40 protein-coding genes and 1 other annotated feature (1 of these 41 running past the window's edge) are annotated in these 57,671 nt (G+C 39.4%); of the genes, 1 reads left to right on the top strand and 39 read right to left on the bottom strand.

The annotated features are described in order from the left end of the window. From EFT72_RS16710 to EFT72_RS16590, 26 genes are all read right to left on the bottom strand, one after another. A protein-coding gene (locus tag EFT72_RS16710) for a hypothetical protein (RefSeq protein WP_124068057.1) crosses the window boundary here: on the bottom strand, positions 1-254 show its 5' portion. 346 nt of this gene lie to the left of the window's left edge; the window shows 254 of its 600 coding nt (coding positions 1-254); the start codon lies at positions 252-254; its stop codon lies beyond the left edge, outside the window. Between the two features lie 6 nt (positions 255-260). Continuing rightward, positions 261-2,735, bottom strand: a complete 2,475-nt coding sequence (locus tag EFT72_RS16705; protein ID WP_124068056.1) for a hypothetical protein — start codon at positions 2,733-2,735, stop codon at positions 261-263. Positions 2,736-2,753: 18 nt separating this feature from the next. After that, positions 2,754-4,493, bottom strand: coding sequence for a hypothetical protein (locus EFT72_RS16700; protein ID WP_124068055.1), 1,740 nt, complete (start codon positions 4,491-4,493; stop codon positions 2,754-2,756). Then, entirely contained in the window at positions 4,480-5,340 is an 861-nt protein-coding gene (locus EFT72_RS16695) for a protein phosphatase 2C domain-containing protein (protein WP_124068054.1), read from the bottom strand. The genes EFT72_RS16700 and EFT72_RS16695 overlap by 14 nt, the downstream gene beginning before the upstream one ends. Beyond that, positions 5,337-5,834 carry an FHA domain-containing protein gene (locus tag EFT72_RS16690; protein WP_124068053.1) on the bottom strand — a complete coding sequence of 166 codons (498 nt, stop codon included), beginning with the start codon at positions 5,832-5,834 and terminating at the stop codon, positions 5,337-5,339. The genes EFT72_RS16695 and EFT72_RS16690 overlap by 4 nt, the downstream gene beginning before the upstream one ends. Positions 5,835-5,858: 24 nt before the next feature. Then, complete coding sequence (locus EFT72_RS16685; RefSeq protein ID WP_124068052.1) at positions 5,859-6,413, bottom strand: FHA domain-containing protein; 555 nt, start codon at positions 6,411-6,413, stop codon at positions 5,859-5,861. Between the two features lie 19 nt (positions 6,414-6,432). Further along, complete coding sequence (locus EFT72_RS19830) at positions 6,433-6,858, bottom strand: DnaJ domain-containing protein (protein ID WP_124068051.1); 426 nt, start codon at positions 6,856-6,858, stop codon at positions 6,433-6,435. 85 nt (positions 6,859-6,943) lie between these two features. Then, entirely contained in the window at positions 6,944-7,369 is a 426-nt protein-coding gene (locus EFT72_RS16675) for a membrane-associated protease 1 (protein WP_124068050.1), read from the bottom strand. Positions 7,370-7,403: 34 nt separating this feature from the next. Further along, positions 7,404-7,832, bottom strand: coding sequence for a membrane-associated protease 1 (locus EFT72_RS16670; RefSeq protein ID WP_124068049.1), 429 nt, complete (start codon positions 7,830-7,832; stop codon positions 7,404-7,406). Positions 7,833-7,916: 84 nt separating this feature from the next. Beyond that, positions 7,917-10,085, bottom strand: coding sequence for a transcriptional regulator (locus EFT72_RS16665; RefSeq protein WP_124068048.1), 2,169 nt, complete (start codon positions 10,083-10,085; stop codon positions 7,917-7,919). 83 nt (positions 10,086-10,168) lie between these two features. After that, positions 10,169-12,190: a vWA domain-containing protein gene (locus EFT72_RS16660; RefSeq protein WP_124068047.1), complete on the bottom strand. Its 2,022-nt coding sequence runs from the start codon at positions 12,188-12,190 to the stop codon at positions 10,169-10,171. Between the two features lie 296 nt (positions 12,191-12,486). Continuing rightward, complete coding sequence (locus EFT72_RS16655; RefSeq protein ID WP_124068046.1) at positions 12,487-13,551, bottom strand: hypothetical protein; 1,065 nt, start codon at positions 13,549-13,551, stop codon at positions 12,487-12,489. Then, positions 13,541-28,150, bottom strand: a complete 14,610-nt coding sequence (locus tag EFT72_RS16650; RefSeq protein WP_124068045.1) for a SpaA isopeptide-forming pilin-related protein — start codon at positions 28,148-28,150, stop codon at positions 13,541-13,543. The genes EFT72_RS16655 and EFT72_RS16650 overlap by 11 nt, the downstream gene beginning before the upstream one ends. A 95-nt stretch (positions 28,151-28,245) precedes the next feature. Then, complete coding sequence (locus tag EFT72_RS16645) at positions 28,246-28,959, bottom strand: hypothetical protein (protein WP_124068044.1); 714 nt, start codon at positions 28,957-28,959, stop codon at positions 28,246-28,248. A gap of 362 nt (positions 28,960-29,321) precedes the next feature. Beyond that, positions 29,322-30,164 (bottom strand): Fic family protein, encoded by an 843-nt coding sequence (locus tag EFT72_RS16640; protein WP_164473200.1) that lies wholly within the window; start codon positions 30,162-30,164, stop codon positions 29,322-29,324. A 35-nt stretch (positions 30,165-30,199) separates the two neighbouring features. Next, the gene (gene tnpA, locus EFT72_RS16635) at positions 30,200-30,601 is read right to left on the bottom strand and encodes an IS200/IS605 family transposase (protein ID WP_124068042.1); all 402 of its coding nucleotides are present in this window, start codon (positions 30,599-30,601) and stop codon (positions 30,200-30,202) included. Between the two features lie 52 nt (positions 30,602-30,653). Further along, positions 30,654-30,881, bottom strand: a complete 228-nt coding sequence (locus EFT72_RS16630; RefSeq protein WP_124068041.1) for a hypothetical protein — start codon at positions 30,879-30,881, stop codon at positions 30,654-30,656. A 92-nt stretch (positions 30,882-30,973) separates the two neighbouring features. Continuing rightward, the gene (locus EFT72_RS16625; protein WP_124068040.1) at positions 30,974-31,417 is read right to left on the bottom strand and encodes a single-stranded DNA-binding protein; all 444 of its coding nucleotides are present in this window, start codon (positions 31,415-31,417) and stop codon (positions 30,974-30,976) included. 60 nt (positions 31,418-31,477) lie between these two features. Beyond that, the gene (locus EFT72_RS16620) at positions 31,478-35,644 is read right to left on the bottom strand and encodes a hypothetical protein (protein WP_124068039.1); all 4,167 of its coding nucleotides are present in this window, start codon (positions 35,642-35,644) and stop codon (positions 31,478-31,480) included. Between the two features lie 9 nt (positions 35,645-35,653). Further along, positions 35,654-40,981 carry an InlB B-repeat-containing protein gene (locus EFT72_RS16615; protein ID WP_164473199.1) on the bottom strand — a complete coding sequence of 1,776 codons (5,328 nt, stop codon included), beginning with the start codon at positions 40,979-40,981 and terminating at the stop codon, positions 35,654-35,656. Positions 40,982-41,012: 31 nt separating this feature from the next. Further along, positions 41,013-41,180 carry a hypothetical protein gene (locus EFT72_RS19360; RefSeq protein WP_164473198.1) on the bottom strand — a complete coding sequence of 56 codons (168 nt, stop codon included), beginning with the start codon at positions 41,178-41,180 and terminating at the stop codon, positions 41,013-41,015. Continuing rightward, complete coding sequence (locus tag EFT72_RS16610; RefSeq protein ID WP_124068037.1) at positions 41,177-41,632, bottom strand: hypothetical protein; 456 nt, start codon at positions 41,630-41,632, stop codon at positions 41,177-41,179. The genes EFT72_RS19360 and EFT72_RS16610 overlap by 4 nt, the downstream gene beginning before the upstream one ends. A 9-nt stretch (positions 41,633-41,641) precedes the next feature. Beyond that, positions 41,642-43,876 (bottom strand): DUF6273 domain-containing protein, encoded by a 2,235-nt coding sequence (locus EFT72_RS16605; RefSeq protein ID WP_124068036.1) that lies wholly within the window; start codon positions 43,874-43,876, stop codon positions 41,642-41,644. A gap of 501 nt (positions 43,877-44,377) precedes the next feature. Then, complete coding sequence (locus tag EFT72_RS16600) at positions 44,378-45,427, bottom strand: DUF5808 domain-containing protein (protein ID WP_124068035.1); 1,050 nt, start codon at positions 45,425-45,427, stop codon at positions 44,378-44,380. A 328-nt stretch (positions 45,428-45,755) separates the two neighbouring features. Next, positions 45,756-46,154, bottom strand: coding sequence for a GntR family transcriptional regulator (locus EFT72_RS16595; protein ID WP_124068034.1), 399 nt, complete (start codon positions 46,152-46,154; stop codon positions 45,756-45,758). 100 nt (positions 46,155-46,254) lie between these two features. After that, a complete protein-coding gene (locus EFT72_RS16590) occupies positions 46,255-46,974 on the bottom strand; it encodes a polysaccharide deacetylase family protein (protein WP_124068033.1) in 720 nt (239 codons plus the stop codon). Positions 46,975-47,153: 179 nt separating this feature from the next. Here EFT72_RS16590 and EFT72_RS16585 point away from each other — a divergent pair, with 179 nt between their 5' ends. Continuing rightward, positions 47,154-47,774 (top strand): cytidylate kinase-like family protein, encoded by a 621-nt coding sequence (locus EFT72_RS16585; protein WP_124068032.1) that lies wholly within the window; start codon positions 47,154-47,156, stop codon positions 47,772-47,774. A 110-nt stretch (positions 47,775-47,884) separates the two neighbouring features. Here EFT72_RS16585 and EFT72_RS16580 read toward each other — a convergent pair whose 3' ends face one another. The 13 genes from EFT72_RS16580 to wecB all read right to left on the bottom strand — a co-directional run bounded on the left by EFT72_RS16580 (position 47,885) and on the right by wecB (position 57,538). Next, on the bottom strand, positions 47,885-48,088 hold the full coding sequence (locus EFT72_RS16580; RefSeq protein ID WP_024838270.1) for a cold shock domain-containing protein: 204 nt from the start codon (positions 48,086-48,088) through the stop codon (positions 47,885-47,887). 318 nt (positions 48,089-48,406) lie between these two features. Continuing rightward, positions 48,407-48,778 carry a 50S ribosomal protein L7/L12 gene (rplL, locus tag EFT72_RS16575; RefSeq protein ID WP_124068031.1) on the bottom strand — a complete coding sequence of 124 codons (372 nt, stop codon included), beginning with the start codon at positions 48,776-48,778 and terminating at the stop codon, positions 48,407-48,409. Positions 48,779-48,899: 121 nt separating this feature from the next. Further along, a complete protein-coding gene (rplJ, locus tag EFT72_RS16570) occupies positions 48,900-49,403 on the bottom strand; it encodes a 50S ribosomal protein L10 (RefSeq protein WP_124068030.1) in 504 nt (167 codons plus the stop codon). A 58-nt stretch (positions 49,404-49,461) separates the two neighbouring features. Continuing rightward, positions 49,462-49,607, bottom strand: a sequence feature (ribosomal protein L10 leader region). A 40-nt stretch (positions 49,608-49,647) separates the two neighbouring features. Then, a complete protein-coding gene (gene rplA, locus EFT72_RS16565; RefSeq protein ID WP_124068029.1) occupies positions 49,648-50,343 on the bottom strand; it encodes a 50S ribosomal protein L1 in 696 nt (231 codons plus the stop codon). Between the two features lie 153 nt (positions 50,344-50,496). Then, positions 50,497-50,922 carry a 50S ribosomal protein L11 gene (gene rplK, locus EFT72_RS16560; protein WP_124068028.1) on the bottom strand — a complete coding sequence of 142 codons (426 nt, stop codon included), beginning with the start codon at positions 50,920-50,922 and terminating at the stop codon, positions 50,497-50,499. An 85-nt stretch (positions 50,923-51,007) separates the two neighbouring features. Then, positions 51,008-51,523: a transcription termination/antitermination protein NusG gene (gene nusG / locus EFT72_RS16555; RefSeq protein WP_124068027.1), complete on the bottom strand. Its 516-nt coding sequence runs from the start codon at positions 51,521-51,523 to the stop codon at positions 51,008-51,010. Positions 51,524-51,546: 23 nt separating this feature from the next. Then, entirely contained in the window at positions 51,547-51,750 is a 204-nt protein-coding gene (gene secE, locus EFT72_RS16550) for a preprotein translocase subunit SecE (RefSeq protein WP_124068026.1), read from the bottom strand. A gap of 24 nt (positions 51,751-51,774) precedes the next feature. After that, positions 51,775-51,924 carry a 50S ribosomal protein L33 gene (gene rpmG, locus EFT72_RS16545; protein ID WP_013271142.1) on the bottom strand — a complete coding sequence of 50 codons (150 nt, stop codon included), beginning with the start codon at positions 51,922-51,924 and terminating at the stop codon, positions 51,775-51,777. 292 nt (positions 51,925-52,216) lie between these two features. Further along, a complete protein-coding gene (rfbD, locus tag EFT72_RS16540) occupies positions 52,217-53,062 on the bottom strand; it encodes a dTDP-4-dehydrorhamnose reductase (protein WP_124068025.1) in 846 nt (281 codons plus the stop codon). A 25-nt stretch (positions 53,063-53,087) separates the two neighbouring features. Continuing rightward, on the bottom strand, positions 53,088-54,110 hold the full coding sequence (gene rfbB / locus EFT72_RS16535; protein WP_124068024.1) for a dTDP-glucose 4,6-dehydratase: 1,023 nt from the start codon (positions 54,108-54,110) through the stop codon (positions 53,088-53,090). Between the two features lie 30 nt (positions 54,111-54,140). Then, complete coding sequence (rfbA, locus tag EFT72_RS16530) at positions 54,141-55,022, bottom strand: glucose-1-phosphate thymidylyltransferase RfbA (RefSeq protein ID WP_124068023.1); 882 nt, start codon at positions 55,020-55,022, stop codon at positions 54,141-54,143. A gap of 82 nt (positions 55,023-55,104) precedes the next feature. Beyond that, entirely contained in the window at positions 55,105-56,286 is a 1,182-nt protein-coding gene (locus EFT72_RS16525; RefSeq protein ID WP_124068022.1) for a methyltransferase domain-containing protein, read from the bottom strand. A gap of 145 nt (positions 56,287-56,431) precedes the next feature. Next, positions 56,432-57,538, bottom strand: coding sequence for a UDP-N-acetylglucosamine 2-epimerase (non-hydrolyzing) (gene wecB, locus EFT72_RS16520; protein WP_124068021.1), 1,107 nt, complete (start codon positions 57,536-57,538; stop codon positions 56,432-56,434). Positions 57,539-57,671 lie beyond the last annotated feature (133 nt).

Here is a 57,671-nt window from a genome sequence, read left to right as displayed (position 1 = left end):
AAGCGGAAAACAATGAACTGTTCTTCTTTAATTTCATATTGAAGCAGGCTTGAGGGAAGACAGATAGAAAATAGCTCAAAGAATACTCTGCGCTCCAATTTTAAATTTTCAACATCACTGATTTCTCTCCGTATTTTTTTCAGTTTCTCTAGTGCATTCTTTTTTATATCCTCCGTACATCCCAACCCCGTATCCTTTTCGTCTTTTGCCCTTACCATACGGGCTAAAAATAAATCTATATCACTTCTTACCATGGAATTCTACTTCCTCCCATTAAAAAAGTTCTCTTCCCAAGTATCATCTTCAAAATCAAAGAAAGTCTCATTTCCCTTGTAGAGCACTTCATTCTCTCTTAGCACAGGAAGCACCAGAAAGCCCCATTGTTTTCTAGACACCCATACAAAGAACTTCATTTCACCTTCAAGTATAGTATCTGTTTCCTCCTGAATGACGCTTCCCGCGTACTGATCGTCAATCTCCCCTTGCGTTGTTCGTTCAAATTTGGATGTGTCATATTCATAATAATAGGTTTTCAGACGCTTGCCTTTCTCGTCGTTTAAATAAAGATCCAGCTGTTTCCCGATCATGAAACGGGAGATATATCCGATATGCTCTTCTGGGTCCAGACTTCTTATTAGTACTTTTTCCTGATTTTCATGGGTGTAGGTCATAATCTCATAAGGCAAAGTCCTAACTTGGTAATTCTGATTGAACTTCATATAGCCTCGTTTACAATTCAAAAAATAAGCCAATGCCCCCTCTAGGCAGCACATTTTTAGTTCCGTTTCTTCTGCTTCCCTTTTTGCACTCTGAATCAGCTTACCAGGAACGTACTGTTTTAATGCTTCCGTAAACAGGTTTGATTTGCAAGATTGTCCAGTGAGCTTGATCATTTCATACTCCTGCAGTTCTCCCTGTTCGAACTTCTGGTCCAAAAAGCGCTCCATTAGATTGTAAATATCAGGTCTTAATACCAACTCTATTTCATTTAAATACAGTGGGAACTGAATTTCTTGGTCAATATGAGTAAACTCCCCCTCATGAAGTACTGATAACTTCCATCTATCCAAAAATATTCTATGATCCTCCGGTTCCTTCCCAGTGCTGATCCAGACTTCATATTGGAACTTGGTCTGGAAAAATGACTTTTTTACCTCTTCAGCAAGTAAGAAAAGATAATAATAGTTATTCTTCACATGAAAATACTGTTCCCTGCTTCGCTCTTCATAATCCTTAAACCGAGTTGGAAGGAAGTCCTCCATTGCCTGATATTGATTGTCTAACAATTGACAGGAGTTTCCTTCTGAAAGGCTGTCCATGTTATGTTTTCCCAGATACCCAAGTGCATTTCCTATTTTAATCTTTAACATCTGTAAAATTCGATAGGTTAAGTTATTTCCACCAAAATTTGTATCTCCATTCTCATATCGAGTCTCTAAATCAATCGTGTAGGAAACTCGACTATTTTCAATACAAAATCTCCCAGAGGTAAGATCTGTGGTTCCGCCTCCACAATCTATGATCAATGCGTGGTAAGAACGTCCTTTTTCATACTGGTTCTTCGTTATCATTTGATTCATACTGTTAAAAAGGACTGCCATGCCTTCATCCAATTCACAATTTACGTTATAGTCTGGAAGGAGTTCTTTAAATAACTCCTGAAACTTCTCCTTCTGACGGATAGGAGCCAAAAACTGTATGTTTTTAAATTGGCATTTAAATTGCTGTTTTGCCAGGTCGATCAAATACTCTAAAAAGGCTCTTAGCATGTCTCTTCTCGAAATTTGATACTTAAAACCATTTTTTAAAATGACCCCTTCCATTCGTTCTGGATCACTAATCCAGCGTTTGATGTCAAAAAATACTGGAATATCTTCATCTAGGTAGTTCTGGCCTCCTAATGCTAACGCTTCATACCCAAACACAAAATCATGCGTTCCAGCTCCGCTTTCCTCCACTCCGATTACACTCGGAATGATGTAACCATTACCTGCTTTGGCTATTCTTGAAGTTCCATCGGGCAGACAGATCCCCATCGTTGTATTAGAACTACCAAAATCTATAACAAGAGGAAGATCGGTATCCATTACTTCACGAACCTCTATATCAAGAAGCGGAATCCGAATTCCCTCCATATATCCGGGGATTGTCGTATGATTCCCCTGGTAGCAGTCATAAAGGAATTCTGAATTCCGTTCATTTGGAAAATACAGAATAAAATATTGATGCTTTCCAAGGGGTAGAACAGGGATATCTTTTCCTTTAAATAAAAAGCATGTATGATTCATTTCTTTTATGTAAAAACAGGTGTATACCTGAAAATTTTCATCTATGAGCAATAAATTCCCCTCATATAGCAAGACGTCGGACTCTACTTTATAATGATCCAATTCACTCAGACCGGCTTCCCGGTAAATGACAATCGTGCCTGGAATCCTTACATTTTGACTCGAGCTGATGTCGATCCGATTCCGGTCGAAAAATTCCTGAAGACGATTCAAACCGCCTTCACACGCCGTATTGATATGCCGATAATCCTTTTGACCGCGAAAACGCATTATTAGTCGTAGGAGTGCTTCCCGATCCATATGACTTTTAGAAGGCATAACCAGCTTTTCCCTCCGACATATTTCACTTAACTGGAAGGTTGTCATCTTTTCAAGGTTAATTCTTTTATAAGTTTTTTTTTCTGATTCCGTTTTTCCGGGATGCAAGGTATAGGTGTATCGGCTCATTTATTATTCCTCACTTTACTATTTGTCTGTACTGCTAGAATTTATCCCCGGACCTTTGTCTGGGATGTCGCTTTCATTTGGTTTTGCTTGATTTTTTAATTTATCAATATCCGCTTCTTTTGCTTTTATTCCTGCCCGAGCTGCCGCAATTTTATCGTTTATTTTATCGGCCAAACTCAAAAGTTCTAATCTAACATAAATTGCCTGTGCTGTTTGATAATAAGTAATTGCACTCTCAAACTTCTCTTCTGATAACAGCTTATTTGCTTGAACTTCAAGGTCCATCGCATTTTGTTGATCATTTAATTTTTGTTGATTCTCTAATTCTCTTTTTTCTTCTTCTTCTTTTTTTGACTTCTCTTCCTCTTCCTGACTCTCTTTTTTTGCAGCGTCTGCTACCGCCTCTGTCTTCTGATTGTTTTTTTCAACCTTTTCTTCAATTGCTGTAAGCTTTGCCATTGCTTCTTTTTTTCCATCATCAAAATATAGGGAGGCCGCTAATTCTCTCGCCTGTTGATACGCTTTTATTGCTCCCTCTATATCCCCATACTCCTCTTTTTGCTGCCCCATTTCCATTAAGTCAAAGACATCTATATAATTTTTTGTCTGCTTTAGTTGATTTTCAATATACTGCTTTCCCACATTCCCTGTTTGCATGGACAGATTTCTGGCTTTTATATATAAGTTTTGCGCTTTTTTATATTCTTTCGCAAATATGGCTTCATCCGATAATATAATCTGATCCGCCAATTTTTGATAATCATCTGCATCTATGTATATCTCTTTTTTCTTTAAAGACTCTGCTATTTTTTTCGCTTTTGCGTATTCTTCCGAAGCTTTTTGATAATTGTCATACTTTAAATACTCTTTTCCACTTTGTAGATAACTAGTCAAACTTTCTTCTTTCTTTTTAATGCTTCTACTTCGCAAGAAAAGAGCTAGGGACAATCCTGCTACTATTAATAGGACAGGCAATGCTATCAATAATATTTTTTTTACACTAAATTTCTTTTTTGGAGGGAGATAAACTTTATCAACAAAAGTGACTGCAACGCTGTAATTATCAATTTCGCCTGCAGTCTGCTTTCCCAATATGATATCTTCTGCTTTCTCCAATATTTCACTTGGTTCTTTTGCCTCATTGGATATTTCTAAAAATTCGTTCTCTCCCAAGTTTTCCCAGGCGCCTCTGGTTAATATTGCAAAGCTATCCCCATTTTCAAGTTTTATTTTTTTTGAAACTACAATTTCTGGCTCCCCACGTTCTCCCAGAAAAGAATACAAGTTATTTCTTTCTTCATGCGCGGCTGCCTGATCCAATGTAATTTTCTCTTCTTTTAACAGCGTCTCTGTCAAAGACTGATCTTTCGTCTGAAACAAGATTCTGGAATTTCGAATAAAATAAAATCGACTATTACCAACATAACAATATTTGATTTTTTTATAATCAGAGACAACAATGGTAACAGAAGCCTTTAAATGCATTCCCCCACGCTGTTTTAACAATTCCCGATGCGCAAGATGCATATAATGTTTTAATTTTCCTGTCCGCATGGTGGGATTTTCAACAAAACTTCGAATTAGACTATCAACCACAAATTTTGCGCTGTTGCTCTCAACATCTCCGTCAAGACTGTCAGCTAGTACATAACAGGCAAAATCATCCATTTCTACATAACCAAAATAATCCCTGTTTGCAAGCTTTTGTCCTTCCTCCGACATATATTGAGTTCGAAAATCCGAATTAATTCTTCTCATATTGCACCTCCGGCATCAAAAGTACTACACTTCCGTTCTCTTTTTCCATGCCACTTTTTCTTTCTGCTTCCATGATAATATTGTCTGCTTTTTCTTTTACAGTGAGTTCTTTTAACAATATATCTTCAATATCTGCCCAGGATAAACTCTCATATACTCCTTTTGTGAGAAGCAGGACAACATCGCCAGGTTTTAAAGCAACCGGTTTTTCTGCTATTTCAATTTCATGAAATCCATCCTTCCCCACAAAATTCCATACCTTCTTTTCTTCCATGGTCCAAAGTGTTTGATTTTTCGATAAAACACCATTTTCGTATGCATTAAGAGCTAGGACATCAATTGTATGTCCTTTGCTAATTGGTATTAATTCTTCATTTCTCAAAATAGCAATTCTAATATCTCCCGCAAGACCATAATGTAACATCCCATCTTTCACAAAAGCTGCTGCCAGGCATGCTCCACCTCTTCTGTTCTCAAGTGTTCTTTGGATTCTTTTATGAGCCTCATGAAACGATATCTTAAAGAAATACTCTGGATTATGTAATACTTTATATGGTTGGAAAGAATCTAATATTGTATCAGTCGCAATTTGTGAACAGATTTTACCCGTATTGGCTTTTCCAATTCCATCTGAAAGTACAGCCAGAATTCCTGCTGTACTTACTTCAATGCCTGCAACATCTGCTTGAAATTCTTGATTCCCTGTGGTCTGACTGACCACCCCTATATTACTTAATCCTTCGCTGTTTCCTTTTTGCTGACTGCTCTCATTAATAAAAATCATCGCCCTTATCATAACTGAAAGTATTATAATCACTTCCAGACTTATCAAAATTATCATTGTCATTTCTGATCATTCCATTCAAAATTCTCTCCACAGAGTGGTATAAATAAAAATCTGCTTTTTCCTAATTCAATAACATCATACGGTTTTAATTCTGTAGGCACATAAATTGCCTCTTCATTCAAATAAGCGAGTCCAGCAGCGTCTCCTGGTAAAATAACCATATTTCTCTTTTTTTGATCATATACAATTATGGTGTGATTTTTTCGATTGATATCATTATCTCCTAATATCTGTATATCCATTTCATCTCCACGCCCTACAAAATTCTTACCACTATGTATTTTATAATCCATGCCTACTCTAGCTCCAGATATACATACAATCCACCCGCAAACAGGATTGATCTCTTCTTGTAATAACTCCATGGCAGGCTCGAATCCAAGCGGTTTGTTTTCCCCTGCTTCTTCTTTTAATTTCATCTGACAGTAAGGACATGTGTTGCCATAACGTCTTGCATTATAGACATGTCCATTGGGACATCTTACTAGGCTCATGTTTTAAATCTCCAATCTTTCTATTTAAGTAAATAAAAGGTGGGTATTTGCAATGTATATAATATCACCCACGGATAGTCTGCAAGGGCGGTTTGATACAATGTAACACGCACCATCTTCTACTTTTTTAATCTTAACACCATTTTGAGACCCCAAATCTTCTAAGTACCATACATCCAGACAAAAATTTAGAGCCGCGTGTTGGGGATCAATAAAAGTACTATATTCACACTCATCTAAATCTACATCAATTACTTCTTCTTCCGAATTTTTTCCTATAATGAGTGCAGTTTTTCCAGCTAAATCCCAGGACTTTATTGGTTTTTCCTGTTCATTTAATAAAATCAATTGACTCGGCTTGCCTGAATTTATATAATTATTTGCCTCTTTTATGCTGTTGTTTTCAGAATGGATTAATTGATAAAACAAATCCAAAACTGCAAAAAATCCAACGACTCCACTCAAAATCCATAGCCATTTTATATTGTATTTCATGTAGTTTAATCCCACACATAAACTTATTGTGGCAATTATAACGACTAGATCAAGTACTATTTTAATTTTTTTATTCGAATTCATATGTATTTTGGCTCCTTTGTTATTTTTTCATGCCAAAAAAGGAGGCGAAAAGATCATCATAGTTGATAGGCCCTTCATTCTTAGGTCTTTTTCCCTGGTACGTGTCCATCCCTTTCCCCGGTTGAAATCCAAAAAATTGTTCGAATTGGCTCATATCTACTGTTTTATTGCCAGAGTTAACTTTTCCAGAATTTGTAGATTCTCTTTTGTTTCTACCATCTTTGCTTTCCCATTCTGCATTTATGACAGAATCGTACTTTTTTCTTTTTATCTCGTCTCCAAGAACCCCATAAGCTTCTTGTATTTCGTACATTCTTTTATTTTTTTCCAAATCATTTTTCACTACATCCGGATGATACTTTTTGGCCAGCGTTCGATAAGCTGCCTTAATTTCTTTCTCCGATGCTTCATGGGTTAATCCAAGGATCTTATAGTAATCTACCATTATTCTATCCTTTGCAATAAGTTTATGGTTCTATCTATCATTTTGTTATCAAATAAGGGCTGCCGTTATGGCAGCCCCTACATGTTTATACGCTGTATCCGCCTTCCACAGCGATCTGCGACATTTTGTCTTTTTTCTGTTTGATGATCAGCCGAAACGTACCGACACCTTCTAAATCTCCATAATTTTCTTTGTAGTCTACTACGAATGCATTTGGATATGTATATTTACGTATCACTTGAGACGCAGCAATAACTTCTATTGTAACTTTTCTATAACAATCTGCTTTTTCTGCTGGTACCAGTGACCAAAGTCCCAACTGCCTTGTCGCGTCAAAAGGATCCCCATCCACTGCTGTTAGGATCTTACCTGAAATTTCTACTGTGCTTCCCATATCAGTCGAACGCGCATTGGAATCATGAGGAATATCTGTTCTGAATTTAACTCCTGTTACACTGATTGTTCCTAAATCTATGGTAGATGGTCCTTCTACTTTTATTATAAATCCCATAATTTATTCCATCCTTTCTACATAATTGATTTCATTATTCTCCGCTGAATCCACCTTCAAATTTCAAATTAATCATTTTATCTTTTTTCTGTTTAACAAGAAGCTTAAATATTCCTGTACCGGTATCATCTGTGAAATCTTCACTATAATCCACTACAAAAGCATTGGGAATATTAATTTGTCTTACCACCTGTGAAGCATTGATTACATCAATCTCTACTTTACGATAGCAGTCTGAATTCTCTGCTGGTACCAGAGACCATCTTGCTAATTTACTGGTGTCATCTGCAGTTTCACCACCTACTGCTGCTAAAATTTTGCCTTCAATCAAAACCGTTGACCCAAGATCGGTTGATCTTGCATTGGAATCATGTGGTATATCTGTTCCAAACACTACTTTGACAATACTGGTTTCACGAAGTTCCACAGATTCACTTCCTGTGATTTTCATTCTTAGTCCCATATTTCTTCCTCCATTCTTAATGAATAATTTTGTAATTTATAAGCCTTTTAATATAGACTTTTCGTTACCATGTTTAAAAAAACTTTACGCTGTCTGCCCTTTTCTCGTTAGCTCAACTTTGAGATTTCTAGTCGTGTTACTAAAAGTAAGCTGAACGTTACATATCCCATTCTTTTCATCAATACTAAAATCCAACTCATCTCCGTCTTGAAGAAGAGAATTCACATACTGACGATTGGCATCCCATTTGCTCTTTTGACTATTGGGATTATTGCTGAAAAAGTTAAGGATTTTATCTTGTTTAAAGTCGCCGCTATAGAAACGCAGCATTCTTTCGATATAAGTAACTACAAGCGTTTTATAAATGGGTTCAAATTCCATTCCATTGCTAAGCAAGTTTCTTGCCTTGTATACCATTATATTTTTTATTTCAAGCCCTTTATGCTGTGCATTATCGGACGTGAATACAAAACCAAAACCTGTATTATTGATTGAATTTTTAATTGTATTCGTAAAACCGGAAATTTCTTTTGTCATACTTGTGGTAACCAGCAAAGCATTATCCCCTGCTTCTATATCATAGCGGACACCTGGGTACTCCATTGTTGTATTTTTAAATCTCTGTTTTAGATATTCTGGACATTGCCATGCAGATGAAATACCAGCGGCTCCATAAGCAGCCCCAATATAAACTCCCTCGATCCACATCTTCATGGTATCTTCTTTTTCTTCGGAAAGAGCAACTGCTCCTTCCTCATTAATTACCATTCGTTTGTCTAGAATCAATCCTGATTTATCTTTTGGTATAATCGTAACGTTAGGAATACAAGGTACAACAAATTCGCTATACTCCTTTTTCATCAGCGGAGAACATTTATCCTTGAAAATTCCAATTCCCTCGGTAGCAACATAACTAAAGGTGCTCTCTTCTCCAGTTGAGAAGCTAAAGAATGTGGTGATTTTATAAGGATTAATTGCATTCATTAAGGTAGCAAGACTTTCCATGGAGTTTGTCCCAGGTTTTTTCACCTTTTGATTCCCCGCAAACCGCATTCTTTGAAGCTTACCACCACCGGTCTGATTCAGTTCCACATCTGGTACAATCCCGAACCAAATCGTATTTTCAAATTCATTCTTGTCGTTTGTTGTATTTAAATAGGTCAATAATCTGGGAAGATTACTAGATTTCACCATTAATTCAAGGGGTGTATTTGTAATAAGGAGTTTTGGCTGCATGCCTTTTTCCTTTACCTGATATTGATCAAAGTAGGATTTTACACCTAAAATTTTCTCAATTAATGGTTTAACCGCTTTCACAAAATCATCTTTGCTTTTTTTATAAAATTCTAGGTATGTGTTATAATTTCGCACTTCTACTTCACGGTCTACGCTGCTTTCCACCGTTGATGTAAGTGGACAGAACGTTCTTACGACAAGTTCTCTTACATAATCAGAAGGGTCACCATTTAAGGCATCATAATCATCTCGGAATGTCTGAATTAAGCTGGTGTTAATATGATCATCTACAACCGCAAGCTGTGTTCCTTCTTCTTGCTTCATCTCCAAAATTTTTAATTCCCCATCATCGCCCATACTCAAAAGGCCAGCCTTAAATTCCTGACTTCCTTGTGTTTTCTCGCCGCTTCCCAATAAAAGTCTTGTTTTGATATCTTCAATTGCAAGTGGCAGCATTGCTAAAACATTATTGTAATTAAGGCTAGCTTGTTCAAATTGATAATTTAATTTATCTCCCGTATCCAGACGCTTTGGATCTTCATCATCAAGTTCCATATATTTTCCATATGTATATTGAATTTCTCTTCTCACTTGACGAATATCTTCCATAATTTTCTTAGGTGATATCATATCCAACACATTACTAAACTTAAAATCTACATTCGCTACGCCTAATGCCCCTTTAGCGCCCTGTAAAGTAATGAGCATGTTAAGCAAATCATTCATTTCATTTAAGGGTATTTTCGTAATACATTGGTCAGGAATATTTTCCGGATTAACCAGACTGTACTCTATACTTCCTGTTTTTGCATCACACCACGAATATACAACAGGTGCAAATTTCTCTAAAAAATCTTCAAAGCTTTCTACCAGAAGCAATTCATTAATTTCTTTAATCTTATCATCATCTAAGCTTGTCTTACCTCTAACATCCCCTATTAGGGTAAGTAGATTTAGCTTTTCAGGGTTGATCTCCGAAAATAGAATCGTTCGGTTTGTTTGTGTGATCGTTTCCATAGACACCATACCTCTTTCTTACTTTTATTCATTTGTTTTTCCAAAAGTGAAAAAACATAAATGCACATGGTTAAATTTAACTTTTATTGAATCATTGATATGTAATGAACTTCCACATCATACGATTTATCCGGTGATGTAATGGATATTATGTCACCGAAACTTACGCTATACTGAATCTTTTTACAAACAATTGAATTCCCAATCATAATTAACGAATTAGACGAATGGTATAGAATCATTTTCCTATCTTCGTCTGCAATCAGAAAAATATTATCCAATCCTAATGTAGCCGATGCATCTGGATATTCCTTCATCAAATCTCCCACACTTACTCTGTTATCTTTTATTTTATACATAGGAAAGGTAAGTGGCGGTATCTCTTCTGTCTCATCTGGAACCCCTATAAAATAAGCATCCATTTTTCCCTGAAATCGGTTCTGGGCTTTTTTCTCGGTAAGTACTTCTAATTCTGGTTTGGCTTTATGAAAAACTTTCCACAAAATCGCACAAACAGTTAATAATATCAAGCAAAATACCCACCAATAAGCAATCCATATAGGTACTACTTTTATTGAATAAGTATAAGATATTGCACTTTCTCCATCCGAGATTTTCAACACCAGGTTTTGCACCCCCGACTTTATTGGCTTAATTTTAAGTACACCCTGGTCTAAATTTACTTTAGCAATGTCTTCCGATCCACCTTCGATTGAAAACGATAAATGATCCCCGTCAGCGTCCGCAAAATAGTTGTTTAAAACAAACTCTTTCTCTTTACTAAAAGAATTAAACTTTATATCATCTGGCAGGGCTCCTGCCGGTGGTGTATTGACGACTTGTATGCGAATACTATCAAAAATACAGGACTCCATTACATCATCTAATCGACTGTCTAAATAATAAATTCCTGACTGTTTTAATATTAATTCTCCAGTAATAATGCCATTATTCACAGAGGTCTCAAGTTCCGTTCTCTTTTTATCTGATTGACCATCCGAATATAATTCCAATTTGGGAGTAAACTTTTGATAGAAAGAATCATCAGCAATCATCACCCCATTTTTATCTTTAAAATAAATCCTAAAAGGCAATGGTTTATTTCTTCCCACCTGGGAATCAATTTCCATAACCGGAATTAAATCTCGATAACTAATCAAATAAACTTTTAATTCCTGATTTTTGACGGTACCTGTTTGGACTGTCAATTCTTTTATATTTTTATTCACTTCAGAAATCTTAGCTACTGAGTAATGCACTAGATTCGTGGGTTTTATCTGCTGATCCCCGTAATGAACTGTCGTTTCTCCTATTTGCTGTGGAGATATCATTAAAACATCCATTTCATCTAGATAGGAATCGTCTAATTTCATGCGAATACTTTGGTTCCCCTGTGCATAAATACTGTTCGTAATTTCTTGAATGCGATAAGCCATATTGGAATTAAAAATTCCATAGAGTACTTCAATTAATGCTTCTGGTTTTGTAACCGTATAACTTTGAGCATTTGTTTTACTAGCAATATCTTCTAAAACCCTCTTATTTCCATCATATTTTCCAAAAGCCACTGTATAAATCGGTATTCCTTGAGAGGTACAAGCATCTACGGTATTATTTAAATCCATATTTGAGTTTTCAATTGTTCTTCCTGTCTTTGATCCTTTTAAATCAGATTCCCCATCAGAGATTAATACGACCATTCGCTTTCGATTGGAATCTTGATTTGACAAACCAAAGGCATACTCTAAACCAAGACCAATGTCTGTATTACCAGAATATTGCGCTGAGTCCATTTGAGTTTTAAGAAACTCTCTTTCCTCCTGGCTGTTAATTGAGAGCGGCGCTGCTGAAGTTACAATCTTATCATTATATGCAACAAAACCAATGCGAATATCCGCACTGTGGACGGTATCAATAAAAGCTTTTACCATCCCAGTTGCCGTATGAGTGGGATCATTGGATACCATTGATCCGCTGTAATCCATAACGAATATCACATCCAAACCATTTTTTTCACTGGCTATTTCTTCTGCATGTGCTGGCAATGTATTCGTGGTAAATATAAAACACAAAATAATTAATAGGACTTTATTTAACCTTCTCATAGACTCTCCTACACCTCTACTTTTTCTGATCTACAGTATACCGCAAAATTTGACAAAAATATCGTTCATGTAATAAATAACACTTTGCACGTAACTTTTGGTAACTATTTTGATTTTAATGAATAATTTAACCATTATTTATAATCTAGTAGGAAATCTCGTTTTTGTATGGTTACATTTTTTTATTTTTACATCTTAATTTCATATTTTAAGTATCTTTTTTGAGCGTATCGCATAAATAGACATTTTACAACCCATGCGCCAATATTATACTCGTTAGGTGCCAAATTTTGCATTCATGTCATATCTAATTTATTTTTCCTCCTTTTTGCGGCTTTTGACAATGTTATTATTAGAGAAAGGAGAAGGAGAAGTGCCATAAGGGCTATGGTTCTTGTTTGCAGCCATTTTAATATTTCCCAAAATCGATTCGGTCTCACTTGTTCATAGATTGCGGTCGCTTTTTTCTTATATTTGTAGTGCCCCGTTGGACTAATGGAATTTTTCTCCTCATAAATCCCATGATACACTTGGGCTTTTACAGGTGGGTATTTTACTTCCCCCCCATAGACAGCTCTTATGTCTTTTACCAATTTCCTTCCATAAGCAGTTGCTTTTCTTTTTATATCTCCATCCCTTTTTTCTGGTTCTCCATTCCATTCCACTCTTGTAATTTCGTAATACCTTGATGGTAACTGCAAATAGTCTAAAAATTGATCTGCATGGTCAATCAAAGAATCACTTCCTGATATTTGATTTTTTCCCAACCAGTAGGTGGATGCACGGTAGCCAGTCACCGTAATCGGAAATGAAAACTGGTAATCCCAATAGGTTCCCTCTTCCTTATAGTCTACGATAGGAAGTTTTACCTTTAATGTCTGCTCCAAATCTTTGTTTGTGACCTGGACTTCTGCCACCTCCGGAATCCAATCAATGGCTTCCACCCCCCGATATAATATACTAGTCTCTGAATATTTTGTGGTTTCTTCTGTCGTAACTTGTATTATTTCACTTGATTGTAAGGTATATTTTTTTCCTTCTTTTTCTAATTCTTTGTTTGGTCCATAACCTTTCATACCCCCTACAAATGGGGGTGAGTCATAGGTTATCACATCACCAGAAAACACCTTTTTTACATCTTCAATCTGCACTGACTCCAAACGGTATTTCTTTCCATCCTTTTTATAAATTTCTTCAAACTGATTTTTTCCGTCGTTTTGATCCGTCTTAGACCAATATTCCTTTCTGATTTCCATCTTATATTCTCTTCCAAACGCCACATTAGCCCCCCCGAAAATAAGGGGGAGGGCCAGAATAACAATAACTACTTTTTGTATACAATTATCGTATTTATTTTTCATTTCTTCTCCTGTGAAAAGTCTTAGATAAAAGAACGGTCAAAAAAAATGCAAAGGCAATTATTAAATAAAAGCCAGCTCCCTTGCTTTTCTCTCCTGTTTTAGGGATTTTGGAAAGGAAGCTCCAAAAGCCAGTTCCCTTGTTCTTAATCATGCCAACCGCTTGTAGATGTGAATGGTACTTTGCTGTAATGACCCCTATTTGTGGACTGCCCTCTTTGCGGTTATAAATCACCAAATTTCCGGTAACAGAACCGCTCTCGGATACGTGAAATGTTATGTAATTATTATTTCTTATATACCCGTCCGGTGCCCTCCTCTCTTCCACCGTATAAGTGCCCGAATCGTCGGGATAAAATGAAAGCAAACCATTCTTATCTGTTATACCGGAATATACAATTGAATTGTTTTTATTTCTGATTTCCAACTTTGCACCAGCTAAACCGATCATCTGGTCTGCATCTAGTTTTAGTATGTCCACTCTAGGGGAATGATAATTTACTACGATTGCCTGACTCTTATCTGTAACCATTTGGTTAACAATAAAGAAAGAGCAGACCTGGTTCGTTGCCAAATATCCAGAAGCCGTCTTCGTCTCTTGATAGGTATAGGTTCCATCTGGTGGTAATGGAAAAACAGATTGTCCATCTTCTCTTGTTGAAACCACTTTGTAGAGTTCCCCTCTTTCATTAAAAATAGTAAATTCCACTCCTTTTATCCCATTTCCTGTCTGCGCATCTACTTTAAATAGACGCATAGTTGGGTGTTTTGGGTCTGGATCTCTCTTTTTGGGATCCTGCATTACTACTTCAAGCTGCATTGTGTTTTTGGGTACTGTAAACGGCACATCTGCGGAAAGAAGATAACCGGAAGGAGCCGATGTCTCGTGAAGATAATAAGTTTCTCCTGCTGCCAGACTTCCTATAATATGAAATCCTTCTTTGCTGCTTTGAAATTCAGGTATTACAACATTTTTTTGTTGGTCTAATACCTGTAGTATTGCACCTTCTAACTTATGTCCATAAGTATCTGTCTTATATATTTTTACTTTGGTTGGTTCGTTAAACATTTCAACCACATCGATAGCTCCATTCAGGCTTACCGTAAATTCAACTTTTTCAGCCAATCCATACCCATGCACAGGTTTGTCTTCGCATAAAAGATAAGTTTTTCCCGCAATTAATTTACCAATAATGGCATGAGGTTGTTCTCCGGAAATCCATTCTTCAACAACATTCCCCTCCCTGTCTGTTACACTTAAATGATTTCCTGGAAGTTCCTCATTACCGGTTATGGTCTTCTTAGAGAGAATCACATGGGTGGTATCGTCGATCATAACCACTATATTCCTTTGCCCATTTAAACTAACGGTAAAGGAAATATCTTCGGCATACGCATACCCATCTTGCGGTTTCACCTCATGGAGCCAGTAAGTTTTTCCGGCTTTTAGCTGTCCCATAAATTCTTCAAATTGAGATCTGGTGGTGAAAATAAGGAAATCCCCTTTCTTTAACCCTTTGTCATCTCGAAGTGCCTTTGCTGGAGTTTTGTCTTCATTTAAAATCTGTAAAATGCACCCTTCTAATTGCCCTTCCTTGGTGGCTTCATTTGGAGTTGCAATGATTCGCCTGTGATCTAGTTTCCGAATCTCTACCCATGTTTTTTGATCTTTCATGGTAACGGTGATTGGTTTTGGTTTTAACGGAACCGTAAATTCCACATTCGGACGAAACGCATACCCGGCTGGCGGTTCCTTCTCGATTAGCTCATAGGTCTTTCCTGCAATCAAAATCCCTTTTAAAACCAATGGATTTCCTTCTGGGGTAAATTCCTTTATTACGGTTTTTGTCTCTTTCTCCCGGATTAAGAAACGTCCTCCCGTTAGTACTTCTCCTGTTTCTTCCTCTATTTTTTTAATTTCCACCTCTGTCTTTCTATCCTGCATGATGATAGTCTCCGGGATTCCGCTCTCCTCCGCTGTGAAGCGGATCTCTTTTTCATAGGCATAGCCTTCCGGTGAGTGTTCTTCCTTCATGATATACTCCGTTCCGGGATTAATGCGTTCAGCCGGAATGGTGACTTTTTCGCCTTTCTCTTTTGTAAATTTATAAACAGCGGTTTCGGTTTCTACATCTATCAACTCATAGTTTCCTCCTGCCAGCTCCACCTTTGTCTCTGCATCTACTTTTGAAAAATATAAATGTTCCGGCTTATCCTCCATATCTACGTTATCAACCATTCCCGAAGCATTGATCTGGAAGCGATAGATCCCACTTGTAAGTTGGGTCTGATCGCTGTATTTTGTAGTTTCTGTCAGCTGATAACTGCCACCTGCTGTTAAAATCTCCCGGATCGTTTCATCGTTACGGTTATTTATAAAAACAGCACTTTGAAGTGTCTTTTGTATTTCTCCGGTTACGGTTGTTTCTCCGTCTCCCTCATAACCGTCTTTCGGAACCTTTGTTATCTCATATCTAGTTCCATAAGGAAGTCCGGCAAAGGTAAGGAAACTGTCTCCCGTTAGGGGAATCTCCCCTACTCCTTTAATCTGTCCTTCTATGGATCCGGTGTAAGCCTGATACCCAATCAGGGTATTCCCTTTTTGATCCATAAACTTCACTTGATAAATAAAAGAATCTTTTAAATCTTTTCCAGTTCCCGTCAGGTGATTTATGATGGTAATGGATCCATCTGGGACAATGGAATTTTTTAAAATGGTTTGCTTTTTCACCTTCTCTGTCTCTGTTTCAAACCATGCTTTTGTCGAGGTTTTCTCCACTCCATTTACAACGGCTGCCACTTCCACAGTCCCACTTTCCTGTGCCCCCACATCGGTCAGATTCCAGGTGATGATTCCGTTTTGCTCCGTTCCGTAGTCGGTGGATCTTAAATATTCCAGTCCATCTATGAGCATTGCCTTTACCTTAATATCTATCGATCTGTGATACGGATTGGTATAAGAAATGGTATATCGAATCACCGTTCCTTTCTTAACGCCTTTATAATTGGCGCCTGCACTGCTTGTTACTTTGGCAATGGGGATTTCTTTGGTAACCGGATTTAAAATGGTATACTCATGGTTGTCTTCATTCACCGTCCAGCTTGCCAGTACCATTCCTTCCCCATTGGTTAGTTCCTGTTTGGTTCCCAGATAAGTCCTGGATGGAATCGTATAAGATCCATTCTGATCCAAATAGATCCGCTTGGTTTCTTTTCGGGACTTTTTAGTTCTGCCATCGGAATATTTGGTATACTCCGTGATCTCGTACAAATGTCCCTCTTTTATCCCGTCCTCTGGGGTTACGGTTTGATTCTCTCCAGTTCCGATCACGGCTGGTAATTCATACCCAATATCCAGATCTTTTAAAATGGACCAAACCTTTACAGGCACCCGTCCAGTTACGGTCATTGCTTCGATGGAACCCTGGTCACTGGCCAGTTTTATCACATTAAAATCATTGGATACGTTTCGAATTCCAGTTCCAGCTCTATTTACCGTAAAGATCACCGGCTTTGATAATGCATATCCGTCTGGTGCTTTTAATTCTTCCATGATGTAGACCTGGTTTGCTGACAGCTTCTTTGTCAGGGTAAAACCATTAGAACCAGAAATGGCCGTTGCTATGACTTCTCCAGCCTTTTCATATTCTCCGTTTACAGCTACTGCATGGTAAACCGCTATCTCCGCTCCTTCCACCGCCATGCCAGTGTCAAAGTTGGTTTTTCTAAAGATAATGATGGTTGGACTATTCTCAATTTCACAGGTATAAAGTAGTTCATTTCCGTTCCCTTTCCCATCAAATTGGAATTTCTTCATTCCCTCGGAAATCTGGTAAAAATCCGGTGGGGAAATTTCTTCTACCGTATAGGTATAAGGTTTTATAGTTCCATCTGTTTGAACTTTTCCAACCAATAGATTGTTTCGTTCTGCATGTCCATCGGTTCCAGTTGTCATGTAAAATACTTCTCCGGTATCCCGATTTGTTATTTTAAACCTTGCGTTTCCTAGTACGTCTCCGGTATCGGAGGCTTTCTTTTTTATCTCCAGTTTCCCGGTAAACGGACTGTTGACCATTTTATAAAATGGCACTTTCTCTGCCCCTACTTTAATTTTTACCGGATCTGCCTTTTGCATATAGGCTGGGGCTTCTAATTCTGCTATGTAGTAGATTCCATATGGAGTCTTATTAATCCTATGTGGTTTTAAATATCCCACAGAAAATCCCTGTAGAATAGTATCATTAAATTTATCTTCTTTGGTATAGGTACCGTCTGATCCAGAGATCCATGTTTCTACTAGGTGAGATTTATCTTCTACATAGTTTCCGTCCTTATCCGCTTTATAAAGAGCAAGTTTGGCACCTTTCGCAGCATATTCGTTTGTACCATCATTTACTACCTTTAAGACGTTGATGTACTTTTCCTCATTTTCAAGGCTGAATCGTTGCACATCTCCGGTTTCAGTAAGGACGATTGCTTTCGGATCGGCTGCTTCATACCCAACCGGAACCGTTTCTTCCACCAGAACATAGGTACCTATCTTTTTACCTTCTTTTTGTGTATCAAGAGGTAAATAGTCAATCCGGTGCATTCCCTCTAATGTATCGTAACTTTTGATTCCTCCATTCTCTTTATAGTTAAACTGATATTCAAAGTTTAGTGGCAGCTGACCGTCCAAATCCAGGGAGCCGTTTGTAACATTTCGGTAAATGGTAATCCGTATGGTTTTTCCAGTATCCGTATTCCATGTTTCCGTGATTCCCTCCCCGTTTCCAGTCTGAATCAATTCAGTAAGGGATGCGGTTCGTTCCCCATCTTTGGTATGCCAGGTGATGGAAGTCAATTTTTTTCCACTTTTTTTGTAGGCAGCTTCAAAATCCGTAATAAAACTAGACTGGTTCTCCGATAGTCCGATAAGTGCTTTTAAGCGGTCAATCACGTTGTCACTGATTTTAGTTTTATCTGTATATTCCGTTAAATCATCGGTTGTCCACGCATCGATCCGTTTTGTTTGGTCATACATTGGCTTTCCGTTCTCCATTAAAATATTCCCCTCACTGTCGGTCTGCGCTTTATAGAGAGCAAGTCCAGCGGCGTGGTCATTAGAAAGGGAGACTTTAGTTCCCTTGCTGTCAACGTAGTATTTATAAATTTCCAGCTTGGTGTGGTCATTTTTAAAATTAATTGTCTGAACTTCTCCGGTTTCTCTAATGTTTAATTCCATAGAGGAGGAGATATAACCTTCTGCCGGTTCTATTTCATCTAATATGTAATCTCCAGCCGGGATTCCCTCAAAGTATTGGGGGGTTCCGTCCGTGATCCAGTCGGCTGTCACGGTTACTGGTGCATTATCTGCGGTACTTTCTATCGTCCACTTAGCTGGTGTGGTTTCAGTCTTCACCAGATAATATCCTTTGGGATATTTCTCACTATTGGTGGTATAAACTCTTTTGGCCTTATAAAGTGCTAAATGTGTGCCGGATACCTGACTGTAACTATAGGCTCCCTTTGGCTCCGTAACAGACAATCCATCCTGGTAATCGCTAATAACCTTTAATGTCCGCTGATTTGCTGCATCGGTTTTAGCAATCTCTACCTTAATCTTTTCATCTTTCATACCGGTCTTTTGAACCTCTCTGGATTCATTTACAGTAATGCCTTCTGGGAACCCTTTTGTATAACCGGAAGGAGCTGTTACTTCCTCCATGATATAGGTTCCTGGAATCACTCTCTTTAGCATATCTGCCTGACCCACCGTCATATCTGCCTGAAACGGATCGTTTGGATACTTTTCTCCGCTAATCCAGGTGTTCTCCATTACCCAGGACTCCCCCTGACGGTGGTAGAGTTTCTTATCATCGGTGGTATTTTCTTCCTTTCCGATGTCCTCCATTCCAGCCTGATTGTTTATGCTGTAGGAAGCATTGTTAAAAGCTGTTAATAAATCATCGTATTTGTAGCGAACAAAATCTCCGTCAATGTCATAAACCGGATCTCCCTTTTTATAGGTCTGCCCGGATCTCTGGTAATACTCCGGGAGTCCATGGCCGTTCAGCACTGGATTCATGCTTTTTACCAGATTGCTTCCGTTGTAAGTTCCTGTGATGTATTCCTGATCCGTATCGGCGTTGATCGCAGCAATTCTCCAGGTTTTTATCTTCTCCCTGGCAATGACAGCTCCGTTTACCCTCTGAGAGATCTTTACTGGCCATACCAGAAGTTTTTCCCCTTCTTTAGCAAAAGCCATGCCAGTGGTAGGATTTACATATGCATCCCGGTTTCCATCACTGTTCAGATGATACATGGTAGTACCAGCGCTTAAATTGAAACCTTTATCGGTAGAGTTATATTTCACTGCCAATAAATCCCCTCCGGTAAGTTCAAAGAATGGCTGTCCAGCTTTTAACACATAAATGGACTCCTGATTCTTTACCTGAACCCTATTCCCGTCTTTATCATAGCCATAAATCTTTCCGTCCGTTTCGGTTTCCGTTACCTTTAGCCCACCAAGGGAGTAAAACAGGATATCGGTATCCCCTCTTTCTATAGTCTTATAGGTCCAGGTTCCATTCCCGGTCTCTCCTGTAAGGCTTCCTTCTGTATCCTCCTTTCTTAAAAACTCCACGGTATTTCCGGCATAGCCCTTTAGTACCTTTACGGACTGAACATTATTATTCCGGTCTCTGGCCACTTCAACGCCATGATATTTTAAATCTCCGCTATCTCCACTTTCTGTGACTGCTATGGCATCGTAAAGAGCCATTTTTGCCCCTGCCACATACCGGTTCTGATCATCATCGGTATCCAGTGTTCTCTCTATGAGACCGTAGCCGGCAAAAACACCATCGACATAAATCAGATTTACATCCTCCCCAGCATCCTTTCTGGACTGAAGGTATTCCATAGTTCCTTTGTACCAGGCATATCCTAAGTAAGTTCCGTTTTTATAAGCAAATTCTAAATTTTCAGTTCCATACTTCTGCTTTAATTCCAGTTCTGTCCCTTCAAGCCTGGTATCCGTTTTATAGGTTACGGTATGATCCGAATCCTTAATCTTAGACACTTCGAGTCGAACTGGAGTATTTCCTATATAGATTCTGGCGGTATCTTCTACCTTAGTTCCAGCCTGATTCTTGTCCTCATAGATGGCTGCGGCTACCCGACTGTCCCGGTTTCCGTCAAGATAATAGGTTGTCTGGTCGGAATAAATTTCAATGGCTACCGGCTTGGTTCTCACATAGCCGGCTGGTGGCTTAATCTCACACAGGACATACGTTCCTGCCCCAAGGGGCTGTGGTGTCACCAAATATCCGGTATTCTGATCTTGATAAGAAGTCCTTGTTAAATCTTCTTCCCTCGCCTGTACTCCGTCCCTAGTGGTCGTAATTGCTTCAAACTGCCCGGTTCTTCTTCCTTCCGGATCGGCAAGAATTACCTGCTCCTCCTCTTTACAGATCGGGGTTCCTGCTGGTACCGTTCCGGTCCATGTTTCTCCAGAATTATTTATCTTCTCCGCTCCCATGGCTTCTAAAAATTCCTTTGAGCCTTTAATCTTGGTATCCGCTTCATAAAACGTTACCAGACCGTCCGTATTCGTTCCGTCCTCTCTGGATGCTGCATAAAGGGCAAATAAGGCTCCATCATGTAGGATATTCTCTCCTGTTTCAGAATCTAGCTTTTCAATTCGTAACCGGCTTTTATAGAAGGTATTTGTAAATTTTCGATAACCATACCCCTTATAACTGGAACTTCCGTCACTGTTTTGCCGGGTATCTGCCATTTCATCGGCTGGCTCTGCGACACTCCACGGTACCAGCATGGACGCATATTTCCCTTCATAAGCGGTCTGCATTCCTTCCATAACCGTCACATTGTCCCGGTAGACCTCTCCATCACCGGATGGAAAAGAAACATTGTTATTGGTCTGTTTATCTTCGGATACAGAACCGTAACGGTAAATTTTTTCGATCCCGTCTGTTTCGTAGGTGGAACCATTTGCCGTTTGCTTTCCGGCATTGCCATCATCGGCCAGATAATGGCTGCCCTTATTTCCTCCAGCTTCTTCCGAATCGACCATGGTATTGTAGTAATCCTTACCTGGATCATTCTCTCCCTGGGTAATGGTAAAGTGTCCTTTTCCAGAAGGATCACCAGAGGATGAGCCGGAAAGCTTGTTAAGGTCTAAGCCGTACTGATAAATTTCATAATCTCCCAGGTAATTGTGCGCCTTTATTACATACTTCCTTAAATCTTCTCCGCTTTCTCCTGGCCATTCCTCATTAAAGCGGATATGATATTTAGAGGAAAGCTGTGAGACATTATCCGCTGCGTTATAATGATAATAGCTGCTTAATCCCTCCGGGGTCTGATCTGATCCCGTCTTTCCACCTTCATAGACAGAAGGAAGCTCAATTTCCTTTGGTGCATCGGTTTTATAATGCTTGTTAAAAAAGTCCCCTAAGTCCTTGTTAAAGGGCTGCTGTTCTACCGTCACATAAGTTCCGTATGGAAGATATTCTGATATTCCATAGCAATAACCGGCTCCGGTATCTTCTAAATCTGCACTAAGTGTTGTATTGTCTTTATCCTTTCCTCCGTCTGTTTCACTGTCCCAATTGATAGAATAGATTTCATCAAGATCATAGCTAAAGAATGGCTTTAAATAGTTTTCAGCCTTCTTGATCGCTTCGGAAAGGGCTTTATCGTAGATTTCATCTGAATATGTCTCGCTTCCTGTGGCGCTTTCTTTCTCCCCAGCTGGATTATCTTTGACCAGTTTTGCTACTTCATCGTCTAAATACCAAGTGATTGCAAACTGTCGGACACGATCCGAACGAATTGCATTTTCTTTGGCTGTATCGGTTGTATTGATACTATTTTCAATCTCTTCATTGTTATGTACGGCTGGATACTGCTTTTCTTTTCCGTTTATACCGAACAGTAGTTTTTTAATTGTTGCAAATGGTTGAAAGGAAGTACTTTTATCTTCTGTCCTATCCCATTTATCCTGATTGGCCACTTTTATGGAATCAAAGAATTTGTCATAATTGTTTCGGCTTACCTCCCGTTCATTTCCAGCCTTGTCTTTGATTTTTTGCTTTGTTTTCTCCAGAATCGCCGTGTAGCCTAGGTTCTGATCTGGATTAATCAAGCCATTGGTATAGTTATAAAGTTCCGTATTGCTGATTGCTGCCTTATTGGAATCCTTACTTAATGGATTGGTCTGGTAGGCTACCCTGGTATACAGCTTCTGGACTTTTTCAGGGAAATCTGCCCGGTACGCACTGATATCCACTTCATTTCCATTTCGATCCTGCCATTTAACCGTTCCGTCCTCTGCCCGGTAGAGCCGTTCTAAGTTGGACTTTAAATAGGTTTTGAACCGGAAGTTCTTTAAATATCTTGCGTTATGTTCTTTCCCTCCTCCGTTTTCCGTAACCTTATCTTCATGTCCAGTCTCTCCATAGGTGTTATCTTCATAAGTTCCATCCTCCTTGGTAAAAATATCTTTTGTAATCTTGATCTTCTGTACAATGGGACGCTCTTCTACAGAAACTTTTGTTTGACGTGTTCCACCATCTGAATATAACTGGTTTTTGTCATAGCGAAGAGTTACCGCTTTGATATAAGTTCCTGCTCCTGCCATATTTGGAGTCACAGAAATGTTTCCGTATTCTCCTGCGTATTCCTCTGGGGTTATATAGGTTCCTTCTACCAAATCATCTGTGTAGGTAATCTTGTAATCGGTGGATGTGGTTTCGTTTTCCCCTCCCACCTCTATGGTATAACCTTTCCCATCATAAACAGCTGTTACAGGGGTATCCACGTCTTTCAGCTCATACCCAGGAGAAATCTGTATTTCTTCCTGAACCATGATTGTCTTAATACTTCCATCGTTATTCCGGATCGGTTCGCCCTCACTGTATACCCAGTAAGTACGCTCCGGGTTTTCTGTCACTGTAATGGCTGACAGATCTTCCGGATAGGCGGCTTTTGTCTTTGACAATTCACCAAATCTTACCTTTGCATAGGTCACAAATCCGTTTGAGTTTTCGGTTGAATCTGCAAACTGATCCGGTGTATATGGTACATACAAATATCCAGGTAATTCCGCTCCGTTGATGTTATAATCAATATCTTTTTTTAAATAGAGAATCTTTGACCCTTCGTCATATACACCATAAGAGATGGAATTTCCCACTCGGTAGGAGAATCGGATCACAGCCTTTCCATCTGTAATCTCCTCGACCCGTAAGCAGTTAAAAACGGAAAGCCCGGATTTTTCCATTCCTTCGTACAGGCTTTTGGCTTGTTCTTCAAAGGTTTCTCCCTCAATCGGAATCAGCATCCACGGGGCACCCTCATCTGGCTCCTTGAAGGAAGCCTTTTTCAGTGCAGCATTGGCATCCTCCATCAAATCTTCCGTGTCCTTCTTATCTTCAAATGTAGGAATGGTATAGCGCAGAGCATTATCTGGTCGGACTGCGGTATAGTCATACTCCGGTTCGGATACTTTAGTGATGGTTGCTGTTTCCCCATTTGGCAGGGGAATGGTATCCCCCTCATTTGCCTCCACACTGGAACCGTTTATAATCACTCTGGCTCCAGCTTCTACTGCTAGAGCATTCTCCTCTCTGGATCTGTATTCCGTATGGGTTTTGTTCGGATCTTCTACAATTTGACTTTTGGTTTTGTAGAAAGAAGCCCCCTCTGGGATTCCTTTGGCATAGATCCGGTATCCATTTGTAACACCACTGCTTTTTATGAAAAAGGTATTGCTCTTTTTCAATCGGTCTACTTCCAGAGAATCGGCTGTCACACTGCCCTCTGCCGATGGATTCCCTCCTGCCTGAAACGCATCTTTATTACTAACCGCTGCATCCTTTCCATAGATGGACAACTCATATCCTTCCGAACGGGTCAGTTCCTTCATGTAGTACTGAGTTCCGTCTGCGTTGACAATGAGCGGTCGTCCGATCCAGCTATTGCCATTTAATGCTTCGTTGTTTTCAATGGGATAAAAATGACTGCTGGTTCCTGTTCCATCTCTTCCCTGATTGGAGGAAAGTTTTTCATAACCAGAAGCTGTTTCCCTCCGACTGTCAATTAATGAAATTCTGTTTCCTTGATCCGTATGTCCCTCAAACCGTTCAGCATCGGATTCCTTTAAAACCGCCTGATGCATGGCTGTGTAAAGATTTATTGGTGCAGAATCCTTCCACCCATCCGGTGTCACCTCTATGGTTCCGGTCTTGTAATTGTAGGTATTGCCTGGTGCCTGGGTAATGGCTAAAAAACTTCCATCTCCGTTCCGGTCTGTGACTGCTACCGAAACTAAGTTGTCCTTTCGAAACAGAACTCCCGAATGCCCATCTGGGTGGGGAATGTCTGTGGAGGCAAACAGACCATAAACCGCTCCCTCTAAGGTTCCATCCCCCTGAGCGTCCCCATAGGCATGGTAGGTATCTTTTTCCCCTTTCTTTAAGTCCATGTCTTTTTTATTAAAATGGATCTCTCCTTCTGTCCGATGGTCATAGGCGATGAAGGTCCAGTCCGAAATGGAGGAATCCAGAGGATCGATCCGACTTGTCTGTGTGGATTCCGGAAGTCCGGACAGAGAGCTTCTCCCTCCAAAAGATCGTTTCTTTTCCTTCTTTAACTGGAAAAAAGAAGTCATTTTTTTAGCAGCCATCTGGAAACGAACCGATACCTGGTGGAACAATCCCGTCCAGGTGATTCCACCATTTACTTTTTGTATCTGGGATTTGGTTGCCTTTTGAATTTTTCCAAGTTCCGAAAGCGTGGCTTTTTCTATGGGTACCGTTTTCATTTCTGTAAGTGTCTCTTTTATCGGTTCCGCCTCTGTTTCTTTGTTGGCGTTCGATTTCGTCTCAGCGGTGGATTCACCTGTTTCTTCTGGGTTTTTCTCTTCTTCCGTTTCTCTAACCGTCTCTGGTTTTGTCTCGGCTGTTGCTTTTTCGGTAGGTTCCGGGGGTGTTTCTTTGGTCTCCTCCGGTTTTGTTTCATTGGTAGCTTCTTCGGTGGGTTCCGGTGCTGTTTCTTTGGTCTCCTCTGGTTTTGTCTCATTGGTTGCTTTTTCGGTGGGTTCCGGGGTTGTTTCTTTGATCTCCTCCGGTTTTGTCTCATTGGTTGCTTCTTCGGTGAGTTCCGGGGTTGTTTCTTTGGTCTCCTCCGGTTTTGTCTCAATGGCAGCTTCTTCTATGGGTTCTGGTGCTGCTTCTTTGATCTCCACTGCTTTTGTCTCATTAGTGGATTCCAATGTCCCAAAACGGATTAATTTATCTTTAGATCCATGGGTAACAAACATCGGCTCTTCCAACGCATTGGCTTCAATCGGCTGGTTGGAATGATCTGCCTGTATGGAGTTTTGTTCCATTTCTGTTCCGGACGCACTGTTAAGCCGATATCCTCCATGTGACTGGGAATCTTTAAATTCACTGGATGAAACCGTCCTCCATTCCAGTGGAATGTCATCGGGATGGCTTCCATGAAGGGAATAACCGGGAGCCGGTATTAATTCTTTTGCGGAATATTCATAGGTCAAAGAGATATAGTCCTGATAAAACTGATCCCGGTCCCGTTCCAGTGCTTCTTTTTGGGTCTGTCCGCTAGGATCAATGGCATGAAAGAATCCTCCCTGTTCCACCAGCTGTTCGCACTCTTTTACCCCGTCCAGCCACTTTGCCCACGCTTCGTCATGAAGCTGTTGATTATATTCTTTTACCGCTTCAATTTGATCTTCGTTAGTTGGATCTCCGGTTTCCTCATCGTATTCCAGTTCCGGGATATCCTCATACTCAATCACAGGGGCTGGATGTCCAGAACAATACCCTTTCTCATAGGTGTAGCTTCTAGCATCCTTGTGAGCAATCTTACTATGAATCTTTCCCTGGGAATCCACGTAGTGAAGAACACCCTCGGAATCTGTAATATGCTCATCCGCATTACATGGATCATTTTCCGGATCAGACCAACGGTCAAACTGGGAACCGGATGCATTTGCCTGATTAAAACGATTGGAATCCGAATCGTTCAGTCCCATATCTCCACTATAATTGGTCGAGATCCGGGCTTCATCCCCTCCCTGATCCTCTTCCCAGGAAGCTCCCGTTAAGGAGCCAAGATTGGAAGAATAACTTCCTGAATCAGTAAGATCTAAATCACTATCATCAAGCTGGGAATCATCAAATTTTTCTAAAATGTCCCAATGGGTATCAGCTAGGGACTTACCGGTTTCCGAATCAAAAACATTAAGACCAACGTTATAATTGGTTCCAAAGCCTTCCTTGTGGCGGTAACGTTTTACTTTCCCTGGTAAAGAACCGGCACGAACATGAATTTCTAATTCCTTGTCCAGCTTTGCTGCGAAATAAGTCTGGGAAATATCAAAAGCATACTTATATTCTCGCGGAATTTGAGTATAGAACTTAAAGGTTGCCAGCTGAGCCGAACCAATATCTTTTGCCAGTTCTAAGCCCTCCTGGTTTGGATTTGCCCAGTAAAGAGTTCCGACTCCGTTTCCATCTGCCGGTACTTCTCCAGACTGGGAGGTAAAGACAAGTCCTCCATCCGTAGGACCGCTGTAAACCCAGTCTCCATATAAATCTTTTGCAGAAAACTTCTGGTAATACGCTTTGACCGCATCACTAGGGTATGGAATGGTAATGGAATAAGTCTCCGTTGCATGATCCATCTTGGCATAATAAACAGTTTCCTCTGCATCCGATTCCAATCCCTTGGTTATTGTCGCTGCGTCCCATACCATCGCAAACATCCAATCTGCCCAGTTACTACATCCCTTCGCTTTATAATCCCCTGGGATCTGGGTACTGGTTAACTGGTTATAAACCGAGCGATCCCCTACGGCATTGGGATTCATCTGCTTTACCACCGATAGATAATTTTTACTGCCTTGAAACGTATTTAAATCTGCTTTTAAATCCGTTCCAGTAAACCCACACTCATCGGCAGCCACCCAGTTAATCACGGAAGCAACAATATATTTAGCGGTTCCTGCATTGGCATCGTTACAGGCTTGTATACTGTCGTTTCGTCCCATATAGCTGGCATAGACATTCATTAAAAAGTTAAACTTTCTTCTAATAGGATCTTTTGCAGCTTCAGTTTTTGGAAACTGCTTTGGTAGATTATTTAAACTCCAATACCCTTCTAAAAAAGCCTGACTCCCAAGATGGATCATTGCATTTTCAGTATGGCCGTCTACACAATAGATAAAAGTTTTATCAAATTCCTTATATTCACCTTTACTATGCTGTTTGTTCTCTACTAGATATTGCTTGGCTCCAGCCGGAAAGTTTCCTTCCTTCACTGGAGAGCCTAAGTGAAATACCTTGTTTTCATACATAAGACCCGTTGGCGCATACACTTTCCAATTTGCTTCTTCCTGGTATCTGCTGGCATCCCAAGATGGGAACGATGCTGGTTCAATGTCTTGCGCATAATCAGCAAGAGAAATAATGTTTTCCGGAATGTATGGTAAAAATGCCATCACAGATAGAATCACAGCCAAAAATCCTGCGGTCTTTCTTTTTATGTTTAGTTTTCGTAACAGTTTTTTCATTCTTCCTCTTCCTTTGATTGCAACAAAAAAGACTACCGATTATGAATCAACCGATAGTCTTTTATAAAACTTATTTTATTTTTGTAATACTTAATTTAGAAGTATGGATTAGGAGTCGCTTCCCGTTCCGCACGAGTCTGTGGATCATAAATTAGATATCCAATTGGATAATTGTTATAATTACTAATAATCTCTCTAGGATTAATCGTTTTTACATTTCCATCTATCATGAGCTGTCCCAATGCATTCACCATGTAGCCGTCCGGAGTAATGGTATTAGTGTAAAGATACCCATACTCATTAAAACAATATGCGTATTTTAGTCCGTCTTCCGTTCCATCGGGAGCTACCATAAGCCAATCCCAATTACTTTTATATCTAGAAGTTTTGCTATCCCCATACCAGTAGTTACTAATCCCTTTTTTATTCACTGGTTTTAAAGTTTCTTGGTGCCAACGATCTTGTTCATACGGTTGTGAAAGTATATACTCAATCTCTGCATCACTTGTTCCATAAGAAGGAACAAACCCATCTGCAAATATAAAGGCACCATTTTCATCTGTTCTGGAGCCTCCGGCAAATGTTGCATTTTTCATGAAATTCCCATGGAGATCTTTTACATAGTATGTATAAGTATCTCTTTTAATTGCATTTCCGGAATAAAAACTAAAATCCTTATTCTCCCACTCATTGGTGGTGTACCCTTCCGGTAACTTATCCGGTGTCCAGATGATTGCTGCAAATGCCGGTGTTGCCAACGTTATTGAAAGCGCTGCTGATAATATTGCTCCTATTAACCTCTTTTTCATCTCATTTCCTCCCTTTTATATCCACTCTATTTATAAGTATCAGATTTGACAACTTTATTAATTCATGTTATTCTAAAGGTACAAAGGGTAGCCAACTCCACAGAGTGGCTTCCAAATTAATAAATGTTTAAAAAATAATCACCTATAGCTTGGTTGGCAGGGTGGTTATTTTTTTGTACCTTTGTCATTGCTGTTCACGTATACAAGTATTGCAACGATTAATGCTACAACATTTATGATAACCATAAATTCCTCATATGTGCTCATACAATCACCACCTCCTTTCGGAGATGGAAACCACCCGGCAGATTGACTACCATAAAAATTATACCATATTATGGTAGTTTTTACAAATCTTTACTCTATCGTTCGATTCCTCTATCTCTGCCAGGTGTAAAACGTTCTTTTAAAATAAGATCCCGATTTCTTAATTGAAACTCTCCACCTAAAAGTAGATTTTTATTGAAATTTTCAATGTATTGGTTCGTTTCTGTAATTCCATTCTTGTAATCCGCAAAATTTGCTCTCACAAGCGCATTTCTAAAGTATTGGCTGTAATCTTTAAACATGGTGTTATCAACTGAAAATCCCATATTATTAAGATAACACTCCATAAATACTGCTGTACTTCTCGTGTTCCCTTCCATAAATGGATGCGCCTGCCAGATGGAAGAAGTAAAAGAAGCAATTCGCCTAATTACCTTCTCTTCCGTAAGACCGGCATAACTTTTATTTTTTTCAGTATCAAAATCATACTCAAGTGTATCTTCCAAAGCTGTATAATTCGTATACTTTACTGTTTCTCCATTTAGGATTGGTTCGGATTTATAGATATTGACCTTCCTAAATTGCCCCGCATGATCGTAAATATCCTTAAAAAGCTCTTTATGAATTGCTTTAAGCGAAGTGATTTTTAAAGGATAACCCGGACTATCAAGAATATGCGCAATTCTGGCAGCTACAAGATCCGCTTCCTTATTGCGATTCTGAATATCCTCGTTGGTTTCAGTTTCATACCGTTTATATAATAAATCTTCAATTTGACCATATGACAGTTCGCCGTCGATATTTGCATCTGCCAATTCAGATAAATATTTTGTAGGTTTAAGACCATCTACTTGCTGAAGTCCTTTGGCAGCATCCCAATAACTTTTTTTCTCAGCTTTATTAATTGTCTCACCATAAATTTGGTATTCTTCTGACAAAATTCTACCTTCCTTTCTTTTCACTTTCCAGAGATTTACTTCCTTTCAGACGTTTTTTGGCTTTCTATATACTTTTTAATATCCGTTTGCGGTACATTGTTAACCGTGGATACAAAGTAACTGTTCGTCCAAAGAGAAGGAAGGCGAGTTGTCAGTTCTTTAAATTCTTTGCGTAAAACTGACGATGTATAACCCTTAACACTGCGAACCGCTTTATTAATTCCAAATTGTGGAGCTACTTCTATCCGCATGTACACATGGTCAGGCATTATTTCCATTTCAATTATATCTGCCTTAATTTCTAAACATTTTTGATCTATCAGCTCCTTTAATCGTTCAGAAATTGAACCTACAAGAACCTTACGCCGATATTTGGGACACCAGACCACATGGTATTTGCATGAGTAAACCACTTTATTACTATTTTTATATTCCATATATGTATTATACCATATTTTAAAATCTAATACAATAAATCTGAATATTATACTAACTTTCTTTTGGATAATGGGTTTTTATAGAATTAATTAATTCCTTATAACTCTGTTCCATAAGTTCAACATCAAATTCGATCCCCTGAATACTAGACTGTGTACGTTCAATCTTTTTATTCAGCTTTTTGATTTCCTTCCTTCTCTTTCTTAATTCATCAAGAAGTAAGAAACCGGAAGCGATACTGATATCTATCATCATATGGTAAAATAACTTGTTTTTCATAACTTACTTCCCTTTCATAAATTTTAAGTTCTATCGGTTAAACATATTCGGTTGTCAATGTACGCTTAGTGTTCATAATTTAAACAGTCACTTTAATTAAATGGTAAACTCTGGTCATCGACTCCATCCGGGATATTCATAAATCCGTCCCCTGACGCACTTGATTGCTCTGGTCTGTTGGTCGACTGATTTCCATCATCCGATGTATTTTTGCTATCAGCGAATTCCTGTTCTTGCACTATCACATCGGTTGTATACACTTTTACATTTTCCTTATTTATATAGTTGCCCGTCTGAATTCTCCCCGATATCAACACTCTCATCCCCTGACGAAAATACTTCTCTGCAAACTCTCCTGACTTATCAAACGCTATGCAATTAATAAAATCTGCTGTTTGTTCATTTCCGTCCTGATTCCTTCTGCCTCTTCGGTCAACGGCAAGAGTATATCTTGCAATAGCCATTGTACGTTCGCCCTGGGAATATCTTACTTCTGGATCACGGGTTAATCTCCCCATTATAATCACACGATTCATTTCTTTCTCCTCTCCTCCTCTGCCTTTGTAGCAGAGGAGATGTGTTTTCATCCACTTGTTTTACTGTATCCACTGACCTTTCTCATTTACCGCATATCCATCTGGTGTCGTGGTGTTGGTGAACAGTTTTCCTCTGGTGCCATCGGAAACTGGATTAAAATAATACCAGAATTCATCTATGTACTGCCAACCAGTAAGCATCTTTCCCCTGGTTCCATCGGATGCTGTTTTAAGGTAATAGGTATTTCCATCTTTATCTGTCTGCCAGCCTGTTATCATGAATCCGTCCTGATTAAACCGGAACCAAGAAGCTTTTTCCTGCTCTCCAACTGCATATGGGTTACTGATATAGGCCCATTCGTTGGTATACGTCCGGTTTGATGCAAAGATCCACTTTCCATTTGCCATTTGGGTCCAAGTTCCGGTTATCGCACCGGCTGGTGCTGCCGGTCCTTTTGTATTTCCAGCGGTAGTCACTCCCACGGAATGGAACCCACCACCACCTGAAGATCCGCCACCGCCTCCAGATGAACTTCTGAATGTGGTTTGATCTACCACCTTAAAATTAATCATTACGGGAATGGGGTCTGCCATGCTCCCGTCTCTTGTCTTGGCAAAGACCGTTGTGGTTACGCTTTTCGTGTATGGGTATGTTCCCATTGCTTCCTGAATCCAGCTAGAGAGAATCTCCTGATTTTCATTTAAAACAACTGGAGTAATCATTCCTTCCTGATCTATGGTAAGGACAGAAGGATCCGAGACATTCCATAGAACACTTTTTTTATCTTGGTTACTGGAATAGAGGGAAGCATTCAATTTCTTGCTTTCAAGTCCACCCCATGTAAGAACGGGGCTATTTTTTCTGCCCGTCTTAGTAAGTATCAGTTCAAACTTTTCGCTTTCCCGGTCTGCTTCCAGGCATTCCGCATGAAAGGCAAGGGATACGATACAGGAAGCCGCCTTTTTTCCATCTTTTGTTATGGCTGTGATTTCCACGCTCTTTTCCGCTTGATAGGGTGCTTTTGAAAGTGCATCCTTTATCCATAGTGCACCATCTATAGGAATGACGTTTCCTTCCTGGTCAACCGTTACTGCTTCTGGATCTGAAGAAATCCAGGTAATGCTACGGTCATAAGGTTTATGTTGTTCTGTTTCTTCTATAATAGGTAGCACTTTAGCTGTTAACTTTTTTGTCTCAAATCCTGTCTTTTTAACCGTTTGAGAATGAATGTCTCCAGTCTTTTGATGGCTAAGATGATAGGAAAGAGCTTCTTTATCTAAAGTAATTCCTTCTGGTACCACTCTTGTCTGATCATTGGTAATAAAATTGACTGCCACTTCACAAGAGACTGTTGCATGATTACCAAGCTTATCCGTTCCATTAACTGTAATAGTTGATTTACGGCTGCCACTTCCTGATATTTTTGCATACTTATCATTTCTTTTTCTTCCATCATCAGTAGCTATGATATCCCGTATCCACTTTGCATCCTTTAAACCTGACACCAATGCTTCCCGGTAAGCCTCTGCATCCTGGGATACAGATACAACCGCTGGATCAGAGCTTGTCCAGGTTACATCCTTTCTTGAAAAGAAATCTGGCGTAAAGGCAGCTGTTAATGACTGGGGAGCCGTAACGGTTATTGTTTCTGTTGAATTTGTCCGATCTCCTGTTAAAGTTCGAATCACGGTATAATCAAGTGTCTGCTTATTAAGTGTTGCCCCCTCTGCGCCGACCAGTGTATTGTCTATCATCTGGAATGTCACATTAATCTTGCAGTTTGCTGTACAGGGTTTCCCCTCAAAGGAAGAGGAAGGTCTCGTCTGTGCTGTTAAAACTGCTACACCACCATTTTGATGCCCTGCACCATAAATCGTGTTTGGTATCTTAAATTGATAATTCTCTTCTGCCTGTTTTTTCTCTGCCTCTTCTATGATTTCTGTAAAGAAAGAAGCTCCAAGATTTAGTGAAAGACTAGCGGACTTAGCTGTATATCCGTCAGTTTCTTCATCACTATTTTTAGCAAGGCCGATCAGCTGAGGATCATCTATGCTCCACTTCACCCGATTATCGGCCACATCGTTATTCGCATCTATAATTGCTCCAATATTCACCTCCTGCACTTGCGTTCCTTTTTCAAGTGTTCCATTTATGTAACGGGCAATGAGTTTTCCCTCTCTATTTCGAATTTCTGTTGTCTTAACAGGATTTTTACGGTTTCCAGATCTTATCTGTGTCACTGTAAAATTATAAGTTTCCGGATTAACATTAATGGAGACAGCTACTTTTTTATAGTCTGCTGATACGGTTACATTTTCCGATGGCATGGAAAACGTATAAGCATGGCTTCCATCGGAGTAAGTAGTATCTCTTTTGTTTCCTGTTCCATTTGTATAGTAAGGGAATCCTTCCATCTGGTATTTTTCCAAATCCGTATTCTTTGGAGCGGTTGTTACGCTGACCGTACTCCCAGCTGCTATGGCTCCTCGTTGTTCCCTATTAAGTGTCTTAGCGTACTGGGAACTTCCCCTTACTTCCAATGAAGCTATATCATAATAGTTTTGTCCATTGGCCACTGTGTCGATCTGGTTTACCGAAAGTAGATATCCCCGAACTGGACGACCCAGTGCGTTGGGAGCAAAATGATTAAGCGTATAATCTCCTGATTCTTCGTCAATGATACTTAAAATTCCGTCCTCTAACGCTTCATAAAAGTAACGGTCTGTTACGGTTTTTGTGGTTCCCCCCTGCACCAGAGTGTAGAAAAGATCTCCCGAATGCCAGTATCCCACATGAGCCTCATAGGTGTAATCATTGTCGTCACTGATTTCTGATCCACATACGTTTGCGCTGATTTTACTTGCTGTATCTGCAAACAGATAGGAAACATCTTCCACGTAGTTAAAATTTGTAGCAGCTCCCTGTCTGGTTCCGATAAAAGTTCCTTCCCTTGCCATGGATCCAAGCTGGGAATTTCCTATGGTCCCCTCAAATCGTGCCACCTTTAACTTTCCGGTTGCATATCTTCCGGTGATTCCTCCAATGGCGGTAGAATCATATCCCCCAATGGTTCCATTTACATGGGTATTAAAGAGATCCGTTGCATTTTGGAACCCTACAATACCTCCAACGTAACCCGTACCTTGAATTCTTGCAGTTGTTCCAGTCCCTGTAGAAACCTCACAGTCTATAATGTAGGAATCAGAAGCATTTCCTGCAATACCACCGACATAGATTACGTCTGTTCCATCTGTAGCATCAATCATCACCTTTTCACAAGTGGCATTTTCAATGACACTTCCTCTAATCTCTCCCGCAATTCCTCCAGAAACTCCTGTTGAACTGATGTAAGCATTTTTTATAGTTACATCATGAAGCTTAGAATCTTCTGCGTATCCTACTAAGATTCCTGTTCTATCATTTCCTTTTATCTCACTGCTATCTGGAATGATTGTTACATCATGAATCGTAGCATCTTTTACCGAACCAAAAAGTCCTACGTTGTTATAACTAGCAAAGGCTTTAAGCTTTAAGTTCTTGATGGTATATCCATTTCCATCAAAGTGGCCGCTAAATGGACTAGATACTTCTCCTGCGTTTTCCGTTGAATCCCGGTAAAAACCAATGGGAATCCAATCTATACCCTGTAAATCAATGTTCCTGCCAAGGGCAAAATAGCAATCGGAATAATCTCCTGCATAATCAACCCCCTCAGCATCTTGAACCGTCATACCCATCGCTACCAGTTCAGAAAGTCCCATAAGCTGTTCTTTATTCTTTATCATGAATGGTTTTTCTTCAGTTCCTTCTCCATTGCTCCCATCTAGGAATTCAAAACTTGTTTTTCCTGACCAGGAATCCCATATATCACCAATAGAACTTGTTGTTGTCGTTTTGGCCATCAATTGGGGAAGGATTGCTTCCGAAGCCGTTGCTTGTTGTACTGTTTTTAGCACCCACGGAATGGTTTTCTCTGTTTGCAGTTTATCCTCATGCTCTGCTTCGGATGCCGTAGCTGTTTTTGATTCATCTATTTCCACAATCTCTGTAATATCTGCATCCACCTCTGGTTCCCGGTCTGCTTCGGAAGCCGTGGCCGTCTTTCTGTCCCGTCTTTCATCCGCTTTTGCTCCGGAATCCGCACGTACCGTAACCGGCGGTGTTATTGCGATCACCAGGGAGGCACACAATGCGTATGCCATCCCTTTCCTGAATCGTTTTTTCATTCTTCCTCCTTACTTTCTGATCCATACTCCATTTTCATCAACCCGATATCCATCGGGTGTTTTCTCATTCTGATACATAGATCCGTATGGTTTTCCCGGCATCTTTGGTTCATACGCCCAGCCAGTGTCATTGGTTCCATAATAGGTTTGAGCTTCATTTTGTTTGGTAAAGTAGTACCACTTATGATCAATGCACTGCCAGCCAGTCAACATTTGAGTTGTTTTTGGATCAAAGAAATACTTCTTGTCATCCATGGTTTCATGATTCCAACCAATCAATGCTGCTCCAAATTTGTCTCCTGTCTCCTTATTAAGCTTATACCAGGTCTTTTGTCCATCTAGGTACCAGTCATAGTTTAATTTCCCTCTGGAACCCACATGATACCAGTCTTCTCCGTCACCAACCCACTCATTGCTTGCAATGGATCCATCTGATTTTTTATAGGTAACATCATAAGGGTTGTCTGGATCTACTTGGAAGGTTCCTCCCGTATCTGGGGCTGTCAGTTTTTCTTTACTGTCTATGATTGTTTCAATAGGACTTGTTACAATTTCTCTCTCACTGCTCTTTTCGGATTTTTCAGTGGGTTTTGGTGGCTCCGGCTCTGGATCGGTTGGTTCTGGCTTTGTCGGTTCTGGCTTTGTCGGTTCTGGCTTTGTTGGTTCTGGCTTTGTCGGTTCTGGATTTGTCGGCTCTGTGTCAATCTGCTTATAATCATCGGCTGTTCCCGGTTTTCCATCTGGACCATTGTTCCAAGTCTCATCTTCATTCGTTCCCCAGCTTCCATCGGTTCCTGGACGAGTATAGGTTCCGTCTCCATTGTCGATGTAATAACCGGTTCCTCCGGGAATTATATGAATCTGTTTATCATCGGCAGTTCCCGGTTTCCCATCGGCTCCATACCACCAGTGTTCGGTTCCATTTTCCCAACTTCCACCAGTTCCTGATCTGGTATAGGTTCCGTCTCCATTGTCGATGTAGTAACCGGTTCCTCCGGGAATTATATGAATCTGTCTATCTTCGGTAGTTCCCGGCTTTCCATCTGTACCATACCACCAGTATTCGGTTCCATTTTCCCAACTTCCACCAGTTCCTGATCTGGTATAGGTTCCATTTCCATTGTCGATGTAGTAACCGGATCCTCCGGGAATTATATGAATCTGTCTATCTTCGGCAGTTCCCAGTTTCCCATCGGCTCCATACCACCAGTATTCGGTGCCGTTTTCCCAGCTTCCTCCGGTTCCCGGACGAATATAGGTTCCGTCTCCATTGTCGATGTAGTAACCGGATCCTCCGGGCAATCCATAAATCTGTCTGTCATCGGTAGTTCCCGGTTTCCCATCGGCTCCATACCACCAGTATTCGGTACCGCTTGCCCAGTTTCCACTGGCTCCTGGTCGAATATACATTCCATTGCCACTGTCGATGTAATAGATCGGGGTTCCACTGCTTCCATGCCCACCGTTATAAATTCGGATATCATCATCCGTTCCGGGAATTCCATCTGTACCATTCCACCAGTGTTCTATTCCGCTGATCCAATTTTCTGAATCTGTACGGTAATGGGTTCCATTTCCATTGTCTGCATAAGAGCCTGTACCATTTGAAAAGGTTAATATTTGTTTATCATCGGAATTCCGAGAAATTCCATCCAGTCCTTTCCACCAGAGTTCATCATCCACGGTATTCCATTTTCCATCTGCCCCAGGTCTTCGATAGGTTCCATTTCCATTATCAATGATTCCAATGACCCAATGACCATAATAGGTCTGATCTCCCAGTGCAGCCAGTGTGGTTTCCTTTACTTGGTTTCCCCCGTCTAATTCGGTAAACCATCCAAGGAACAGATATCCGGTTTCATTTAGATGTGGCAGCACACCAACTGGAAGCGCATAGGTCACAGTCTTATCTTGCGGATTTTCTACCGTTTCTGACTCCGGTAGATTTCTATTGAAATGGATCGTATACTGGTTTGCTATCCATCTGGCCTTATATTCCCTATCACCTGCTTCTATCCAACTTCCAGCCGTTGCCTCGTCCCCGTTCTCTTTAAACCAACCAACAAACGTGTATCCTGATTTTTCCGGAGTCGGCAGCGTTCCAAACTGGGAAGGATATTCCTGATTCATTTCTGTCACAACTGGTGTTCCATCTGTATCATTGGAAACAAACCGTATCTTATAATGATTTGCTTTCCACCCTGCATGATAGGTATATCCTTCTGCTCCTGAATCTGGCTGAAAGATAGATTGAGGATTGATCTTCTTATTATCTCCATCATACCAGCCGATAAAGGTATACCCCTTTTCTTCCGGTTCTGGAAGCGTGTGAAACACCTCATCATAAACCTGATTGACGGGAAAGGTTTGTACCGATTCCCCTTCTGGCTGTTCCACTTTTGAAAGGAAACGAACCGGATAGGCCACCGATAACCAGTTTCCGTAATAAATCATATCTTTGGGATCTACCAAAGAATGCTCTGTTATTTTTGTCCCGGATCCGTTCTTTCCAGTCCACCAGCCGTTAAATTTCCAGCCATAAATCTCAGGGGCCGGCAGAGTTCCAAGTTCTGTATCAAAGGTATGCTCTTCCTTAAACTCACCTCCCACCCATTTCTTATGATTGGGATCAAAAGTTATTTTGTATGTATTGGGAGACCAATGAGCAAACACATTTACATCAATGGAGGGCATCTGGTTTCCGCTGTAGGCATAACCGGTTCCTCCTAAAGCACTGGTGTACCAGCCATCAAAATGATATCCAGGTCGATTTATCAAATCCCTACCATCTTTCAGTACTTGATCAAAGGATTGGTCAAAGGAAACGACCACCTCTTTTGTTGAGTTTCCCTCCAGGGTTCCGCCATTTCCATCTAAGGTCAACAAATATCCATTAATGGAATACTGGGCTGTAATATCTGTATGATCCTGAATGTTGGTTAAAGGCTTGTCCCAGCCAGTAAACGTATATCCAGGTCGCTCTGGAATCTCCGGCAATGTCGCATCCGCTCCGATTGAAACCTCTTGCCTCTCTAAGACGGTTCCATTCCAATCTTTAAAGGTAACCTCGCTAGAACTTCTTTCCCAATGCGCATATAATGTTAAATCATTACTTGGCATCCTTAATGAATCTTCTATTTTTAATCCATTTTTTTTGTCGCTATACCAACCTAAAAATTTAAAATTATTCTTTTTTAATTCATGTTCAGACTCGTCTAAATATTTTTTTAATGTTTCCCCCTTATCAACAGAATAGGTTTTTTCATTGTTGCCATTAAAATTCCCTGAATTGGCATCTAACTTTAATTTAAAATTATTTTTTTCATATTGTGCAGTAACTACAGTATCTGTTAATAAATTACTTAAATTTCCTAAATCCTTATCCCACCCTATAAATGTATATTTGTTTCTAACCGGATCATCTGGAAATGATATGTCTTCACCAAAATTTACAGGCTCTTGCATTATTATGCTTCCATCAAAATCTTTAAAGGTTATTATGCTTGTTTCTTTTGCACATTTCATATAAAACATTAGTCTCACAAAACCTGTTGTTTCATCATGAGGATCATGAGGATAAAGGGGTAAAGACAAATCAATTGGTTGTGTTCTTTTTTCATCATAATAAAAACCATAAACTTTTTTGCCAGATGGAACCTTATTCATTAATATTTGCAATATTCTATCAGATAGTACTTCACCATACTTTTGATATGGTGCGCCTCCAACACCTGATGTTATCCAATCACTTCCGTCTTCATAAACTGGATAAGAGAGATCTATGGCTATATTTTTTATTTTTTTCCTTAAATATAAATCTGTTACATGTTTTGTAGGAAACCAACTTCCCTTAATGGCTTTTTCAAAAATCACGGCTCCTAACATTGAATCAGGCTCATCTGACCAATAACCATCATAACGTCCAGGAACAAAAAGGTCATTAGAGTTTAATTTCGGTAGATAATATTTTGCTAAGGTTGCTGAGTCAGCAGTAGATTTTGCTTTAATCTCAGAAGGCAAATTTGTTTCATCTATACCATAGCCATAATGAAGTTTATATGTTACATCAAAATCACCCCATTTTGCATATAAACTTAATGGTGTTTCACCCATAATTTGATCTGGAGTTACTGGATTTCCAGTACAGTATTCATTTAGATACCACCCCTTTAGTTCTAACCCTTTTCCCACTGGGTATAAATCTGGAAATTCACCAATTTGATCTCCATAATATATATTTTTTGTATTATAAGAATAAGGACTCTTATCACCTTGAGGGTAGTTTCTATAAAATGTTACATTGTTTCCTACTTTATGCCATCTCGCATATAGTGTTTTATCCTCTGTTATTTTTGAATTATAGCGATACCTTAAACCAGTGCCTTCTGGATTTTCAAACCACCCCCAGAAGTCATACCCTGTTCTTTTAAGATTTTGCTCTAGTTCATCGAAATTTAAATATTTATTTAAATACTCCCCAGGTTCTACATCTTTTTCATATACATTCTGCTTATAGATTGTTCCTCCGTTTGCATCAAGAGTTAATTTCACAGTATTTTCTGCAGCTAACATCATTGTTTTCATTTGCAATATTGGTCTTATATTTCCACTTAAATCTGCATAATACCACCCATTAAAGGAATCTCGTTCATTTTGTATTTGACCGTAATAAAAATATCCCAAATCCGTTTTTTGAATTACTGACCATATGGAATAATTGCTTTCATCCCAGTTCATAAAGGTGTGGAAATCTTTTTTAAATTTGGTAATCGTATCCGTGTCTCCAAATATCTTATTGGATAAATCCTCCCAATCTGACGTTTCAGGCTTCACACTTTCATAAATATAAGGAGCCAAGTCATAGTATTCGTCATCCGGATTGATGAAATCTGATAGAATCGTAACCGTTCCCGTCTGATCCGTTTCGTACCACACAGGAAACTCTGCTTCCCCTTTAATAAAACCATAATCCCGGTATTGTACAGCCCCATATCGATCCTCAAACTTCCAGAACTTTTTTCCCGCTTTTGTCACCTGGGAGTAGTACTCCGGGATATCTTCATCCTCAGGATCTATTTTTACTAAAGTAAAATTTTTATCCGCATTGGAAGGGGTTGCTTCTGATGGCGTTGCCTTAGTTGCTTCCGATGGCGTTGTCTTAGTTGCTTCAAGCCTAGTTGCTGTCGATGGGGTTGCTCTGGAATCCGTATCTTCTATGATCTTCCTTGAAATTCCAGTAAAAGGTTGTGCATTAACTGGTGGCAAGTAACCAATATTTGTGGTCATTAGTGCCACGGTGAGACATAGGCTCACAATTCTCCCTAATCTTTTTTTCATATTCCTCTCTCCATAAAAGTGCATGATTTCTTTATTTTATCTGTGTACTTTGGTAATTGATCAACCACTCCATTTGTTCCTCGTCCTCCTGCGTCTTTGGTCTGGAATTCAGAGATGCGATGCAGCCGATTCCGACAAATAACAAAATAACAATCGCTGCACAGAGAAAAGCAAACAATAAATATAATAGTGAAATCATGACTCTTCCCTCCTTTCTTTCTTATCTACTGCCACTGCAATCCCATATTTGGGGTAAATCATTTTCGTTTCGAAACTGCCAAAGTGTCTTGTCGGTATTTTTAATATCTTTGTGATTGTCAATAAAACCAGTTTAATCATTAAAAAACAACATAAGAAAATGATCATTAAGTCAGGAGTGACATTTGGCTGAAATTTAATCATGATATAGGCCAAAAAGAAGCCACCTATAAGTTCAATGATTGAATTTATCTTTATTACCCCGGCATTTCCCAATAACAAATACATAAAACGTAAAATTAAATAAGCAGAAAAGATAGGCATCACGATTTGAGAAAATGCTCCACTTTGTATTACCTCTTTCAGAGTTTCTTGTGGAATTCCCCCCATATATTGATCATCAATAACACTAAATAATCTATTTCTTAATAGCCTTAAATTAAGTTTTACCATCGTCCTCTCCTATCCCTGTGGAACCGCCATGACTGGCCGAATTCCTATACTGGTTTCCCTTACATCAACTGGCTTTATATTCCCGTCTACCAGACTGACCGAATAAATCCCTTTTCCATACTGGAACTTATCCCTCCCGTTATCCTGTGGCGTCCTAAGATAATATCCCTTTGAATAAGCAGATATTTGGGATTCCGAATTGTTTTCCTCACTTCCATTGAACTTCCAGAGATAATCCCGGTACTTATTGGCTTCCTCCACAGAGAGAAGAAAAACCTTATCTTCCATGGACTGATACAAACGGTCAAATCCCATTAAACTGCTATCTAAAAACTGTTCATAGGTGCCTTTCTTTGTTGCTCCGATGTAAGACTTTGTAATTCCTATGTATGTATCCTGGGCAAACCGCCGATCAAGAGCATGTTCCTTCAACCATTCCCTTACATTTGAGTATTTATAATTATTTATTTCTCCAAAACTCCGTTTACTTCCTGTTCCGTCAATATCCGATCGAATCACGCTATCACACAAAAATAACGCTGTCTGCTTGTTATTTCCTAGTGCATCCTCAAAATCATCATCAATGCACCGAAACAGATAAATTTTATCTCCTATGGTTCTAGCCTGTACATCACCGATGTTATAGTGCGTATCACCTGCCTGACTTGTTGCTGGCAATATAATCGTTTCTTCCTTGCCGCAATTTCTACATCTGACTATTTCATAACCGTCCTCTGTACTTGTAGGCTCTACTCTTTCTATTACTTCATAATCATGATTACAGGTTTCCTCATCATAAATCTTCTCAAATCCCACTCGCATAACGGTATAGGTTTTACCATCTATTATGAATTCATCCATAATCAAATTTGATACATTTGTTACATCATCAAACGTCTGACCTATAATCACCGAGTTTGGTATATAACCCTTTGCAACGAGATAGAGCTCCTTTCGATCCGAACCTTTAGCCATAGAAACTAAGTTTAAAATCCTTTCGTTACTTCCTTCCCTGCTATCTGTTATAATCTGCGAATCGGTTGGTTTCCTTCCCGTAATTTCAAAATCCCATGAACTTATAGTCTCTAACCATTTGCTTAACTTATCCTTTGATTCCTGATCAGGATCATCTTTCGTGGGTATCTTGTTTCCTTTTTCAAATTCAATATAATACTTTTGTGTTCCAGATCCATATACCTCAGTCGTCCATGGACTAGGAAGTGTAGAGTAATAATAGTATCCATCTGCACCTGCGATAGTATCAGGATAATCAATCACAAGTTCCAAACCTTCCTCCGTCTTTCCATGTTGAGATTTCAATATTTGATTCCTATGATCGTCCTCTTCTACAAAATAGACCTTCCATGAAACCTTTTTCTTCGCTTGTGAAGGTGTCGCTTCTGAGGGCGTAGCACAGTCACTATCCATTTTTAGATAAATCGTAATTGTCATTCCATTTTTTGAGAGAAGAAAACTTTCCTTCTGATTTTTACATATCTTGTAACCCTCAGTATTTGGATTATCAATTATAATTTCTGTATTTTTAGTTTCTTTTCCAGTCACAATCTGGAGAACGGTTTTATTCGCAGCATTCAGATATCTAATGGTGTAGCTATACTCTTCCACTTTACTACCTGAATTCTTATCTGCTGATTGTGCATCGGATGGAGTGGACACATCCACTTTTGTATTATCCCGATTTTTGGATTCATTACTTTTATGACCGGATCTATGTCTGCTACTATGTCTTGATCCACCGCCTCCACCAGAACCTCCCAAAAAAAATTTATTTACTGACCTTATTGTTGTTGTTATTGTCTGTATCCCTTTACCATCTGTGTACTGTACTTTACCGTCTTTATCTGACCATGCCCCAGAGCTGTTAACCTGAAACCCATCTGGAGTCATGGTATCTGAATACATTGCACCTTCCGGGTAATGAGAATCAAGGATTCCTGCCAGGTAATAGCAGTGCCCATCAATCCATTGCCACCCGGTAAGCATTTTTCCTTTTGTCCCATCGGATATGGGATTGAAAAAATACCATCTGTTGTTAATTAATTTCCAACCAGTAACCATGTATCCTGTTTGGTCAAAATAGTACCAAGATCCTTCAATTTCCTTCCAAGTGTTTTTTTCATACACCCAATTTTCTTCATAAAACCAATTCATATCTTTTTGTATCCATGCCCCATAACCGGAGAATGGAATACTGGATGCGGTTAGTACTGCACCCAATAACACAATAAATTTGACCTTTCTTATTTTGTATATAAATATCACTCCTTACTTATATATTTTTCTCATTGATCCTATTTATAATGGAATCAAAAAAAGTATTTCAATTAGGTTTAATGGAATTTTATTGTGGCAATTGACGCCAGAATATTTAGATTTAAATTTTGACATGCGAAAAGAATAAAATAAAACATTGTTTCTAGGTTGGATTGATAGATTAGAATAAATGATAGAATTCGAAAACCGCTAGATTATTAATAAGATAGAAATGGTGAGTTAATTAGAGAAAAAATTGTGTTAGTTGAGATGGTATGTTGAATAAATCCGACAAATAGAGATGTATTGAGAAACCCCATAAACTTACAGGTAAAGATAAATAAAAGATGGAAGCAATATCATTCTATCAAATGTTTCTGAAATAGTAAAGTCCCAATTGATGTTTAAATACAACTTAAGCCCGCCGCCCATACGAGCGGCATGTCTTAGACCTGTACAATCGACTAAGCATTACTTCATTAGCCGCAAATAAAATTTTTCTGTTTTTTCTGGTGAATTTCCATTAAAGATAACAACCCGATCTGAAAAAGTAACAAAAATATAGGGAGCAGTGTTCCGATGTACATATACTGAGCAGTTACTATATCCCTGCACATTAAAACTACCTACATAAAATTTATCACTATCTCCACCTTTCCGTTTGCTCATTTTAGGTAGATGTTCCACCTTCTTAATTTCCTGTACATCATCCATTGAAAAAGAGTCCCTGTACATAGGTGCATTTATATAAGCAATATTATCTTTCACTTCTAATTCCACAGAACCAAAGTCCAGTGGCATTAAAAATTTAGATAAAGCTATAACTGCTATTACACTTGCAACAAGTATAACATTAATAAAAATATTAATAAACTTCCCAGATCTTGATGCCATATTAATCGTTGTTCCAAAACCAACGCGCTTTTCAACCCAAACACGTTTGTCATTTGGATTATTATAGCTTCCCGTCTTCCAGTATTGATCTTCATCTGTATACACCTCACTAGAAGCAAATAGGAACAGATTATTGCGTTTGTCTCTTACTTTAAAATAAGCAGATAAAATAGGCGCAAAGGTCAAACAAGTGGATATACCAAGAAGGGCAAACATTATAAATAAATGAAGAAAATGATATCGAGCTAAGAAAAACATAAGCGTATAAAGTATACTTCCAATGTACGCTTGCAAAATCCAGCATTTTGACCATTGATATTTATATATTTGATTCAGGGCTAAATTTATTTCCGTTTTTTCTGAGTATGTGACAGTCCGTTCTTTTGTTACTAGCCGGTAGGCAAAGTATCCTACACCTACGCATGCAATTGAACAAATAGGATATATCCAAGAAAAATAATGATACTCATTTTCCAATAATAATAACACTACGGGTATTATAGAAATAACAAAAGCGAAGATAAACCAAAACTTTGAGAGGACCATTTTGCCTTTTAATCTACTTACCTCTGTATCAATGCTAATAATATTTTTTTCTCCGACAAACCATCCTTTTTTTCTTTTCAACAAATATAATTTATTAAAATACTTTTTTTAATTATACTGTTTATATAGAATATCAAGCAGCACCAAAATAAAATATATAATGTGCTAATCGAAACATATTTTGAAAAAATTAGAAGTGGAAGAATAAGTATAAAAAATATCACGCCTACTAAAATATAAGTTCTATGGTAATCTTGAATAATTTTCAGTACTTCTTTATTTTTAAGTTCTGAATAGGGGAGTGAGGCTCCAAGAAGAATATTACCATTAGCTTTTTCCGCAGTATTGTTTGTTAACATTAGTGCAAATAAAATCACTATTGTGACAAATATATTAATAATTATAGAAATCATATACTTTCACCTGCCATTTGTATAATATTCAATCCATCAAACAATTCTTCACATGTTTTTAAAAAGTATTCTTTTTTTATTCCTTTTATCGATGATTCAGTAATGAGTAAAGCTAGCTCACTTTCAATTTTCTCTGTAAAGTCACCTGTTAAAAGTGCTGTCGGTTTAATTTTGGCTCCATGACGACGGTCAATTTCAATGTATCCTTCATTTTTAAGGATGGTATAAGCTTTTGTCACCGTCATCATATTTATACAAATGTCTTCTGCCATTTGCCGAACAGTAGGTAGCCCTTGTCCAATTTTCAAATCTCCCCGTCCTATTCCCATAACTATTTGATTACGCAATTGCACATAGATAGGTGTTGAACTTGCAGTGTTAAGCTTAACTAACATTCTTATCCTCCATTCATTCATTAAGCATTATTTGTATTATTTATATTAATACAAATAATGCTTAAAGTCAAGTGGCTGTATGCAGTTAGGTCATACAACCTCAATCGATCAGCAACTCATCCACAGTAACAAACGTATAGCCTTCCTTGGAAAGAATATCAATTGCTTCAAGTGCTGCCTCCACAGAAGTCGGAAACACATCATGAAGTAATATAATATCTCCTGGTTCCGCATGCTTTAGGATGTATCGAACTACTTTTTGGGTGTTTTGTGTTTTCCAATCCAACGTATCTACATCCCACAAGACAACAGACATGTTGGTGGTACATTGCAGTTCATCGTTCCAAGATCCAAATGGGGGACGCAGATACTGAGGTCTCACTCCAGTGATTGCCTCAATCTGCTTATTATTTTCTTCTATTTGCTCACAGGCGCTTAACACAGACTCTTTATTCAGCTGAACATGACTATATCCGTGATTTCCAATCAAATGTCCATCTTCCTGCATTTGTTTTACAATTGCTTCTTTTCCTACTACATTCTCACCCAGAAGGAAAAAAGTCACATGAACTCCTCTTTCACGAAGTCCATCGAGAAGCTTTGGTGTATAGTTCGAATGAGGTCCATCATCAAACGTCAATGCGATTTGCTTATTTCCAGAAAACTGTTCCTTGACCTTTTCCTTTGATTCAGCCTCTGCATCAACCGGAAGAAATAATGTATCTCTTGTTTTATGATACGAATCCTTCATAGCACCCACCAAAAAAATGTCTAATACAAGAACAGCCAGTAAACAAGCTGCCTTCCATCTCATCTTCATATAACACAAGACCGGCTTTCTGCCTTTATTAATCAATCTATGGAATAAGAACCAAAAATAAAACCTAATTTTCCAGATTTCTCTATTCTTTTCTTCTAAACTAGGCTATGATTAAGATATAATAAAAAGTACACCAAACGTCTTCTGTAAATTTCCAAAAAAGAAAGGAGTGGTCCCATATGGAGCACAAAATTATTACCATAGGACGCCAATTTGGCAGTGGAGGTCACGACATTGCAGAGAAATTATCCCAAGAACTTGGAATTCCTATGTACGACAGAATTTTAGTCAATAAGACCGCCATCAAATTAGGGCTCACTGAGGGCACTGTTGAAGAGGTAGATGAATCGATCTACAATACATTTCGCTCTGCCTATCGGTACAATGGGCTAGCCCCACACCATGTATCCCTAAACGATTGCACCTTTCAGGCCCAGAAAGAAATCATTCAAAACCTTGCAAAGAAAGGTCCCTGCATCATCGTAGGCAGATGTGCCGACTACATACTCCGGGATTATTCCCAAATCATTCACATATTTATATGCGCCTCCAAAAATGACCGGATTCATCGTATTATGGAACGCTATGGAATATCAAAAAAAGAAGCAGAGCTATGTATCAAGCGCACCGATAATCGAAGAAGACATTACTATGAAACCTATACCGACCATAAGTGGGGAAGCATCGAGACCTATCAGCTTCTTTTAAACATCAGCAATCTTGGTATCCCCCCCACCCTCAACTTAATCAAACACATCTACACAGACTCCCTACTTCTTACATGCAGCACTACTCCCTAAATACTTATTATTTATTGCACAAATTTTACAAATAAAAAAGAGCTGCCCTTCCATCTTGAATGGGGACAGCTCTTAAAGGTTCGCTTATAAATTGATGCTTTCGCGATCAATTAAGCCATACAAACATTAACTGCCTGCAGACCACGGTTTCCTTCTGTTGTTTCATAAGTCACTTTCTGGCCTTCTTCCAGTGTCTTATAACCATCAGACATAATTCCGGAAAAATGTACGAATACTTCTTCGCCAGTAGCGTCATTCACGATGAAACCATATCCCTTAGCACCATTAAACCATTTTACTGTACCGTTGTTCATAACGTGTACCTCCTATTAAAAAAATAAATAATTTGATATATCGCCTGAAACAAAAATTCACATATTTTTGTAAATCATCATCCGAAAATAATGACTTACAAAAATATGTGAAATCATAACTCCATACGATATTACACGTTAATTTTAACCCGAAAATCATAAAATGTCAAGACTAATCTATGATTTCCCAATACTAGGATGTTTGCAACTATAGTGGGACATGATTTTAACCAAAAGAAAAATAGAAAATTTTCCTACCATGAAAAACAGGGTCTGTCCCTATTCTTAGGATCAGACCCTGTTCTATAAAGGCTTAAATTACTTTAAAGTAGCTTTTGCGCCTTCTGCTTCTAAAGAAGCCTTAATCTGCTCAGCTTCTTCCTTAGTAGCGCCAGCTTTTACTACCTTAGGAGCACCATCAACTACTTCTTTTGCTTCTTTTAAGCCTAAGCCAGTAGCTTCACGTACAACTTTGATAACTTTAACTTTGTTAGGACCTACTTCAGTTAATTCTACGTCAAATTCAGTTTTCTCTTCAGCTGCTGCTGCAGGACCTGCTCCAGCCATTACAACGCCTGCTGCTGCGGATACCCCAAATTCTTCTTCACAAGCCTTTACTAAATCATTTAATTCTAAAACAGATAATTCTTTAATCGCTTCAATAAACTCAGCTGTTGTTAACTTTGCCATGATAATATACCTCCGTAATTAGTATGTTTTATTTTTTAATAAAAGTTCGGTTCGCCTTTGGCTCATCGAACAGCCAATTTTCTACACACAAGCGGCCAGCCGCTTGTTTTCAATGAGAAAATTATGCTTCTGTTGCTTCTTGACCCTGTCCGTCTGCAATTTGCTTGAGAACACGGGCAAAATTTGTGATTGGTGACTGGATGCTTCCCAGTAACTTTCCAAGAAGAACTTCTCTGGAAGGAATGCTGGAGATCTGCTCCATACCTATCGCATCGTAATAAACACCTTCAACAACGCCGCCCTTAACTTCTAAAGCGGGAGCTGTCTTTGCAAACTCAGCCAAAATTCTAGCTGGAGCGGTTGCATCTGTCTTGGATACAGCAAGTGCTGTAGGTCCTTCCAGATTTGGGTCTAATGCTTCAAATGCTGTACCCTTAGCTGCAAAACGGATCATGGTATTCTTGTATACTTTGTAGGAAACACCAGCCTCTCTTAATTTCTTACGAAGCTCTGTATCCTCAGCAACGGTGATTCCACGGTAATCTACAACTACCGCTGTCTCAGCGCCGTCAAGTAATTCTTTAATCTCGCTTACAACTGGTTGCTTTAATTCAACTTTTGCCATTATGGTTTACCTCCTGTTTAGTCTAAGTCCTGGAACTAGTCCAAAACCCGCTCGTATAAACCGCAAAGAAAAAACCTCCCCGCCCAAAGGACAGAGAGGTCTACAAATTCATTTGAATAAAATGATTCTTGTACAATCCTCGGCAGGTGGTAACACCTTATGCCTAACGGCACCTGCTGTCTTCGGCAGTCAATACTAGCGTAGTATAACATTATATATCATTCATGTCAACCACAAAACAAAATTAGTTCATTAACTTTGCTACGTTCAGCTTAACGCCAGGTCCCATGGTGGATGTCAGAGTTACGCTCTTTAAGTAAGCACCTTTAAGTGAACTTGGTTTTGCTTTGGAGATTGCATCAACAAGCGTCTGGAAGTTGTCCGCTAACTGTTCTTCTGTAAAAGAAGCTTTTCCTACTGGCACGTGGATAATGTTTGTCTTATCAAGTCTGTACTCAACCTTACCAGCTTTGATATCGTTGATTGCTTTTGTTACGTCCATAGTAACAGTACCAGCTTTGGGGTTAGGCATTAAACCTTTCGGTCCCAGGACACGTCCTAAACGACCTACTACACCCATCATATCTGGAGTAGCAACAACCACATCAAAATCCAACCATCCTTCGTTCTGGATCTTCGGAATTAATTCCTCTGCTCCAATGAAATCTGCTCCTGCAGCCTGTGCTTCGTCAGCCTTAGGCCCCTTAGCAAAAACTAAGATACGAACAGTCTTACCGGTACCATGAGGAAGTACTACGGCACCACGGATCTGCTGGTCAGCGTGACGTCCGTCACAACCGGTTCTGATATGAGCTTCTATTGTTTCATCAAATTTAGCACTTGCATTCTTCTTAACCAAAGAAATTGCAACTGGTGAATCGTAGAGAACAGCACGATCTACTGTCTTAGCTGCCTCTGCGTATCTTTTTCCTCTTTTCATTCTAAATAACCTCCTAGTGGTATTGTCGGGGATTTTCCCTCCCACGTTTTTAAAGCTTCGCCAACCGAGAAGAAAGTCTGATTCGCCTAATGGCTCTTCAAACAGCTTAAGTTTTAAGCTCTGCTGGCACTTTGCCTGTCTTCGTTAAGAAACTTAATCCTCAACTGTGATACCCATACTTCTTGCAGTACCTGCAACCATGCTCATAGCAGTTTCTACAGATGCAGCATTTAAGTCAGGCATCTTCAATTCAGCAATTTTTTGTAATTCAGCTTTAGAAATAGCAGCTACCTTTGTCTTATTCGGAACTGCAGAACCAGATTTTAACTTGCAGGCCTTCTTCAATAATACAGCAGCTGGTGGAGTCTTGGTAATAAAGCTAAAGCTTCTGTCAGCATAAACAGTGATAACAACCGGAATAATTAAATCTCCCTGGTCTGCTGTTCTTGCGTTAAATTCCTTTGTAAACTGAACAATGTTTACACCATGCTGTCCGAGTGCCGGACCTACAGGAGGAGCTGGTGTAGCTTTTCCCGCTGGAATCTGCAATTTAATATATCCCGTTACTTTCTTTGCCATAATTAGGCACCTCCTAAATAAATGTGGTATTGTCGGGGATTTCCCTCCCACGAGCCTATACATTGGTATAAGCCGCTTTTACTTGTTACATCAATTTCACTTCGTTGAAATTCAGTTCCACCGGTGTTTCCCGGCCAAACATCTCAACATAAATGGTGATGGTTTTCTTTCCTCCGTTGATGGACTTGATGGCACCAACGGTATCTTTCCATGCACCGGAAGTTACCACAACGGTATCTCCCTCTTCGAAGCCAATAATAACTTCTTCGTTCTTGAACCCAAGTTTCTCCATCTCTTCTTCTGTCAGAGGAACCGGTTTTGATCCAGGACCTACAAAGCCTGTCACGCCGCGGGTATTACGCACTACATACCATGTGTCATCATTCATAACCATGTGAATCAGTACGTAGCCGGGGAACATCTTTTTATCGGCCTTTTTCTCCACGCCATTTTTCATTTCAATGACGGTTTCTAACGGAACCGATACTTCCAGAATCTGGTCCTGTAAGTTTCTGTTTTCAATTGTTTTCTCAATGTCGACTTTTACTTTGTTCTCATAACCTGAATAGGTATGGACTACATACCACTGTGCTTCTGACATAAACTCACCTTAACCCTTACGAATTATAAGATAAAACTGAGACCAAACTTGATGATCAGATCAAGAATCGCAATAATCAGTCCTAAAGCTATCGATGCCGACATAACAGCAATCGTCTGTTTCGTTACGGTTTCTTTGTCAGGCCAAACGATTTTTACAAACTCAGCTTTTAAGCCTGAAAAAAAGCTTTTCTTCTGAGCACCCTCGTTGTTCACTGTATCTCCCATAATTTCACGTCCTTTACAAACTAATTACTTTGTTTCCTTGTGCATTGTATGGCTCTTGCAGAATCTACAATATTTCTTAGTTTCCATTCTGTCCGGATGAGTCTTCTTATCCTTGGTCATGTTATAATTACGCTGTTTACATTCTGTACATGCCAGTGTGATTTTTGTGCGCACGACTTCCACCTCCACTTAAATTTTCGTTATTGTGTTTTCAGCCTTCATTTCATGCTGCAAACATTTTTGAGCATAAAAAAAAGACCTAAGCTCTTCCATTCGCCCAATCACTATAACATATAGGGCAGGATTCGTCAATCTTTTTTTGTATAAGCCGAATAATTTGTAATATTCAGACATTGTACCACAAAAAGCAAAAAAAAGCAAGAAACAATTTTTTTCTTCTTGCTTTCAAAACTATTTTTCTGACCGAGTTGTTTCAACGATCAGAAAAAACAGTTCCATTGTTCCTTTAATTTTCCAGTTCAGCCAGATATCGTCTTAGCGCATTCTCCCAGGGAGGCAGACAACGAAATCCATTCTCAATCAGCTTATTTCTATTCATTCTGCTATTCATAGGCCGTTTTGCTTTTACTGGAAATTGATCAGATCCCACCGGCTCCACACTTACAGACATACCTGCCTGTTTAAAGATTTCACAGGCGAAATCATACCAGCTGCAATATCCCTCATTCGTCGCATGATACCGTCCATACCGGTCTGTTCCAATCATATCCACCAAAAGCCTTGCCAGGTCATACGTATAGGTAGGAGAACCAAATTGGTCCGCCACCACCGTTAACTTATCCCTGGTATTACCAAGATTTAGCATAGTCTTAATAAAATTTTTTCCATTTTTCCCAAACACCCAGGCAATCCGAACGATAAAATATTTCTTTATGTTTTCTTCTACCGCCAGCTCACCCTCATATTTTGTCTGTCCGTAAACATTAAGAGGTTCCCTTTTATCATCCGGTTCCCAGGGACGAGTTCCTTCCCCATTAAATACATAATCCGTACTGATGTACATCATCTTAATATCCAGATCCCGGCACACCTTTGCAATGTATTCGGTTCCTTTTGCATTCACGTTTCGACACACTTGTTCATTCTCTTCCGCCGCATCCACTGCCGTATAGGCCGCACAATGAATGACTGCTTCCGGTGCATGTTCCCGAATCACTCGGTTTACACTTTCTGGGTCCGTAATGTCCATCTCTTCAATGTCCACCCCCACCGCTTCATGCCCGCGTTTGTTCAATTCATTTACTACATCAAATCCCAGCTGACCTTTTACGCCAGTAACAAATACTTTCATAATAACCTCACTTCATCATCATGGATTATAAACGGGCTCCATACATACGTTCAAAATAATTTTGGTATTCCCCGTTCACAATATGCTTCCACCAATCCTCATGATCCAAATACCACTGAACGGTCTGACGAATGCCAGTATCAAAGTTATACTTCGGTTTCCAGCCAAGTTCTGTCTCCAGTTTTTTCGGATCAATGGCATAACGTCTATCATGACCTGGGCGGTCCGTAACGTATTTAATCAGACTTTCCGGTTTCTTTAATTCCTTTAATATCGTTTTCACAACTTCTAAATTGGTGCGCTCGTTGTGTCCACCTACATTATAGACTTCTCCCACTTTTCCTTTATGGATAATTAAGTCTATGGCCTCACAGTGATCCGAAACATGAAGCCAGTCTCTTACATTCTCCCCATTTCCGTACACCGGAAGTTCTTCATCTGCCAGTGCACGACTGATCATAAGAGGAATCAATTTCTCCGGGAAATGATAAGGTCCATAATTATTAGAACATCTAGAAAGCGTCACAGGTAACCCAAACGTTCTGTGATACGCTAATACAAACAGGTCCGCACTTGCTTTCGACGACGAATAGGGACTCGATGTGTGAAGTGGTGTTTCTTCCGTAAAAAAGAGATCCGGTCGGTCAAGAGGCAGGTCTCCGTACACCTCGTCAGTGGACACTTGATGGAACCGCTTAATTCCATACGTACGACAAGCATCTAAAAGAGTCGTCGTTCCCATAACATTTGTTCTTACAAATGCTTCCGGATCGGTAATGGATCGATCCACATGACTTTCTGCTGCGAAATTGACGATTACGTCTGGCTTCTCTTTTTCAAATAATTCAAATATAAACGTGCGATCTGCAATATCTCCCTTTATAAAACGGTAATTAGGCTTCTCTTCTACCGACTTTAAAGTCTCTAAGTTTCCTGCATATGTTAGTAAATCTAAATTGATAATTTGATCATCTGGATATTTGTTTACCATATGATGAATAAAGTTCCCTCCGATAAAACCGGCACCGCCTGTTACGATAATTTTCATTGTATTCCCTCCTGATCCTTTATTTTTTCATTATCGATCTATATATTTTCCCGCTAAAACATCCATTAAATACTGTCCATATTGGTTTTTCTTTAAAGGTTCAATGCTGTCAATTAGCTGATCCTTGGTAATCCAATGGTTTAAATATGCAATTTCTTCCAGACAAGCCACCTTTCTATGCTGGTGGGTTTCCATGGTTCGTACAAAGTTAGTTGCATCAACCAATGATTCATGGGTTCCTGTGTCAAGCCAAGTAAATCCCTGCCCTAGCAGTTCCACATTTAAGTTTCCAGCCTCCAGATAGATACGGTTCAAATCCGTAATTTCCAGTTCTCCTCTTGGAGACGGGTCCAGATTTTTTGCATATTCCACCACTTTATTGTCATAAAAATACAAACCCGTCACGCAATAATTACTCTTGGGGTTTTCAGGTTTTTCTTCGATGGAAATTGCTTTTCCGTCAGAATCAAATTCTACAATGCCAAACCGCTCAGGATCGTCTACATAGTAACCAAAAATTGTAGCGCCGTCTTTTTTATTCGCAGCATTCATGAGTCGCTTGTTCAGTCCATGTCCTGCAAAAATATTATCTCCTAATATCATAGCGACACTATCGCCACCGATAAATTCCTCCCCAATGATAAATGCCTGAGCAAGCCCATCTGGAGATGGCTGCACTGCATAGGATAACTGGATTCCAAACTGGCCCCCATCTCCTAAAAGAGCTTCAAATCTGGGTGTATCATCCGGTGTGGATATAATTAAAATTTCTCGAATCCCTGCATTCATAAGCACAGAAAGAGGGTAATAAATCATAGGTTTGTCATAAATTGGCAATAACTGTTTGGATGTCACCATAGTCAATGGATACAGCCTGGTGCCGGAGCCTCCGGCAAGAATAATTCCCTTCATTTTGTTTCCTCCTATTCAATCTTACTCCTATCATAAAGGGTGACGTAAGGTAATGGTCAAGTGTTTTTCTCTTACTTTTTCCTTATTTTGTACAAAGAAATGCGCCTGCCTGCTTGGTAATATGGATGGTTCCCCTCTTTTTCATCTTTTTTTCAAGGAATTCACGAAATTCTTCATACCGATCGCTTAGATATTCCTGTTGATTTCCATGGCAAGACAAAATATACTCCATAAGAGCACCCGCATCTGTGACCTCCAAGCTGTCCTGATATTCCTCTTTTTTCACCGAACTAAAATGCCGTGCTAAAATCTCTTCTCCATTCTCAAGACCAAATACATCATATAGATTCACTTCGGATAACGTAATCCTAGAGTCAAATTCTCGAACAAGTTGACCAATTTCCTTCATATGCTCGCATCCATAAGTACTACAACAAAAAATCCCTCCCGGCGTCAAAACCCGATAAATCTGTGTTAAAACTCCAGACAAATCAGACAAATAAAACAGTACATGATGAGCAACTGCTATATCAAAACTTCCTTCTGGTTTTAAAATCTGCCTACAGTCAAGTACTTCAAACGATAAATTACCCAACAGACCATTTAAATTATCCTCTGCATCCCGAACCATTCCTTTCGAAACATCAGTCAGACAAATGTTGGCGTCCCTAGGGATTTTATCCTCATTGCTGCGCCATAATTCTCCGTTTCCACACCCCAGCTCAAGAACCCGTTTCCCAGCAATGGGTTCCATACGCTCATACAGCCAGCGAAACCAGCCCTGCTTATTCATTGTATACCTTTTATGAAGTCCAATCCGAATGCTTACATTGGCCGCATCCTTGTATTGTTCCACCAGTGTTTTTTCCATATTCGTGATATGAATCAGATGCAGGATTTTACTCCAGTCTACGCTCTTATCATCCATTACTAAACGGGATGTCTCTGTAAGCGTCTGTTCCACCAGTTTAAGATGTTCAATTTTCTTTCGGATCAGATTCAACTGTAGTTTTATGGATTCTCCTACATAATCCTTGTCATTATCATTGATGGTGATGGATCGGATTTCATCAAGAGAAAAGCCGAGATATTTTAAGGATAAGATCTTCTGGAGTTTCGCAAAATCTGAATCCGTATAGAGACGATATCCACCACTGCTCATTCCCGCCGGTTTTAAAAGCCCCTGTTTGTCATAATACCGAATCGTACGAATGGACACATTGGCCTTCTTTGCAAACTGACCTGATGTGTAAAATTGGCTCATTGCCTTGCCCCCTCTCTATAAATCTTATACTATAAGCATTATAGAGGGTGACGTATGGTCACTGTCAAGTAAAATTGCAAACAACAAGCAAAACACCTCAGCGTAACATATAAAATCTTATGTTACGCTGAGGTGTTTTGCTATATTAATGGAACGTATGAACCCCTAACAAGATATCTGCAATCCGTTTACTGGCAAATCCATCCCCATAAGGATTGCTGGCTTTACTCATTTTATCATAGGTACTTTCGTCATTTAGCAGCTTCTTTATCGAATGATAGATTGTTTCCTCTTCTGTCCCCACAAGCCAAAGGGTTCCTGCTGCAACTCCTTCTGGACGTTCCGTCGTATCACGCATGACCAGTACTGGTTTTCCTAGAGTCGGGGCCTCTTCCTGTATTCCTCCACTGTCTGTTAAAACCAGATACGCTCTCGCAAGAAAATTATGAAAATCCAATACATCCAAAGGCTCAATCAGGCGGATCCTATCCTCATCTTTAAATACATTGTCAGCCAAATTTCTTACAAGAGGATTTAAGTGTATGGGATAAATCACCTTAACATCCGGATATTCTTTTATAATTCTTTTAATGGCACAAAACATCTGCCTCATTGGTTCACCCAGATTCTCTCTTCTGTGTGCTGTCAGCAAAATCAGCCGACTGTCTGATGCCCATTCCAGCTGCTCATGGCTATAATCCTCCCTGACTGTGGTTTTTAATGCATCAATAGCCGTATTACCAGTAACGTACAATGTCGATGGATTCTTTCCTTCTTTTATCAGATTTTGTTTCGCTGCTTCCGTAGGCGCAAAATGATGTGTAGCGACTATACTGACCGCCTGTCTGTTAAACTCTTCCGGATAGGGGGAAGATAGATCATAAGTCCTTAAACCAGCCTCCACATGACCTACGGGTATCTGTAAATAAAAACAGGCCAAAGCAGATGCAAACGTCGTGGTTGTATCACCATGAACCAATACAAGATCCGGCTTTTCTATTTCCAGTATACGCCTGATTTTATCCAATATATTCGTTGTGATCTCAAACAATGTCTGTTTTTCCTTCATAATGGAAAGGTCAAAATCCGGAACTACACAAAACGCCTCCAGTACCTGATGAAGCATTGTACGGTGCTGACCGGTGACGCAGACACTGATACGAACTCCCGTTCTGCTTTTCAGTTCATTAATAAGAGGACACATCTTAATCGCTTCTGGCCTGGTTCCGAATATAAGCATAATATGTTTCATACCACACCTCCTCGTATAATAAGTTTGTAAGCAAAAAATATTGCTTTCAGACTTATTCTTTTTTATAAGTATAGTGGTAAGGACATCTCTGAGGATTCCCCCTCTTCCAATTCCCATCTATACAGTCAATCGT

The sequence above is a fragment of the Clostridium sp. E02 genome, from assembly GCF_003833015.1.
GTDB lineage: Bacteria > Bacillota > Clostridia > Lachnospirales > Lachnospiraceae > Lacrimispora.
Note: the sequence above shows the minus strand (reverse complement) of the source record. Positions and strands in the feature narration are given on the sequence as shown.

What these genes read in the sequence shown, in the direction of transcription:
- EFT72_RS16705 (WP_124068056.1), bottom strand. Translation starts at nt 2,735, where the DNA reads ATGAGCCGATACACCTATACCTTGCATCCCGGAAAAACGGAATCAGAA.
- EFT72_RS16700 (WP_124068055.1), bottom strand. Translation starts at nt 4,493, where the DNA reads ATGAGAAGAATTAATTCGGATTTTCGAACTCAATATATGTCGGAGGAA.
- EFT72_RS16695 (WP_124068054.1), bottom strand. Translation starts at nt 5,340, where the DNA reads ATGACAATGATAATTTTGATAAGTCTGGAAGTGATTATAATACTTTCA.
- EFT72_RS16690 (WP_124068053.1), bottom strand. Translation starts at nt 5,834, where the DNA reads ATGAGCCTAGTAAGATGTCCCAATGGACATGTCTATAATGCAAGACGT.
- EFT72_RS16685 (WP_124068052.1), bottom strand. Translation starts at nt 6,413, where the DNA reads ATGAATTCGAATAAAAAAATTAAAATAGTACTTGATCTAGTCGTTATA.
- EFT72_RS19830 (WP_124068051.1), bottom strand. Translation starts at nt 6,858, where the DNA reads ATGGTAGATTACTATAAGATCCTTGGATTAACCCATGAAGCATCGGAG.
- EFT72_RS16675 (WP_124068050.1), bottom strand. Translation starts at nt 7,369, where the DNA reads ATGGGATTTATAATAAAAGTAGAAGGACCATCTACCATAGATTTAGGA.
- EFT72_RS16670 (WP_124068049.1), bottom strand. Translation starts at nt 7,832, where the DNA reads ATGGGACTAAGAATGAAAATCACAGGAAGTGAATCTGTGGAACTTCGT.
- EFT72_RS16665 (WP_124068048.1), bottom strand. Translation starts at nt 10,085, where the DNA reads ATGGAAACGATCACACAAACAAACCGAACGATTCTATTTTCGGAGATC.
- EFT72_RS16660 (WP_124068047.1), bottom strand. Translation starts at nt 12,190, where the DNA reads ATGAGAAGGTTAAATAAAGTCCTATTAATTATTTTGTGTTTTATATTT.
- EFT72_RS16655 (WP_124068046.1), bottom strand. Translation starts at nt 13,551, where the DNA reads ATGAAAAATAAATACGATAATTGTATACAAAAAGTAGTTATTGTTATT.
- EFT72_RS16650 (WP_124068045.1), bottom strand. Translation starts at nt 28,150, where the DNA reads ATGAAAAAACTGTTACGAAAACTAAACATAAAAAGAAAGACCGCAGGA.
- EFT72_RS16645 (WP_124068044.1), bottom strand. Translation starts at nt 28,959, where the DNA reads ATGAAAAAGAGGTTAATAGGAGCAATATTATCAGCAGCGCTTTCAATA.
- tnpA (WP_124068042.1), bottom strand. Translation starts at nt 30,601, where the DNA reads ATGGAATATAAAAATAGTAATAAAGTGGTTTACTCATGCAAATACCAT.
- EFT72_RS16630 (WP_124068041.1), bottom strand. Translation starts at nt 30,881, where the DNA reads ATGAAAAACAAGTTATTTTACCATATGATGATAGATATCAGTATCGCT.
- EFT72_RS16625 (WP_124068040.1), bottom strand. Translation starts at nt 31,417, where the DNA reads ATGAATCGTGTGATTATAATGGGGAGATTAACCCGTGATCCAGAAGTA.
- EFT72_RS16620 (WP_124068039.1), bottom strand. Translation starts at nt 35,644, where the DNA reads ATGAAAAAACGATTCAGGAAAGGGATGGCATACGCATTGTGTGCCTCC.
- EFT72_RS16615 (WP_164473199.1), bottom strand. Translation starts at nt 40,981, where the DNA reads ATGAAAAAAAGATTAGGGAGAATTGTGAGCCTATGTCTCACCGTGGCA.
- EFT72_RS19360 (WP_164473198.1), bottom strand. Translation starts at nt 41,180, where the DNA reads ATGATTTCACTATTATATTTATTGTTTGCTTTTCTCTGTGCAGCGATT.
- EFT72_RS16610 (WP_124068037.1), bottom strand. Translation starts at nt 41,632, where the DNA reads ATGGTAAAACTTAATTTAAGGCTATTAAGAAATAGATTATTTAGTGTT.
- EFT72_RS16595 (WP_124068034.1), bottom strand. Translation starts at nt 46,154, where the DNA reads ATGTTAGTTAAGCTTAACACTGCAAGTTCAACACCTATCTATGTGCAA.
- EFT72_RS16590 (WP_124068033.1), bottom strand. Translation starts at nt 46,974, where the DNA reads ATGAAGATGAGATGGAAGGCAGCTTGTTTACTGGCTGTTCTTGTATTA.
- EFT72_RS16585 (WP_124068032.1), top strand. Translation starts at nt 47,154, where the DNA reads ATGGAGCACAAAATTATTACCATAGGACGCCAATTTGGCAGTGGAGGT.
- EFT72_RS16580 (WP_024838270.1), bottom strand. Translation starts at nt 48,088, where the DNA reads ATGAACAACGGTACAGTAAAATGGTTTAATGGTGCTAAGGGATATGGT.
- rplL (WP_124068031.1), bottom strand. Translation starts at nt 48,778, where the DNA reads ATGGCAAAGTTAACAACAGCTGAGTTTATTGAAGCGATTAAAGAATTA.
- rplJ (WP_124068030.1), bottom strand. Translation starts at nt 49,403, where the DNA reads ATGGCAAAAGTTGAATTAAAGCAACCAGTTGTAAGCGAGATTAAAGAA.
- rplA (WP_124068029.1), bottom strand. Translation starts at nt 50,343, where the DNA reads ATGAAAAGAGGAAAAAGATACGCAGAGGCAGCTAAGACAGTAGATCGT.
- rplK (WP_124068028.1), bottom strand. Translation starts at nt 50,922, where the DNA reads ATGGCAAAGAAAGTAACGGGATATATTAAATTGCAGATTCCAGCGGGA.
- nusG (WP_124068027.1), bottom strand. Translation starts at nt 51,523, where the DNA reads ATGTCAGAAGCACAGTGGTATGTAGTCCATACCTATTCAGGTTATGAG.
- secE (WP_124068026.1), bottom strand. Translation starts at nt 51,750, where the DNA reads ATGGGAGATACAGTGAACAACGAGGGTGCTCAGAAGAAAAGCTTTTTT.
- rfbD (WP_124068025.1), bottom strand. Translation starts at nt 53,062, where the DNA reads ATGAAAGTATTTGTTACTGGCGTAAAAGGTCAGCTGGGATTTGATGTA.
- rfbB (WP_124068024.1), bottom strand. Translation starts at nt 54,110, where the DNA reads ATGAAAATTATCGTAACAGGCGGTGCCGGTTTTATCGGAGGGAACTTT.
- rfbA (WP_124068023.1), bottom strand. Translation starts at nt 55,022, where the DNA reads ATGAAGGGAATTATTCTTGCCGGAGGCTCCGGCACCAGGCTGTATCCA.
- EFT72_RS16525 (WP_124068022.1), bottom strand. Translation starts at nt 56,286, where the DNA reads ATGAGCCAATTTTACACATCAGGTCAGTTTGCAAAGAAGGCCAATGTG.
- wecB (WP_124068021.1), bottom strand. Translation starts at nt 57,538, where the DNA reads ATGAAACATATTATGCTTATATTCGGAACCAGGCCAGAAGCGATTAAG.